Genomic DNA, 57,671 nt, shown 5'->3' on the forward strand with positions numbered 1-57,671 from the left:
TGGAGGTGGATAGGTTAATAAGGAAGCTTAGTGGATTTGAGACAGAGTTAATAAAAAGTATAATTCATGATGGACAGTCATTAGCTAGGGATGACATCTAAGTACTAGTGTCATTCATAGCTTATTTTTTTGCGTTGCATTATTGTACTAACGGGTTCAATAGCTATTATTTTATACAAATCAAAAGGAAATTAATGGTATAATGAGGTACAAATCTATCTGCTTGGTTAAATCACATTTTCTAGAAATTCCTCAAGGTCAACCACATTATCACAGCACATTAGAAATTATACCTAAAAAAACCAATGCATGATCTATGTTTCCTCAACTAAAAGAAGAGATTTAGTGGAAGAAGAAATAGTAGATAGAATAAAACAATAAAAACATTAGGAGTGATAAAGTTGAGTATGAAAGCATTTCATATATACAACATTCTTATTTTGCTTTTATTATTAACTTTTAACGCCTTAGCCTTATTTGGGGCTGGAATGAGTGAAGGTGGAATATATCCCTATATGTGGTTTATTACTGGGGTTTCCTTTGCATCTTGGGTTTTCTTTTATATTATTCAATTTGTACGCCCCAATAAGGTTTGGAGAATTTCTTGGTTCCTCATTATGGTAATAATTTTATTTTTATGGGAAACAGGTCTTGGTTCAAAGGTTGGTCTAATGATTTTTAACTAAAGGGTGCTATAGCGTAACAAGGGCTATCGCTTATCGTGATAACGCGCAGAAGAGTTTAAAAAAGGGAGGGGATTTTATTCATACAATTATAAATAAAATTTCAATTGCAGTGATTTTACTGGTTCTAGTTTTATTTTTGGTAGAAAAATCTATTTTAGGATTTAATTTTTTAGGAGTTATTCCTTTTGTTTGTTTCTTCTTAGTAATTATATATATTAGTAAATTAGAAAAAAACGCTGAAATTGATAAAAAGGTCAAAATAATTGGTTGGATTTGTTTTTTTGCAACTGTAGTTATAGGACTATTGCTAATTCTTTCGCTTCCTGAACTTTTTAACGCATCTGGTTTCTAAAAACATCCTTAACTAACGGGAGTGTCGTCGTAACAGATGCTATCGCTTGTGACGAAGTAGAAGAGTTCAACAAGCATTTTGTAATTTATGGTAAAATAAAACAAAAAGGTGGTGATACTTTGCAAGTTAAAGAGTATGGTTTATCAATTGTTTTAAATGCATTTTTAGCTTATTTATGGTTAATATTTATTAATCACAGCGTCAATCTTGTAAATTCGATGAACAATTCATCTATTATGGGTGCATTTATGATAGGGATAGGTACTGCACTATTCTTTGAAATTGTTCAGAGAGTTACTCCGTTTAATAAATATAAATTATCACACCCTATAAACATTACAGGGGTAGCCTCGTTTGTATTAGTGGTAGTAGTTAACTATTTAGGGTTTAATTTAGTGTAGGCAAAAAACGTAGCTGTGTTATTAGCTACGTTTTTTATTAACGGAGGCGTTCGAGCTGTGTTCGGGGCCTGTCCCCCATTAGAGTAAAGTATTACGGAGCGGGGAACAGACCTAGTTTTTCTATCTTATTACGTAGTGGTTGAGATTAGATTAACAAGCATAGGAATACGTGGCTAAAAGTGGTGAAATACCGGAACTTAACCAAGGCTGGTTTACTGCGATTGCCTAGTTTCGTAGGTTTTGTGTAGTCCGCTTATTAGCGGGCTTTTTTGCGTTTGAGTGAATTATTCTCCATTAACTCCGAGGTTATTTAACTGTACATTAAATGAGCAGATTAAAAATGTAAGAGTTATGTAAATAGGATAATATTGCATATTTAATGTTCTTTTTGTAAAATAAGAACAAACGTTCCCTTGGAGGGGTTTCATGATTGAATTAGGTACGTGTGATAAATGCAATAGGACTGGTAGAGCTAAAAATTTAAAACATAAGTATGGTCAAAAGTTATGCCCTGACTGCGATTATCGCAGGTACTTCATTATGTTATACTTCTTTGAAGGTGTAACTAAGATACTGCAGGTAATGGATACAAAAGAAGGAAAGATCATAAAGGTCTTAGATGAAGACTATATTAACGGCAATATGGACACTGAGATGAAAAGAGATTTAGATGAAGATTACGCATCGAAGGTATTAAATAAGAAACCATATTATTAAGAGACTTTAAACTACTCGGTGTACATACGGCAGCTGGAGAGAAAAGTCTACAGATTAACGCCTGGGTCGAAAACGGGTGAGAATAAAAAAATTATATAGTTTACTGGATCTTGGAAGTAATCTAAAGATACTTAAAAAGCAGATGATTTAGCAACCTATTATGTGGGCATTTACATTTAACGACCATTTGCCAACACAATTCTTAAAGTATAATATGAGGATAGAAAAATACAGTAAAAGTAAGATATTTTGTTTGTTTTTAAACAAAAGTCACCAGTCCCTTTTTTAGTTGAAAAAGATTAAGTTTATTAGTAAGTCTAACTTCTTAACAGGAGGAGAAAGATGAAAGTTTTTGTGGATGCAGATGCTTGTCCGGTGAAAGATATTATTATTTCTGAAGCAAGGAATTTTGAAATTCCGGTTATCCTTGTTACCAGTTTTTCTCACTTTTCTAATGTAAAACAGCCATCAGGAGTGGAAACCATTTATGTTGATTCTGGAGCAGATGCTGCAGATTATCGGATTGTGAAGTTAGTGGAAAAAGGAGATATTATCGTGACGCAAGATTATGGTCTTGCGTCGCTTGGTTTAGCAAAAGGAGTTATCGTCCTCCATCAAAAAGGATTTAGATATACAAATGATAATATCGACCAATTATTACAAACACGTTATTTAAGTGCAATGGCTAGAAAAAGTGGACAGCGAACAAAGGGGCCAAAGCCTTTCACAACAGAAGACCGGGAGCAATTTAGGGATCTTTTTAAACAGATTATTTCTCTTGAAAATTAGGCTAAACTCAGAGATTCAGAAAGGAGATAAATATCTTGAAGTATATAAAATCGCAAATGCAACAACTAATAAAGGAAAATAAAGAACTGCATACGCGCTTTAAAGAACTGAAAGCTGAGCATGGTCTTGAAAAAAACAATGCTCTCAAGGCCTTGTACCATTCAGAAGTTGCGGATGGAGGAAAGTATCAGGTACCTTACCAAGCACTTACTCAGCCCAAAAAGTAGACTCTATATTCTATTTATACTTATTAAAATCTGATATAAATGTTGGATGGTTATTAGTGGATAAAGTTAGTGACCTAATATGAAGTAGGTTGCTGCATAGTACAACGATACTGGTTAATAATATATATTTTAAAGCGATCACTAAAGTGGTCGTTTTTTTGTATTTGACTAGATACTGCGCAGTATAGCCCTACCTTTTATGAAAAAATGTAAAAATTAAGCTAAAGAGCCAAACCGGAAGTCAATTGGTTTCTTAAACATTTGGGGGAATTTATAATATGTTGTTCAATTGAATGGCGGTGTTTTAAATTAAAGGAATAACGCTTGTAGATGAGGAGTTAACTTTACTGTAGAGTCCAAATTTACCCTGCGGGAGCTTCTCTTGCCAAGCAATTAGATGGGGGGATAATTATAGATTTCTTTAGGGGAAAACTTCAATTGCCATAAATGTGGAAATTACACACGTACGTTTTAATCGATTTTGGGAGGGAAGGTAAATGGGAAAAGAAAAGCTAATTAAAAAGTATGATAATCAGGTAAAGATGTATGAAAGACATCGTAGAAATAAAATGCTTGCTGAGTGGAGAAATAAACTGATTAAACATGCGTCTGGAAGAGTACTGGAGGTTGGTGTTGGTGTTGGGGCCAATTTTCCTTACTATGATAGAGAGCAAGTTGAGATAACTAGTGTTGACTTCAGCCCTAATATGATTAAGAGTGCCAAAGAGGCTGCTTCCGTATATCAAGTAAAAGCAAACTTTATAGAAGCAGATGTTGAAGACCTGATATTTGAAGATAACTCTTTTGATAGCATTGTTTCTACCCTTTCCCTCTGTAGCTATCCTAATCCCATTGCCACATTAAATCAATTTAATCGTTGGTGTCGGAAGGATGGGATCGTATTGCTTATGGAACATGGACTCAGTACCAATCGATTACTTTCTGTTACGCAAAAAATAATTGACCCCCTATACTCAAAGATTTCTGGATGTCATTGTGATAGAGATTTAAGTATGATTTTGGAGAAATCAAATCTTCAAGTGTTACATATAGAACGCTACCGATCAGATATTTTCTATCTAATACGAGCAAAGCCTTCTAAGAATTCGTATGTTTAATGAAGACGAGACTATTAAAAACATTTTGTGTGGAAGAGGACTCGACGAAGAAATAATTCCATTGCGTAAAAGCAACCACGCCTTTTTCTTCACCTTTATTTTAGGTTTGGTTCGACATCTTTAAATCTCTTGTGTTATTAATTGGCAAATTCGGTACAGGGATCAGATGGAGAAATACTCTTTAAACGCTGGCTTGCTATATGCTAACGACTCTAGGAAATACTTATGTTTATGTTAAAACAGGAGTTGTATATGATAATCTTATTAAGTAGCAGGATGCTAGTCAATTACTAGCATATACTATCATCTTTGAGGTGATTTTTTGCTAACTTAGGAGAAATGTTCGGTTTTGATGCATTTATTTAAGTTCTAAGTTTGATAAAGCCTCAGGTAGGTTCCTTAACAAATCACTGGTTGTCACAGTTACATTTGATATGAAGCAAGGGGAGCTCTTGCTTATTTGGTCTTGCAAAATAACTGTAGCAAGAGAGACGTCCCCTGGATTATTGATTTATTCTGCTTTATATTTCAAAAAAGGTTAGAACTTTAATCTTAAAATGTTATTATGGTTGTGATGAAACTATTAGAGATAGATAGAAAGTTGGATTTAAATGTCACTCATAACCAAGGATTTACTTATCAACTTTATGTTGATTATTACCCCAATTTTTCTTGTTAACCTTTACATAATGGAACGAAAGTTTAATCTAAGTGAAGAAATGATTAAAAGAGTAATGATCGTTTTGCTTAGTGTTTGTATAATCCTTGCTTTATCATTTTCCTTTGAATTGACGAAGGGTCTTATTTTTGATTTTCGTACAATACCTTTTATTTTTGGATTGCTTTATGGTGGCCCGAGAATGGGAGCTATTTTATTAGTAGTTCTTCTTTCATATCGTTTTGCTATAGGTGGTGAAGGTGTGTGGGCCGTGTTAATCACCTATCTCATCTTGTATGTATCTGGGTGTTTCACCTGGAAACATTATCAGGAAATGTCTATACGTAAACGATATCTGACGACAATAGGTTTCATGCTTCTTACAGTACTGCTCTTGTTTATCTCAACGGCAATTTTGTTTGGTTCATTTGCTTTTTTTGATATTGTTTTCTGGTTAAATTTCACTATAATCCATGTGGTAGGAGTAATTATCTTTATTCATTTAATTGAAATGATGTTACAAAACTATCAACTTAGAAACGAAATGATACGTAATGAGAAATCAGAGGTTATTAGTCAGTTAGCTGCATCTATTGCTCATGAAGTTAGAAATCCATTGACGACTACCAGTGGAGTAATCCAACTGCTACTAAAAGATGAAGTTAAAGATGAAGAAAAACGTAAGGAATTACTTAAACTTGCTAAACAGGAGTTAAAGCAAGCGGAAAGTGTAATAAGTGATTACTTGCTTGTTGCACGACCATACCAAAATAAGGTGGAAACTTTATCAATCGATGAAATTTTATATCGTTCAATAGAGATCATTCGTCCAATGGCAAATATGAATAATATAAACATTGTAAGTGAATTGGAAAACAATTGTTACGTCACAGGTGAAGTCCAGAAGTTACACCAATCCTTCTTGAACCTAATAAAAAATGGTATTGAAGCAATGCCTAATGGTGGTACATTAACTGTTAAATGTAAAATAATAAAAGGACAATCCAAAGTACAAATTACCATTGCAGACACTGGAATAGGTATGTCAAAACATCAAATCGAGTGTATAGGTGATCCTTATTATTCAACTAAAGAAAACGGAACAGGACTAGGTATGATGGTCGTTTATCGGATAATTGAAGGTATGGGAGGAAAAATTAAAGTCTACAGTGAATTGGAAAAAGGCACTGAATTTAAAATCCTTCTTCCGCAAACCGATTAAAGGGCATGTAGGGTCTGACCTTGTAGTGTTACAACATATGGACACACAAAGACTATAAAGGTAAATATTAAGATCAAATTATTATATTTAAATGGTAAGATAGTGGTTTAGGAGACTATAGGAAAAACAAGGAAACCACTATACATTTGAATTTTTACCCTCTTGCAAAACAAGAGGGTTTGTTGTTGTGCGACGGGCAGTCGCATCTTGTGTAGCTTAAATACACAAATGAATTGTTAAAGGTTGGAGTACGTTACTTCGGTAAAAACGACTCCCGAATCCCAGAAGATTCATGTCACGAAGGTGAAAGTCCTTACTTGGGAGTGCTGGTACAACCCAAGAAGCCTAATCTAGGGCATCGCTGTGAAGTGTTGTCTGAAGGAGATGCAGGAAACCGAGAGGACTGTAGGCGGATATGCAGACCCAAACGAATAGTGAACTACAGAAGCGGCGGGACAAGTTGGCGACCATCCGACAATAATGGGAAGCCTGCCTTATGGTATCTATTTGCCAAAGAACCAGTCGACAAATAGGAGCTTGTTCTGTGAAAGGTAGTGGGTATGCATAGAAGGAAAATGCGGTAACCCCGTGAGATCTCTATCTTCCCTGAAAAGGATGATGATCTATAAGGGTAATCCGAAATGATCATCATGGATGGAGAAGTCAGACGTTCCCATAGTACGGTAGTAGGGATTTGACCAAAACAAATTCTGAACGGAAGGGGAACGACCTTGTGGCTCTACAGCTGTAAAGATGTGTAATGAAAACAGAAAACGTTACTTCGGTAAAAACGAACTGGACGTACACAGTGAAAGGTGTGGAATAAGCTTGAATGAAGAGTTGAAAATGAAATGGCATAGTATTTATGGTCAAATCCTGTTTGACCGTAAGCTGAAAGAAGCATGGCTAAAAGTAAAAGCGAATAATGGTGCTGGTGGAATTGATAAGGTAACGATTGAAAGCTATGAGTGTAAAGAGAATGAAAATCTCGATACTCTATTAGAAAAGCTACGAAAGAAAGAATATCAACCATCTCCTGTTCGAAGAGTTTACATTCCTAAAAAGAACGGTGATAGACGTCCTCTTGGTATTCCAAATGTAGAAGATCGGATTGTACAACAAGCGATCGTCCATGTGTTAGAGCCAAAGTTTGAAGAATCCATCTTTCATAATTGGTCTTGTGGCTATCGCCCCAATCGAGGAGCGAAACGAGTTCTACAAATCATTATGTGGAATATTGAAAAAGGGTATAACTATATTTATGATTGCGATATCAAAGGCTTTTTCGATAACATTCCACATAAGAAACTGATGAAGGTGTTAAACAAGTATATCGCCGATGGGACAACACTAGATATGGTATGGAGTTGGTTAAAAGCTGGTTACATGGAAGAAGGAAAATACAATCAAGTTAATTCTGGCACTCCACAGGGCGGCGTGATCAGTCCATTACTTGCGAACATCTATCTAAACGAACTGGATTGGGAATTAGACTTGAACAATATACGATTTGTGCGCTACGCAGATGATTTTCTTTTGTTTGCGAAAACAGAAGAGGACATTAAGAAAGCGGAACAAATCACGAAAGCAAAGCTAAAAGAGTTAGGTTTAGAGATATCGATAGAGAAGACAAAGGTCGTCAACTTTAATGATGATGATTTTGATTTTCTCGGTTTTACTTTCGAACATTGGAGAAAGCGAAAGAAGGACGGAAAACCTTATTACATAGCGAAACCAAAAGAGAGCACTTGGAAAGATTTTCGCCAGAAAATCAAAATGAAAACGAGAAAAACACTTACTTTCAGCAAAGAGGAATGGATGAAGCGTGTAAATCCTATTATTAGAGGGAAAGTAAATTACTTTCTCACACTTTGGGAAGCCTTAGAAGAAAATAAGAGATATGGTCTTAAAAGTAGCTGTTACTTCAATACATTTGGTAGGGAGCTACTCGCCATTGACGCTTATATAAGGAAAAGGCTAAGAGTAGCTATGCTTCACAAACACCCCAACCAACGGAAAGGCTGGGCAATGACTACCAAATGGAATATTGAGTATTTCGCCATGATAGGACTAATCCCGTCTTTCCTTCAATACTACGGCAAGCAGTACGGTTATCAATTATACGACTACTTACAATATATGAAAGATAAACAAAAGAAAAAGTACAAAAGAGCCGTAGAAAGAGCAAAAGAAAAAGGAGAGAACTATTTCTCTCCTGAACGAACACGTAAAATGAACTATGCCCAACGTATAGCGACTTATAAATAATTCAAGTAACACATTGGTAAGCCGTATGCCTTAGTAGGGCACGTACGGTTTGATGAGGGGGTAGCCACGTAAGTGGTTACCCTACTCTATTTTGTAGTTAAATTTGTTGATCACATTTTACTTTATAAAATCCATCCTCTACAGCATTATGTTAGAATAATATCATCTGAATCAAATTTGCACTGTATAGGAATATATTTCGAATTGCGAAATATACTTATTAAGATATACTTATAGACAGGAAATTAACTTAGTAGATCAGGAGTTTTGCATCGTGGATAATCAGAATTATAATAAGGTACTTATTGCAGGGTTGCTGCTTGTTGGGTCTTTCATAGCTGTATTGAACCAGACGCTCATGATTACGGCGATTCCGCCATTGATAATAGAAATGAATATTACGGCCAACACCGGTCAATGGCTGACAACGGTATTTATGCTGGTGATGGGGATTATGGTCCCGATCTCAGCATTTCTCATTGAAAAGTTTACGACGAGGCAGCTGTTCTTGTCAGCGATGGGAATTTTTACGTTCGGAACGGTAATTGCTGCTGTCGCGACGAATTTTCCTGTGCTGCTTGCTGGGAGAATTATTCAATCGATGGGGGCAGGGGTGATGATCCCCTTAATGCAGACGGTCTTTTTACTCATTTTCCCTGTGGAGCGACGAGGGACCGCGATGGGATACATTGGTCTTGTGATTTCCTTTGCACCAGCGATCGGTCCGGTGTTATCGGGATGGATCGTGACCACTTATGAGTGGCGTTACATGTTTTACGGGATTTTACCGTTAGCGATATTAATGTTAATTGTCGCTTATTTTACTATGAGAAATGTGACCGAGCTTAAAAATCCGAAAGTCGATCCGGTCTCCATTATGTTATCGACCTTTGGTTTTGGAGGACTTCTTTACGGGTTCACCAGTGCAGGGAATAACGGTTGGGGGAACTGGCAAACGCTGCTTTTCCTTGTCTTAGGTTCACTGACGATTTACATTTTTATTCGACGCCAGCTAGGGTTAGCGCGCCCGATGCTCGAATTCCGGGTGTTTAAAGCGAAAATGTTTACCCTATCAACCATTATTTGTAGCATTGGCTTTTTGGGTCTAATTGGACTGGAGACACTCATTCCTCTATATATGTACAATATGCGCGAGTTTACAGCCGTCGAAGCAGGAATGGTGTTGCTTCCGGGAGCCTTGATTACAGGGTTTATGGCACCAATTACTGGACGACTGTTTGACCGGTATGGTGCGCGGGTGTTAGCGATACCTGGCCTGATCATTATGACGATTTCATCGTTTGCCTTTTTGTTCATTGATACAAACACGTCGCTTTTGTATTTAAGTGTGATGTATGCGATCAGGATGTTCGGCTTCGGGATGGTGATGATGCCAGTTAACACTGCCGGATTAAATCAAATTCCAAGAAAGCTGATTCCCCACGGGTCAGCGGTGACAAATACGATTCGCCAAATGTCAGCGTCGATTGGAACGGGACTGCTGGTCACAGCCATGACAACCGCTGAAAGAGCGGGTTCTAACTTCCCGCAAATTGCAAACCCAGATATCTTTGGTGCGATCGTTGCCTTTGGGATGATTGCAGCATTAACCTTTGTCTCCTTAATTCTTGGATTTAAAGTGACGAAAACGGAAACACCAACTGATGAACAATGGGAAAAAGGGGCGAGTTAGGGTTGTTTTAAAAACTTCTGTTACATTGAAAGGCAATAGGAAAACCAGCGTACCCTATTCACAGATGACTAGGTACGCTGGTTTGTTGATTTTTTGACGTAAACTATGCACTAGAACCACTGACAGAATTATCTATTTTGGTAATTACGCCCACAAAAAAGAGATGTACGTTGTTATACCTCTCTATACTTAGGGGAATTTTGCATCTTCAAGAAAAGGTTTGTAATAAGCTTTGAAAATAAAAATATGATGCAATACAAAATAAATAGATGAAAATAATTAGTCCCTTTATTTAAAACAAATAAATTTAGATGTACCAAAATAGGTTTAAATGCAAAGGCTAATATGAGTGACAACGCAATAGAATAAATATAAAAATTCTTCTTATGGTTTATTGTCCATTGATAAATAATCATATACACAACTGGAATTAAAGCGGCATCTAAGGATAGGTTACCAGGAATGTATGGAATTAACTCAAAGGGATAACTGAAAAAACCATGTTTAACACCTGCTATATTAATATAACTGAACCAAATGTGAATGTTCGTACCATAAAAACCCAAGAGAAAAATATTCTTCCTATCTATAACAAAATACAAAAAAACTAAGGGAATTATAAACATAAATAAAACGATCTTAAAACCCCAGGTATCAATATGGGAATATTGTTGCCAAAACTCTAGCTGGGTTTGGGTTAGTTTTTCAGTCATTGAGGTTATTTTATCAAGGGCATCCAAATGTTCTTTTGACGTCAACATAAAATAAATCCCACCCTTTTTAATTTTATTATTGGTAAGGAATTTTGAAATTATCCATGATAAGTGCTGTATAGTACAAAAATATACATAATAGAAGAATAAGTATTATAGAGACGAATTACTTAAAGTGATGAGCAATAATTGAATGTTACTCATAAGTTAAATTTAAGTTAGGGAAAAATGAAATGTATTAATGAAATAATCCGTTTTTGCTTAGAGTGAAAGCCGTTTGTTTGAAGGCATGGACAATCGTTGGCAGTAACGTATCGATTGAAGTGGAGGTAGGAACTTAGCGGAAAGGTAGGCGATTTGGGCTCGATCCCATAGACCGCTAATGTCTGTAGCTCGGCTGAAAAATGGTTTGATGGCTTTGACGAGTGGTGCATGTAACGTAAGTGGACTCTGAGGCCCTTATTTCGATGAAAATGGCCATTCTAGCGGTGTTAGCGGACTCAGAAGCCGTTATTACCTATGAATCACGTGGAAACCTACGCAATTTTGCTAGATAAGGGCTTCTCAGTCCGTTACGATTGTGAAATTACCGATTTTTTCACAAATAGAGGCCTCTCAGTCCGCTTAGCAATTGGGTGTAGCGCATTATTGACAGTGTTTTCCACTCATTCAGAATTCTGGGTCTGACCTCCACTCCAGTAAAGTATTACCCAGTGGGGGACAGACCTCGAACAGGTTCAAATATAGGCGAATTCCAGTTAAATGGATCATCCGTAAAGTGTTCCACGTTCCAACTGTTCTTCGAGTTTGCCCATATTTTGACGTACACTATTTCCAGTTAGTTGAAGTGCTTTAATGGCTTTTCCTTGATTATGGGACAATTGATACACTATATCATTAAAAAGTAGCTCCATTTCTTTTAGAATAGAGCAAGCAGCGGTGTTGTAGAGTGTCACGTTTTGGAAGCGTTGTTTACTAAAAATGGCGGAGTCAATATAAGGTCTCAATTCATCCACCAGGGTCGGGTAATTATCTCGGAGCGCTGACAAGCCGTTTCTTATGCCTTTAATGGTTTCCAATAAATCATCTAGTGGGTATAGGGCATTATTGACAGCGTTTTTCACTCGTGTATCGTAATCGGAAAATAAGCTCATGGCTAAGCCAGGTACATTACCGTAAAGTGCAAGGTTTGTTGCTGTGTTAATTGAAAATCTAGCGCTGTTTCCAAGGGTTTCGATGGTTCGAAGGATGAAATCCAAACTTGAGGTTATTCCACTAATGATTGGATTTGTACTTTGTTTAAAGGTCGTTGTCGCTGCAGCTACTGCTATCTTTTTTATTCTCATATGCATCATTAAGTAGGGGGACTCTTCCAATTGAACGGCACTTGTCTTAAGTACATCAGATAAATTTAGAGCACTACTTATCGATTTTCTTTGACTCAAACTGAGATCAAGGAGATGAAATTTCTCTCCAGTCGCAACAACTTGAGACTGATACTCTGACAGTTGTGTGATCGCTCGCTCCTGATTTTGCTGGACAATGTACAAATGCGACTTCAGTTCTCCCACTACAAAATCATAGAATTTGTTTTGACCACCTCGAAGGACTTCTGCAAGGCGATCCATTGTAATGTTGTGGAGCCCGTCTGTTAGTCTATCAACCATATCTTCTAATTCATAGAGCTTGTTTCGGATTTCTTGACAAATGCTTTCCACGCTAATGTCTTTTCTTGCAAGAAATTCGAACAGTTCCATTGGAGGAGAATTCAGGACATAATTGAGTGAACGGCACCTTGTTTCTAATTGGTTTAAGATCGTATGTAATGCAGCAACCATTTCTTTCAGTCTTCTATTTTTCTCATTAAGCAGCTGATTGGTTTCTCGCCGTATCATCTCCTGAAAAACAGTGCGAAGGGTGTTTAATCGTTTGTCGATGTCTGCTCCTTCAGCTTCGACGATGGCAACAGAGCTGTTTATATAGGTTTGTGTTCTTTTCAGCCGTTCGATTACTTTCGTTTCCAATCCATCACCGAGTTTGAGTAAATGTTCACGGTCAATACGGATAGGAATCGATCTACCCCCATATAGTGGTTCTCCTGTCCAGATACTTGTCACAATATGCTCATGGGCATCCATATATATTTTTACATAATCAATGGTTCCTGGTTCGCCGCTCTCATAATAGGGGACGTGTTGCCCGTTTTGACGTACATAGCCTGTATGATTAGGACCTAATGCTTCTAAAGAAGGAATGCCATGATAGATATCATACTGATTGCCGGGTACGCGGTGATCAAGTTGTCCGGCACGAATACTTAAATTGAGGATATCATACTGACTAATATAATTTGTAATGTTAGGATATTCAGCATCTTGTACAACCAACCCCGAAGGCAACAAGGCAGGATTAATCGTGACTGACTTTACCTCAGGGTTTTTCACCGCCACGCTATTTGCGAGTGCGCCGCCTAGTGAGTTCCCACATACATAGGAAATGGAATGCCCGCTTTTTGCAAGTTCGGCTTGCATTTGTAAATAATATTCGTTGGCTGCACGCAATTGAGGAGGGGTGGGCTCATTTAATAACCGCACATTGGTCTTCAAATCTTGCATTCCGTGTTCGGCATGTACATTCGTACCGACAAAGGCCATAATAAACTCACCCGTGTTGACATTCTGCAAAGTTAAAGCATCAAGGCCGGTGGGGTGGTTGTAGTTGGTGTCATAAACACTGAAACTTGAAGCAGCCAGTCTTATTGTATCCTCTTCATTATATTCAATATAAGCATGAAGACCAGCTATTTGTACAAGCTCTGAATTAGTCGTTGTATAGGTAATGACTTGGGGTATAATCAAGTTATTCATAATCTCCCTCCTATTGTCTCATGATCTTATTAGAGCCTCGAATAACTAATCTATTATCTCTATTTCCATTTCCAGTGTGCTTATTGATGTTATTATCATATAGCCTTATTGAATAGCTGCCACGTGGAAACTCGTTTCTAGTTTCGATATCTGAGAGGATTTGTTGAAATAGCTTTTCATCTGGTTTTGTATCAAATTCTTTCATATATAGATTGATTGCAAAATTGACTTGTTCAGCATCATATTCCATTACATCAAAATGATCTAATAATTCCTCTTTACTAACTTCAGGATTGTTTAGGTAAAGCTCAAGGATGGGTAAAAATTCATCATTAACAAGTAAATGCGAAATAAAATAATAGGGTGTTGTATAACCTGATTTTGTAACATTATTCATTGCTTCCTGGCGAATACCCACGACAGGATATTTATTCGTTAATTCTTTAAAATACTCATCCAATATCTTTAGCTCTTCCTCTATCATCATTGCAAATAGTCCACTAAAAATTGCACTTTCTACCTGCATCTCGACTGTCCAAATATCATCAGGAAAAATCTTTCCTTCATTCGCATCAACCGGCATCATCGCAAAGGTGTGAAACTTAGGCTCGTTAGGTGATTCAACAAACACCATGATTCCGTGCTTTGCACCAACAGCGTTATGAACGGTGACTTCTGTTTTATATTCCTCTAGAAAAAAACTTTGGGTTGCCTCTGCAATTTCCTCGAACTTTTCCTTTGCAATAGGGTCATTTAATTGTCCGTCTGGCAGGCGGTATCCTTCGCCAGTGTAGTCATTTACACTGACATATACTTCTCTAGCATGTCGTTCTTCGGGTGTCTCAGTGATTTCATCCATTGCGTTACATCCTCCAATCATGAGTGGTGGTATTATTAAAGAGATTGCTAGTACGATTGATTTTATTTTCATGTTATATCCTCCTGAACCTTCATGCATAAAAACAACTCTACCCATTAGTTTAGCGGATAATAGTAAAAAATGGAGCTTCAAATTACAATTATATCCATAAAATATAAAAATGAGAGTTTGGTTGGAGAAGGGTGTTAAAAGAGTCCATAAAATTGGCGATGATTTAGGAATTTAGGGATAGTTAATAAGGGGGAGGGGTGGGCTCATTTAATAACCGCACATTGGTCTTCAAATCTTGCATTCCGTGTTCGGCATGTACATTCGTACCAACAAAGGCCATAATAAACTCACTCGTGTTGACGTTCTGCAAAGTTAAAGCATCAAGGCCGGTGGGGTGGTTGTAGTTGGTGTGGTAAACTTCATATGCTGAACCGTTCGTATGTACTATTACTCCTTCATCATAGTCGAAGTATGCATGTAAGCCAGCAAGTTCAACTAGTTGAGAATCATAATTCATATTTGTATTAACAGACGGTATAGCTAAATTGTTCATTTTGCTTTCCCCCCTTTAATCTTTAATAATATGTTCAAGCTGACCTTCGCGAAGTGAATTATCCTTACTCCCTATACCCGTAAACATGCTGATAGTATTATCATGTAGAAAAAAAGTATATCTTCCCCTAGGGACCTCTTCAGAATGAGTTATATCCCTTATCAACATATTAATTATTTCTTCATCGGGTTCAACATCAGGTTCATTCATGTATAAATTAACAACGAATGATAATTTCTCTGCGTCATAACTATTTTTGTCAAAATAAGTTCTTAATTCCTCCTTAGAAATATTTGGGTTATCCAAGTATACTCTGTTTATTTGATTTAGTTCTTCCTCTAACAAAGAGGGTTGAATAAAATAATAGGGTGTTGTATATCCTGATTTTTTAACTTTATTAATAGCTTCCTGTTTTAATCCGACAATTGGATATTTTTCAATGAGTTTTACAAAGTATTCGTCAAGCGTTGAAAACTCATCCTCCAGAATCATTGCCAGCAATCCACCAAAAAGTGCCTGCTCTACCTGCATCTCGACTGTCCAAATATCATCAGGAAAAATCTTTCCTTCATTCGCATCAACCGGCATCATCGCAAAGGTGTGAAACTTAGGCTCGTTAGGTGATTCAACAAACACCATGATTCCGTGCTTTGCACCAACAGCGTTATGAACGGTGACTTCTGTTTTATATTCCTCTAGAAAAAAACTTTGGGTTGCCTCTGCAATTTCCTCGAACTTTTCCTTTGCAATAGGGTCATTTAATTGTCCGTCTGGCAGGCGGTATCCTTCGCCAGTGTAGTCATTTACACTGACATATACTTCTCTAGCATGTCGTTCTTCGGGTGTCTCAGTGATTTCATCCATTGCGTTACATCCTCCAATCATGAGTGGTGGTATTATTAAAGAGATTGCTAGTACGATTGATTTTATTTTCATGTTATATCCTCCTGAACCTTCATGCATAAAAACAACTCTACCCATTAGTTTAGCGGATAATAGTAAAAAATGGAGCTTCAAATTACAATTATATCCATAAAATATAAAAATGAGAGTTTGGTTGGAGAAGGGTGTTAAAAGAGTCCATAAAATTGGCGATGATTTAGGAATTTAGGGATAGTTAATAAGGGGGAGGTGGGCTCATTTAATAACCGCACATTGGTCTTCAAATCTTGCATTCCGTGTTCGGCATGTACATTCGTACCAACAAAGGCCATAATAAATTCACCCGTGCTGACGTTCTGCAAAGTTAAAGCATCAAGGCCGGTGGGATGGTTGTAGTTGGTGTGGTAAACTAGGAATTCTGATTTATTAATTTCAATCCTGTTAAGTTCTCGATGTTCAAGATAAGCATGAAGGCCCGCTAATTGAACAAGTTCTGGATCAGTCGTTGTATTCATAGTAAGTTTTGGTATAATCAGGTTATTCATGATTCCCCCCTAATTCCTAATTATTCCATTAGGACTTATAATCCTTAAACTGTTGTCTTTACTACCAATTCCTGAGTACTTGTTAATTTTATTATCGTGTAAAAAGATGGAATAATGTCCTCTAGGAAAGCCTTCTCTTGTTTCAATATCTGAAATAATTTGTTGGAATATTTCTTCATCTGGCTCTGAATTTGGTTCTTTCATATATAAATCTATGGCAAAATGAAAGTTATCTGCTTCATAATCCATAATATCAAAATTCTCCTTTAATTCTTCTTTACTAATATTCGGGTTATTAAAATAGAGCTCATTAATTTGTGGATAAACGTCTAACAAATTTGAGTGAGCAATAAAATAATACGGAGTTGTATAACCATTTTTTGTCGCATTGTTTATTGCTTCCTTTCGTATACCTACAACTGGATATATCACCGTTAATTCCTTAAAGTATTCTTCAAGTATCTGAAGCTCTTCTTTCATCACCATCGCTAACATTCCAGAGAAAAGATCCCGTTCTACAACATTTTCCACTGTCCAAATATCTTCAGGAAAGATCTTTTCTTCATTTGCATCGACAGGCATCATCGCAAAGGTGTGGAATTTAGGCTCATTTGGTGATTCGACAAACACCATAATCCCATGCTTTGCACCAACAGCGTTATGAACGACGACTTCTGTTTTATATTCCTCTAGAAAAAACTGTTGTGTGGCCTCTGCAATTTCCTCGAACTTTTCTTTTGCGATAGGATCGTTTCTTTGCCCATCAGGTAAATCTTTTTCTTCGCCAGTGTAGTCATTTACACTGACATACGCTTCTCTAGCATGTCGTTCTTCGGGTGTCTCTGTGATTTCATCCATTGCATTACATCCTCCGATCATGAGTGGTGGTATTATTAAAGAGATTGCTAGTACGATTGATTTTATTTTCATGTTATATCCTCCTGAACCTTCATGCCTAAATACAACTCTACCCATTAGTTTAGCGGATAATAGTAAAAAATGGAGCTTCAAATTACAATTATATCCATAAAATGCAAAAATGAGAGTTTGGTTGGAGACGGGTGTTAAAAGAGTACATAAAATTGGCGATGATTTAGGAATTTAGGGATAGTTAATAAGGGGGAGGGGGATTTAATAACTGTTTTCGCAGTGATCGGTTTTCCGTCAGGGATAATGATTAGATATCTTATGCTGCAGGGTAATCGTTTCTGACTTGAGTTATGGCGTGTGAGTGGTGGGCTGATCTTCTTTTGTTTCGTTAAACGACCAAAGCAAAAGAACCATTCCTGTGCTTCTTGAGAAGGTACAAATGCAGGCGCTCAGCAACTTTCGCGGACTGAGAGACCCTTATTTCGATGAAAATGGCCATTCTAGAGGTGTTAGCGGACTCACAAGACCTTATTTCCTATGAATCACGTGAAAACCAACGGAATTTTGCTGGATAAGGGCCTCTCAGTCCGTTGCGATCGTGAAATTACCGATTTTTTCACAAATAGAGGCCTCTCAGTCCGCTTAGCAAAAAATCTCGCGCGGTTATTGGTTTAAGTATTTCGTATGCAAATAGGGAATGGTTTGAATGTAATCAGCGAATGCAGCCTAGCATATTAAGATTAACTAGTAGCCCCACTAAGTTGGATAGCCGCATTCGTATTAGAAAAATGAAAGAAACAGCATTTCACTTCAATGTAAAATGCTGCTTTCTAGACATTTAATAGGGCCACCTCTTGTTGAATGAATAGTTTCTTTAGCAGCAAGTACGAATGCTTCAATCCGATCAACAACCTCATTTAAATCTTCTTTTATTTCATGTTCCCAAACGCGCATCACGTTCCAACTATTTTCCAAATAATAGGCGTTTACACTTTCATCGCGTTCCTTATTTCGAGTTATTTTATTCATCCAATAGTCTCGGTTTGTCTTTGGTATATTCCCGTGAATGGGGCAGCCATGCCAGAAGCAAGAGTCAATAAGCACCAAGACTTGTTTATACCGTTGTTGATTTTGTAGAGGGTAGGAAAATAACGAGATTGACGATTGAAATTTACGAACAATTGTTCTATAATAAAAAAGGACAAGTGTGCTAGTTAAGTAGCTATAAAACTTAGGATTACCATTTATATTTCTAGTATAGTAAGATAAAATAGCTAGAAAAGAACTAAACTAAGAAAAGATTTGTATGAAAAAACAAAATAAATGAAATTCACATGAATAGTGATAAAATATAGGAATAACAAGTAGAGGAGAACCGCTAGATGGAATTTAAAGTTGCTAGTTTATTTGCTGGTGTCGGTGGTATTTGTTTAGGGTTTAAAAATGCAACCTTCGCAGACAATTCATATAAAATGGTTTGGGCCAATGAAATCGACGAATATGCTGTAGAAACGTACAAGACGAATTTCAACCATGCAATGATTGATGGAGACATTGAAAAAATCTTACAACCGGATCGTGAAGAAGATGAGGAAAAACGAGAAGTATATTATCAAAAACGTGAACAGCTTTTACACCATAAAATTGATGTCCTTACTGCGGGCTTTCCTTGTCAGGCGTTCAGCATTGCCGGATATAGAAAAGGATTTGATGATGAAAGAGGCAATCTCTTTTTAAGTATTATTGATCTGATCCAACAATTAGGACAAAGGCACGATAAGCCGAAAATGCTGTTCTTAGAAAATGTAAAAAACTTAAAGTCTCACGACAAGGGAAGAACCTATAGAGTTATAAAAGAAAAGCTGGAAGAAGAAGGGTACACTGTAAAAGAAGCGGTGTTGAATACAAAAGAGTATACGAGATTGCCGCAAAACAGAGAGAGAATTTACATTATCGCTTTTCGAGACTCTAAAGAAGCTGAGAACTTCCTCATGTTTAACCACCTTGAAGACTATAAAGTGGAACGAAATGATGAGAAAAGAATCGAGGATATTAAGAGTGTGCTAGACTTACATTTATCAGAATCAGTGGCTGGCAAATACTATTATACGAAAGAAAAATATCCTGATTACTTTTTAACCGAAACAGAATATAAAAATATCGATGAAGAAATTCGAAAAGAACATCGGATTAATATCGATGAAGAAATTACAGAAGAGTATGAGTTTTATCAAGTTAGAAGAGGGATGTATGTTAGAAAGAACATGAACGGAGTATGTCCTACTCTTACTGCCAATATGGGAACGGGCGGCCACAATGTGGCACTTATTAAAGTCAAAGACGGTGTAAGGAAATTAACACCTGCAGAGACGTTTAAACTACAAGGTTTTCCTGTTGGTAATGGCTACAAATTACCAGAGACTTATAAAGGACGTCCGTTTTCTGACGGCAGGCTCTACAAACAAGCAGGGAACGCGGTGTCTGTAGACGTAGCACAATTAATCGCAACAGAAATGTTAAAAGCGGTAGAAGCAGCAAAACAACCGCAAGATGATAAATCCGAATTAGTACCTAATTAATTTAATTATGCAATGGTAGAAGGCAATCTTATAAAATTGCCTTCTATTTTTTTGGCAAAGCACACTTTCCAGAGCAGGGGTCTTGCTTTTAAATGATCTGTGGTTTGTGAAATTAAGTCTTTACTAAGCATTCGAGTAGGTGATTATGTCATTGGCTGTTGCGTCATGTTCTCCAATGTGGGCATCGATTCGGCTTAGAAGATCACAAAGCTGTCGGCCGAGCGGTTTCGAATAGACTTTGTCAAGGTAGGTTCATATGCTCAATACGAGGATGACTTTAAAGGAAGTAAAAGCAGTAGGGCGAGTGATACCATCTTTATATTTGTTACAGCTCTTGGATCATTCTGTTTACATCGTGTAAATCTCCAGTCTGTAAATAGTAGTTGTCAGCATCTAGCTTGTTTTTTTCTGCTATACGGTTGATATAGGCATGTTGTGGAATAAAATAGTTGTTTTCAATCATCCATACGAGTGTGTTTCTTGTCATACAACCAGGAAGATCAAAAGAAAACTCTTCAGCCAATATAATTTGCCTTAATTCATCTTCAGGAACATCAGGTGTAAAATAGAGTCTATTCTGCATCAATAGGTTTTCAGCGAATGGATCGACCCGAACCAAAACAAAATAATCGTAAAATTCGTCACCCGTTCCTAAGTTAGGAACATATAGACCTTCATTATTCCAGTCCTCAGCTTCTAGCAGCAACAGCTGTCCAAACGCTTTGGTTGATTTCACTGCAATTTTTTTGCCACCGTAAGTGAAGTCACTAGAATCCCATTCACCTTCACCAAACATCTCTGTATCCGGTCTTTCAACATCAATTCCATGGTTTTGTAAAACTTGATATAAAGCGAATTCTGCAAGTTTACCTTGAAAAGCATCTGCAAAAATGGCACCATTTCCTCTTCTAGCCGTTCCGCCTGATCGATGATTACGATGGTGGCCTTGTTGACCAAAACTCATACCATAAGCAAAATCGAAAACTTCCTCAATCACTTCCATTCCGAAACTACCCATCGCGTCAAAATCTTTCGTGTTGTTAAATTGATAAACGTTTTTATGGGTACCGTCTTCAGGGTCAAACTGTCGTCTTTCTGTTAGTCTCATAACAACACCTCCAATTGTAACTTTTACAATAGCATCAATCCCTCAGCAGGAATTATATAAGTTTTGGCTTATAATACAATTGAAACAACTTGACCCCCTTGCTTACAAACTCCACTTTTCTCTACTATACAATGAATTGCGATAAACAGTTAGTAAATTTTCCCTAAAGTAATTACTATAATAATAGAAGTAGAACTTATACCGTTTTATCTATCCAAACTATAAACTATAGAGAAGCGGGGGACAGATCCCCACATTCCAAGGGAGAGTTTCACTATTTTAGCTATATTAAAAATGGAACTGCGTAAAGTGATTTCGGATACATTATCGACCTCAAAGGACTATCATTTACAAGTCTTTGGGATTGAAAAGGAATAGAGTATTTCTTTGAATTTGACAGAAACAGCTGCGCGTCAATGTGCCTGATCTGCCTTAGCATATTTGTTTCAATGACTGTTACATAAAGCACTAAAAATACATGCCTGTTGGATTGTATTTTTGCATTCCGAACAGGCATTTATTTTATATTAATCTGACCAAAGGGGACGGTTCTTTTGCTTATATTGTTTCGCTCAAAAAGAAGCACAAGAACCGTCCATTGCATCTTATGCTTAATTACTTTATTAATCAAAACAATTTTCTCCTACTTGTGTAGTTTGTCTATACAGATACATAAATCAGGCATATTGTACTGTGAGCAGTTAATTTTAATGATTGGGAGGAATTTGTATGGGTATAGGACCTCGAGATGGTAAATGTTTTGTTGAAACTCATGTAGAAAATGCTTTTATATTTCAACCTTGTGATGGTTCACCGGTGACCTACTTCTGGGATAATACAGAAAACCATAATAAAACAATGGTAAAACTGACTAATTTTAGTCCAGCATGTGAGATGGAACTAACCATTGTCGGACCAAATAATAATGTGATTTATAAAGGTGGTCCTTTTGGTGCAACTGAGCGTATTTTTCAGGCAGAAGATGTTCGGCGCATTCGAGTAACGTGTACCGGTGAAAATCCAGATGTGTTTTGTCAAGGTTTTCTTGTCATTCAAAAGACGTTCTGTATATGTTGCAACGACTTTTAAACGTATTCGTACAGAAGTAATAGATAAAGGAGGGCGGCAGTATTGGAAGAAAGCAAAAAAAGAATGCTTATTCAATTACTAAGAGAACAACATATGTATTATGTTATAGCATTACTAGATGAAGGAGCGGACGATCAGGAGATACTAGATGCTTTTGAAAAAAGCGTTCTCTATGCTAACCCTAACTTTCAAAGCTTAAAATTAAATATGAATAATCAAAACCAAATGTTCGTTCAAAAAACGATAGACCATTATAAAAAATATATATTAAACAGACCTGAATACCGAAGAGTTTATGAAATGCTTGGAAAACCATTTGATTGTGGTTGTTCATAAGTCGCACAGCCTTCACCTAATCTTAGTTGGGTGAAGGCTGTGTTTTATGATCGGTATTGGAGGCTAAGTAATAAGCATATTCAAGAGGTCTTGTTAAGGAACAATCATTTACACGTAAAATTGGGTGTGGAAGCGTATTGACTTCAAAAATCCATAAATGACCATTTTGATCAAGGCCTAGATCTAAACCTAAATCAGCCATATGATGCCCCGATCGATCTAATGCTTCACAAATTGTAAATCCGAGAGTTTGGATTGATTTTTCCATCTTATCAATTTCTTCATTTTTAAAATAATATCTAGTTAAAGAACGGATAGGGATTACTGCTAGTGGCCCAGGGATTAAATGACTCGTATTGCAAGCAATACGGAACAACAGTACTGACACTTCCCATAATCCTTTTCCGTTTTTATTCATATTTAAGCGTATATCTGTCGCGCGCTCTTTTATCGTCATTGTCTGGATCCCTTGCTGCATGAGGTATTTTTTTTGAGACAAGTTAGGAGAAAACCAATACCAAAAATCTTTGAAAGAGTGGAATGCTTCTCTTTTGATATTTTGATTTTGTCGATAAAAAACTTCAATATTTCCTGTATCTTTGGATACGACGCGTACGACACCTATACTTACTTTTCCATATATAGGTTTTAAAAAAATGTTCTTGTGCGGTGCTAAAAATTCTTGTAACTGTACTTCATTTTCTAATTTTTGTGTACGAGGAAGGTGAGGTTGTAAAACAGTATGTTCAGCCAGTAATTTCGCCTCTAGAAATTTATCTAATGTGAACGTATTAAACACATTCCGTCCGATAACCTCTTCTATCCTTTTTACGATATTAAGATCTACATGACTTTGAAGATAGATTACATCAGGAAATGGGAATTCGCCTTCTTTCCATTTTTTATTTTCACTTTCCATATAACTTCCTTTTACCCTTAAATTATGAAAATCTAAGTCTTCGATATAAAATTTTATAAAAATTGCTCTTTCATGAAAGTGTTTAATTCTCCTTTTTATTAGTCTATCCAGGTCAGATTTTTTCTCCGATACACATATTCCAATAATCGGATGGTTGGAGTCTTTTTTATTCATTTTTGCCTCCTGTTGAGTGCTTGTATGATTGCCTATTCGTTTTTTTGATAAAAAGAATACGAATCCTGTTAGAGTTATTATAATAAGCCGTTTGTGAAATCGTGCTAGTACGCCTAGTACCGAGAAGGAAAGAGGACGATCTTGATGCTTTTATTAACAAACAAAAAGAAGCACGAGAACCGTCCCTGTGCTTCGAGTTAGACCTTCTACCGATTTGGATCAGGTAGTTGGAGAGTAAATGCTATTATATTTTTATTTGTTCACCGTCAAACGTTGTGAGAGTAAAGCCCTCAAAATCCTCGTTATACGTTTCTCTGTAATCACGAAGTATTCCGATCGCTATTGCTTCTCCGAGTTTTAACCCATTAATACCGCTCGTACGGAGGTGTACGCCAGCTGCATCCCTTCCTATTGATATATTATAAGCGAGTTTATTTAGCTCTCCTCCAACAGTAAGAGTCCCTTCATAAGGAATTAAGGATAGCCCATCACTGCTTGCTACAACAGGATTTGGAATAACAAAGTTTTCATTAAAAAACGCTTTTAGCATTGTGACCATTGCCCCTATGAAACTAGAATGACCTGCTGGATAGGAAGGATGGGTAGGGCTGCCTTCCGGATAGGCCTGTGGTAGCAGGTATGTGCCATACTTTTCAAAAATTAATGCTAATGCTTTGGAATTAAGGACCTCGGGATGGATAGGGTAATCAGCAGCACCCGTTAATTTGTTATGAATACGGCCGCCGAATGCCTCCGGACGAAGACGCCGGTGGACAAGCCATTTTTGAAACCATGCTGCTAGTAAAGCTGGCCGAGCAGCTCTCGACACGAAATCTACAGCGTGTGTCGCACCAAATGTGGCAAATCCAACTTGGGTGTCAGAATCAAGGTAAGGATTATTTGGATCTATAACTTCAGGACCATACTTGAGCAAGATAAAAAAAGCCCCTAATCCACTTTCTACAGAAACATCATTATGAACATACTCTCCTAAATCTCGGAGATTTCGAATATACCGAGGGGTAGTATCGAAAGTGCTGCTACTTGGAGGCGCTTCTCCATTTTGAACTGCCAACCAGTCTTCATAGGAGGTTAAATGGTCATCCCCAGCTACAGTAGTTCGATAGCGTTGAACAATCTCTGTTCCAACGTATGGGATGTCTTTCCATAGAAACTGGGAAATATATGGTCCGATCAATGCTCCTGGAAGGTCTTTACGGTATAGGATCTGAGGTGTAACTTGACCATTAATGGTTGGACCGCGAAAACGAGATAAGCTAGATAGTTCCTTGGCAGCGGCAATTGTTAGAGGATTCGTTTCATATTCATTGAAGGGAACATCTCTAGTAAGTGCCTGCCAATAATCTTCAACCATTTCACCAGCTAATTGAGCACTGCTAAAGGGTGGAGGCGGAGGAAGAACCAATTGGTGGCTATCAGGTCCGACTAACTCATAAGCATACGCAGCCTGCGGGTTCACAAGCTTTCTGCCACCTCCAAGCGGAATATTCTCAAAAGCATCTGGGTCCCCTGAATCTAATGCGGCAATATATTTATTGTATGCATCTAGATCTACTTCGCCAAGCTCATTGTGCGGTAACCCCTTGGAGTAATTACCGATTTTATTAGGGTATCTTTCTTCATCCCCATTACTTACATGTTGCCGAATGGGTACTTTTTTGTAAAATAAGGCTGCTTTGGTTCTGATTCTAAACGCCCTAAACTTTCTCTGATAAAGCGACATTGGCCCTAATACTCGTGCAATTCTATATTTCTTCAAAAGTATCACTCCCTTCTGGCTGTTTTCTGTATTCTTATATAGTTTATGTGTAAGAAACCCATGGGTATGGACTGACCGTCTAGTGAAAACGTATATTTTGGACATCGGGAAGTTTCATGTCCCGAAGCAAAGAATAGCAAAACGGACGGTTCTCTTGCTTATATTGTGTTTCGCTAATTGATAGAAGCACAGGGGCGGTCCTTGTGCACCAAAACTCTTTCAACCTACTTCCTCCTTTTTAATAACTATAATCAGCTATCAAAAAGACATTTCTAATCGGTTACAGCAGAAATAATTACAAATAATGTAAAGTGATAAAAAATTTTTTTACTCTGCTTAGGTCTGAAACTTTAGCGGACTCTGAGGCCCTTATTTCGATGAAAATGTCTATTCTAGAGGTTTTAGCGGACTCAGAAGCCGTTATTTCCTATGAATTACGTGAAAACCAACGCACTTTTGCTAGATAAGGGCCTCTCAGTCCGCTACGATCGTGAAATCATTAATTTTGTCCATATAAGGGCCTCTCAGTCCGCATACGCCATAAGGGAAATGACTATTTTGCTAATTTAGGAGCAATGCATGGTTTTGATGAACTTAGTGAAGAAGCAAAGCGTACGGTTCTCTTGTCTATTTCGTTTCGATAAACGAAAGAAGCACAAGAACGGCCCCTGTGCACTAGGATAATTGCCAAAATAGAGAAAAAATTATGTAGATTATAATGATATAAGGTGGTAAATTTGAATCAAGTACCGATGGAAACATGCAAGTAAGGAAAGTAAATTCTAAACAAGATAAAGTGGGTTATTGGTTTTTGTACTCTGTATCGAATATGTGAGTATAAAGATTTTTTAATATCAAGATAGTTCTGTAGGATAGAAGTAAAGATCGAATTGGGAAAGACCTCGTTCAGCGTCATGTTAAGTTCCTTATTTCTTTTAGTAAAGTCAGGTGATTAAATGGCGTTAATTGTTTTCGGTGTTTTGTAAGTTGGATTATTTGTCTTATTACTGGGTGTGGGTGGCAAGCAATTATACAAGTTGAATCATGAGGAGAGAGATGATGTGATTAGGCAAGTTTATCATTATGCTGTGGCGTTCATTACTTTAGTAATGGTGATTGGCGGGGGCGTGTTTTCTTTTATGGCGTTGGCAGACTATGTTTCACCGAATGCTTATGTCGAGTCATTTGAAGATTACAAAATGATGAGAGAATATCACCCCAAATTCGAAAATAGTGAAGTGAAAAGAGAAGAACTCAGTGAAGAAGAACTAAGAAGACAATATGATGTGATGGTTCAACAGCAAATGGAAAATAATAAACAACGCGCTTTAAATAGCTTTGTTAAAAGTTTAGGGTGGATTATCATCCCACTTCCTATCTTTGTATTCTTTCAACGAAGAATTAACCGAGAGAAAGGAAACAAATGATATAAAAGAGGAACTAGGAATATATGAAATGATGACAAGCAAAGACTTGAAACACACCAATTAACACAAAGATTGGTGTGTTTTTTAATGCTGTATTAAATTGACGGCGCACCGTCTTATTTAGAGGGTAATGAGTAAACCTTCTAATTATCGCTATTCTGTTATTAAAGGGGCAAAGAAAAAATACTGTGTAGTAATCGGATACTTGCAGTACCATGAATACAAATTCTCCTACTTAGCCCAGAATGTTAGAAGGTTTTCCATCAGACGTTAATGGTAGGCTTTTTATTCAAAATATACTAAAAATTCCTATTTTATCTAGGAATTATGTGATATCTTTAAGATAACTACAAGGAAACCAGGTGCTAATCATGGAAAATCTACTTATTAATATACTTTTTGTTTTATTGCCTATCTTACTCTTCCAACTCTTTTATATTAATACAGATTTAAAGTACAAAAACATCATACTAGCTATCGTTTTTAGTATCTCAATCATGATATGTATGAATTTCCCAATTACAAACTATGAAGGCCATTTATTTGATTTAAGGTATATTGCATTTGTATTAGGAGCCCTTTATGGTGGAAAAAAGGTTGCTATTTTCCTGTATTGTGTCATCTTATTTTATCGATTTTATATAGGTGGCGCAGGTTTTTATATTGCCTTCATCGATAGTACTTTATTATTAATTATTCTATTATTTTTACTAATACCAAAATATCAAACATATTCTCTCAAAACAAAAATTAATGTCACGATGGCTTTGCTTGGACTTAGTGCTATTATTAGCTTTATTTCTTGTCATACATTATTTGGATTTATCCTTCACGCTCCAATCGTTCTCTTATCTTCCTTTGTTGTTGCCCAAGCTTTAACCATGGGTCTTTCTGTTTATTTTCTTGAATACTTAATTTCAATCGACACAATGAAAAAGCAACTATATCATAATGAAAAATTAAAAAGCCTTAGTGAAATGGCGGCTAGCATCTCTCACGAAGTCCGAAATCCGTTAACAGTCACAAGAGGGTTTATCCAACTACTTAAAAGTCCAGGTATTGATGATGAGAAAAAGAATACTTATTTAGACTTGTCTCTTCAAGAGCTAGACCGTGCGGAAACGATTATTTCAGATTACCTTACGTTTGCAAAGCCACATGTAAATGTTGATCTCGAATTATTAAATATTACCGATGAGATGAACTATGTTGCGAATGTGATGCAGCCTTATGCATTAATGCAAAATGTATCGATAAAAAAAGAATTTCTCGTTAAAGATAGCTATATTTTAGGAAACAGAAAACAATTCCATCAATGCTTAATTAATTTATCAAAAAATGCGATTGAATCCATGCAAAACGGTGGAAAGCTAGTGTTTAAAGTAACCAAAGAAAATAAAAAAATAACCTTAAAGCTGACTGATACTGGAGTAGGAATGTCCTCTGAACAAATTGCACGTTTAGGAGTTCCTTTTTTCACAAATAAAGAAAAGGGTACTGGTTTAGGAACAATGGTCGCTTTCAGTATTGTGAAAGCAATGAAGGGAGATATAAAGGTAAATAGCAAAATGAATGAAGGAACTACATTTACTATTTCGATCCCAGAAAGTGTAAGTAAGTCAAAAACAGACTAAACTTGTTCGTCCTATAAACTCATCTAATATGAGACGTTAGTGAGAGAAAGGAAATAGATGTTATTAAATAAGAACTATGAATATATGAAATAATGACAAGCTAAATACATGAGACACACCAATTTGCACAAGGATTGGTGTGTTTTTTTATTGCTGAAATATGGGAGAGTTTTCTCGATCGATGTATGCATTAAAACTAAGCATTCTACAAAATGAATTTCTACATAGCCCGAATAGACGATCCTACCAAGAAGATTTAGGCACTGACATCAGTAACAATCACCTAAAAGGTATCATATTTTGTTGAAGAGAGTACACGGAATGCCTGATGGTTTTAAATTCAAAATGGATGAATAGTTTAGCTCAAATCTCTCATCAGGCATCGGGTTCACGTGAAAAATAAATACAAAGGAGAAGTAAAATGAATAACTTTCAAAACCAATTGCAAAATTTAGAAATGGGTCAATACCAAGTTGGAGAGTTAGTTCCTATGGATAGTGAAAATTCACGCCAGTTGGGTGCGTTTGGCGGTGGCGGGTTCCATCGTTGTGGCGGTTTTCGTTGCTTCGGGTGCTTTGGTTGCTTCGGCTGCTTTAGTTGTTTTAATTGCTTTAACTGCTTTAATTGCTTTAGATGTCATAATTGCTTTAGATGTCATAATTGTTTTAGGTGTCATAACTGTTACGGAGGTTAAACGTTCTTTCATAAATTTAGGACCTAATGGAAAATTGCCCCTGCATCGTTTATTGCAGGGGCATTACCTTTTTTAGTTAAACATAATGGACAAATAAAACTACATAAAATGGTAGTGCCTAATTTGGTTTGATGATGAAGGAGGAGCTGAATGACAAAACTTAACGCTTCCACACGTCTGAAGGTAAAAAAAGATACATTTTATATACCCGATCAAGAAGGTGGTGTGTATTTTAGAAATAACGAAAGCTCATTCCGTCTAAAAGGAAGTACCATCTATCAGTGGATTGAAACACTAATGCCGATGTTTAACGGGGAGCAAACATTGGGAGACTTGACCAAGGGACTAACAGAACCGTATAAGAAGAGAGTATATGAGATTGGTGAAACGTTGTACGAGAATGGCTTTCTACGGGATATAAGTCAGGATCGGCCACATCAATTAAATCGTACGGTTGTTGAAAAATACGCTTCACAAATTGAGTTTATCGAGAGCTTTGTAGATTCTGGTGCGTACCACTTTCAAGAATACCGTCAGGCTAAAATTTTGGCAGTCGGAGCTGGTCCAATTTTAGTTTCATTGGTGGGGGCATTACTCGAATCAGGACTGCCTAAATTTCATTATATATCGACTCAATCGACACCTCCAAACCTAGCCAGGATCGATGAAATGGTGGAGAATGCTCGAAAAGATGATTCGGAGGTTGAGGTAAAGGAGATCTCTTTTCAAAAAGGCGAGTATAGAAGTGCTTGGAAAGAAGTAGTGCAACCGTATGATTGTGTATTATATGTTTCGCAGGATGGAAATGTACATGAAATAATGGATCTTAACCTTGTTTGCAAAGAGGAAAGGAAGGTATTTTTACCTGCCGTATGTTTAGAGCAAGTTGGGCTAGCGGGTCCAATGGTTCATCAAGGATCAGATGGATGCTGGGAATCGGCATGGCGACGCCTTCATCAATCTGCCGTTCAAGAAACTGAAAAGTCTGCCAATTTCTCTTCGACAGCTGGATCGATGTTGGCAAATGTCCTTGTATTTGAATTTTTCAAGAAAGCTGTAGGAATTGCAAGCCAGACTCAAAAAAACCAAATTTACTTCCTCGATCTTGAAACATTGGAAGGTAACTGGTTATCCTACCTCACACACCCTTTGGTTTTGTCTAGTCATTTAACGCCCAGGCTAATTGAAGACCTTGATTTAAGAATTAAACAGGAAGTGAACAGAAATAGTTCACCTAGCACGGTATTGGAGTATTTTAGTCGATTAACGTCCGAAGAGGCAGGGATATTTCATTCATGGGAAGAACGAGATTTGCCACAGCTTCCTCTTGCACAGTGTTACGTTCAAGCCGTTAACCCGATGAGTGACGGTCCAGCAACACTTTTATCAGAAGTTGTTTGTGCTGGTTTTACACATGAGCAAGCCAAAAGACAAGCGGGGCTGACAGGCATTGAAATGTATGTGTCACAATTGATCGAGCCACGAGAAAAGCGATATAAGAATGATCAGATGGACTCTAGCATTTCTAGCATTCCAGAAAGTTTTATGGGTATCGGTGCAGGGCAAACAATAGAAGAGGCTGTATGTCGCGGACTGCAAAACTATTTAGATGAAATCTTGAGAGAACGAAAGGTGGATCAACCGAACTTGCTTTTTGAACTGGAGCCAGAATCAATAGAGGATCAGCAAGTCAGATACTATTTAAATGCGTTGACTACCTTAAATGGGCTACCAAAAATCGATTTAAGAGAGGATATTCTCGGCTTCCCAGTCATACGGATCAAGTCAAACGGCCGACGGTATACAAGGGCAGGTTTAAATAGAACGTTGGCATTACGCTATGCGTTAGAACAAGCACTTTTAAATACTCAGGACGAGGTGAATTCACTAGTAAGGGACGAAACGGTGCCAGCCGAATTTGTTAATAAAAAGAAATCCAAACTCAACATTCCTTCTTGTGACGGGATGACTCCATTAGAGCTCTTACAATCTTCCATTCAGCTCTTAAAACAAAACAGAAAACGTTTAGATATTTATGATCTATCGTTCGAACCTTTTTTACAAGAGGAACTAGCAGGGGTGTTTGGTGTTAAGGTTCGAGAGGAGGAATACGAATGGCAGCCGTAATTCTAATGGATGGAAGTGGTTTATTAGCAGAAACGGTCTATCATCAATTGTCCGAAAACTATCACATAAAACGTCAAAGTATAGTAGAAGACCTTCCGGATGAAACCGAATTAGCATTGGTGCTCCACGATTCCTGGTATCCCTCTGTTCATCAAAAAGCGGAAGAAAAATTCAGAGAGGCAGGTATTCCATGGCTTCGAGGTTTCCTTTCGTTTGGCGATGGGATTATTGGTCCATTCGTACGCCCGGGTACTCCAGGATGTTCGAGTTGTGCTGATATGCGACGGATGATAGCGGGACCTGATCGTCAAGAAATGTGGGAGTTTAAAAGGAGAATGCCTGCAGAAGAAGGTATGCACCAGGATGCTTGGGTAACACGAACAGGACTGTCACAAATGGCAGCTTTGATTAGTAATGAACTACAAAGCATAATTCAAGGTAAATCCAGTCACTTAGAAGAAAACATGTACATTACCAACCTGAGAACGTTATCGACCTCACGTCACTTTTTCTTGCCAGACCCATCCTGCCCGATGTGTAGTTCATTACCCGATGATACATCAGAATTAGCGCAAATTCGGTTGAAATCTAGTCCTAAAATCAATGGTGGCACTTATCGCACCCGTTCCATCGATGAATTAAAAACCGTGCTAGTCAAAGATTACCTTGATTATCGTACTGGGCTAATGAATGGGAAAATGCAAGATGTCAGGCTGCCTTTTGCCGATGTGTTAGTGAACATGCCGCTGTTTGGAGGAGATGAGGGGGTAGCAGGGAGATCTAATTCTTATGAAATGAGTGAGCTGACTGCCATCTTAGAAGGGTTAGAACGATATTGCGGAATTGAACCTCGAGGCAAAAGAACAGTTGTTCGAGATTGTTATCGTCAGTTAGAAAAGCACGCACTCCATCCTACTAGTGTTGGTGTACATGAAACAGAGCAATATAAAAAGCCTAATTTTCCATTTAAACCATTTACACCTGATGCTCCCATGAATTGGGTCTGGGGTTACTCGTTTTTACAAGAACGGCCTCTTCTCGTTCCAGAGTTACTGGCCTACTATAGTTTAGGTTGCGGGGATGGCTTTGTATATGAAACATCAAACGGATGTGCATTAGGGGGCTCTTTAGAAGAAGCTATTTTCCATGCCATTATGGAGGTTGTCGAGCGAGATTCGTTTTTGATCACCTGGTATGCAAAACTTCCCCTCCCACAGCTTGATCTACGTTCAGCTGACGATATCGAATTACAGCTGATGGTCGATCGTATAACTGAAGTTACCGGTTACGACCTTTATTTTTACAATTCAACGATGGAACATGGGATTCCAAGTGTTTGGGCAGTGGCAAAAAACAGAAGATCCAAGGGCGTACACATTATTTGTGCAGCAGGTGCTAACCCTGATCCGATAAAGGCTGTAAAAAGTTCGATTTACGAGCTTGCAGGAATGATGTTTAGGGATGACGAAAAATTGGAGAAAAACCGACAGAAATATGAAAGGATGCTTAAAGACCCATTTGCGGTACGGACGATGGAGGATCATGGTATGCTGTACGGTTTAAAAGAAGCAGAGGAACGATTCGATTTTTTAATGTCTGGTCAACGTCCGTTACGTACTTTTGCTGAGGAATTTAAGGAACCGCCGGCCAATGCTGATTTAAAAGATGATCTTCAGGAGATCCTTCAGACGTTCCGCCGTTTAAACCTTGATGTTATTGTGGTTGACCAAACTTCGTCTGTAACTAAACGGAACGGATTACACTGTGTAAAAGTATTAATTCCAGGGATGTTGCCAATGACATTCGGCCATCACCTCACCCGTGTGAAAGGGTTGGAGAGGGTCCTCAACGTACCTATGCAACTAGGTTATGAGAAAAAACCGTTAGTGTATGAACAGCTGAATCCATTTCCCCATCCATTCCCATAGCGGAAGAGAAGGAGGACAACGAGTTGGAGCTAGATACATTTCTACATCAACTGCATTTTGAAACGGATAAAATCTTTCCGCCTGATTGGGAGGTAGATTGGGGAGATGCGCCACTACCTTATAAATTGTACAGAGACTTACCAACAATTCCACTTTCTACAGAAGTACCCTTAACGCTCGAGAAGAAAGAAGAGGTTCAAAACCCTAGTCTTGAAGAGCTCGGTCATTTTTTATGGTATGTATACGGTGTTACTCAATACTCTCAATCTCCTGTCATGGACGGAACTAAGGAGAAAAATGCTAGTTTTACTCAGTCTTTACGGAGATTTGTTCCTTCTGGAGGGGCGTTGTATCCTAATGAATTATATGTTTATGTAAAATTGGATAACGTTCCCGAAGGAATTTACCATTATGATGCAGCGCATCATCGTCTTATTTTGTTACGAGAAGGAAATTACGATACCTACTTATCTAGAAGTCTTGAAAATGATCTTCCTGTTTCGGATTGTTTTTGCATCGCTTTTGTCTCAACTGTTTTTTGGAAAAATTTTTATAAATACAATAATTTTTCATACAGACTCCAAGGCTTAGATGCTGGTGTGGTCATTGGGCAATCTTTAGAAGTGGCCGATCGGATGGGTTTCTTTACTCGGGTATGCTATCAATTTCTTGATCGGTCTATTAATCATTTACTTGGGTTATCCGAACAGGAGGAAAGCGTATATGCCGTTATCCCCTTCAGTATGAAATCATCGATTACTTGTATCGACAACGTTCAAAAAAGCGAAGAGATGGATGATGCATCTGAATTGTGCCAGGAAGTGCCTGTGTTACATCATGTATCCTATAATCGTTCAAAGAACGTCATTGATTATCCGATGCTGAGAAAACTGAATGAAGTATCGATGTTTGAAACAACGAAGTCATTTGTGAAACTCAAGAATAATAACTGTGAGAAACTGGCGTTAGATAGGGAAATGGTCTTGCTGCCAGTTACAAAATCCTTATCGTACGAACTCGCATCTGTTTGCAGGGAGCGGTATTCTCCTGATAGTGATTTTATGTTAGGAGAAGTGAGCCAAACGCAGTTAGCTACTTTGTTAAAAGAAACATTTTCTTTCTCGTATCACAATGACCTTGATGATACCGAGGGAAAGGTTGAGACTCGTCTTTCTTTATATGGCAGTTTTTATAATGTAGAGGGAATTCCTAATGGTGCCTATTCTTATGATAATGGCACGCATGCCCTTCGGAGGATAGCCGAGGGGGATTACCGGGAATTTTTACAATTAGGATTAACGCTGCCCAATGTGAACATGTATCAAGTTCCACTCTGTATGCATCTTGTTGGAGACAAGGGTCACCTCAAAGAGCGATTAGGGTATAGAGGTTACCGCATTCAACAAATGGAAGCGGGCATTCTCGTGCAACGGCTGCTCTTGGTGTCGTGTGCTTTAGGAATGGGAGGCCATCCGTTGTTAGGATTCGATGCAAACCAATGTGATGACCTTTACAGGATTGATTCGAAGGGGAAAACCAGCTTGATCCAAATTCCCATCGGACCATATCGTCCACGTGCCTGGTTGAAAGGGAGATTGCTTAGCTAGGTAAAGCAGGTACTTGTTTTTTTGCAAGGGTGCATGTTTGTTGCCCATGAGTTGATTCGTATTGAATTTGAGTCAAATTAATTGATTATCGGCGATGCCTCCTTTATGCCGTTTTTGGAGCAGTAAAGGAGGTGAGTTTAATAAAGTCACATGGACGTTATTGTCTTGAATACAGGGCTATAGGTTGAATAATTACATATAATGTCAGGATCATTGAAATTTTGGGTTGCTTGTTCATAGGACTATTCGTTTGTGTAACTGAGAGGCTCTTATGTTGATGGCAAACGCCTATTTATAGGCGTTTGGGTACTGAGAGGACCTTATTTTCTATAAAACAAGTAAAAACCATCACATTTTTACTAGATAAGGGCCTCTCAATGCCCTATTAGTGTGAAATCATTGATTTTGCCTCAAATAAGGGCTTCTCGAGTCCATATACTAATAGGAAGCTTACTATATTGCTCATTTAGGAAAAATGCTCGGTTTGAATGTGATTAGGACTCCAGAAGCAGATGAGACGCCTATGCTTATATGCTTATATGTTTAGCTAAACGAAAGAAGTACAAGAACCGTCCCTGTGCATCCGAAATTTTTTTAATTTTATCTATTGACAGAAATTATAAGATTGCATAATATTATATTAACAACTAAAATAACCTTCCATATTAAAGGGAGTTCTTCAAAAGCTTTCGGTAAAGCTCGTTGAAGGAAAACCGACAATTCTCAAACTCAATGGGTCATTCCATTGGTATTGAAATTGTCGGTTTTTTTTGTGGGAAATGGCTAAAGCGGTGGGTTTTCATACACATTAGCAGCGCTAGACGCTCCTCATTTTAATTAAATAATTAGGGAGATCTTTAAAACAGTCTATTGAGTTAAAGATAAACCGGCATGTCCAAAAAGAGTAACATTCTTTATTGGTGCATGCCTTTTTTATGGAGAAAGGGGATTGCTAGGTTGGCTGTGAAAGAACGTACTCGTTCTATAAGAGTTGCTAGAAAGGAAGCTTCGGTATACATAATTAAAGCTTAATGATGATATCTGACCATCGGAGTTAGCGCTCAGGAAACCCTGCCATTTGCTAGATGCGGTCTAATGATAAAAAACTCACAAATACATTAAAGAGCCACTATTTGAGAGATAAAAGAAGGATAAATACAGAAGAGTGGTTTCCATATTTTTCTAAGTTATTAGCATTGGTGTATACCATAGCAAACATGGTGTATGACAATAAAAATATTTGAAAGGAGGTGAAGTGCTTTGGATTGTCAGGTTTGTAATGGTCATGGAGATTTAACATCTAGCTTTTCTATGGATAAACATAGTCAGTTAAAACAGGAAGAACATTCGATGAGTATTAGTGGATCTGAGACAGAATATGTCGTATGTTTTCGTTGTGAAGGCAGAGGTTGTATCGAAGAATAAAAAATGATTTGGCATATGGGAGGATAATTTGATGAATAAAACACCAATAACAGTAGCGTATGGAGATGGAATTGGCCCTGAAATAATGCAAGCTACTTTAAACATATTAGAGGCAGCAGGCGCACAGCTTGATATTGAGGAAATCAAAATTGGTGAGGAAGTTTATAAAAGTGGTATTACAACAGGAATGGAGCCTAAGGCTTGGGATTCATTAAGAAGAACAAAGGTATTTTTAAAGGCACCGATTACAACACCTCAGGGTGGGGGGTACAAAAGTTTAAACGTAACGACTCGAAAGGCGTTAGGTTTATACGCAAATGTAAGACCTGCTAGATCGTATCATCCATTTGTAGAAACAAAACACCCTAAAATGGATGTTGTGATTATTCGTGAAAATGAAGAAGATTTGTATGCTGGAATAGAACATAGACAAACTAGTGAAGTTTATCAATGTTTAAAGCTTATTTCTCGTCCAGGTACTGAAAAAATTATCCGTTATGCCTTTGAATATGCACGAAGCCAAGGGCGTAAAAAGGTTACCTGCTTTGTTAAAGACAATATTATGAAATTAACGGATGGTCTTTATACAAAGATTTTTAATGAAGTAGGTGAGGAATATCCAGATCTTGAAAAGGAACATTGGATTGTCGATATTGGAGCTGCAAAATTAGCCGATACTCCAGAGCTATTTGATGTTATTGTTATGCCGAACCTCTATGGAGATATTCTATCCGACGTTGCCGCACAAATTTCAGGTTCAGTTGGGATCGCTGGATCTGCTAATATAGGTGACCAGTGTGCCATGTTTGAAGCTATTCATGGGTCGGCACCACGTCGAGCAGGACAAAACTTAGCGAATCCGTCGGGTCTTCTTCAAGGTGCTGTCCTCATGTTACAGCATATCGGTCAAGCTGAGATTGCAGAAAAAGTTCAAAATGCTTGGCTTAAGACGCTAGAGGATGGAATTCATACTTATGATATTTTTAAAGAAGGAATTAGTAAAGAAAAAGTGGGAACGAAGGAATTCGCAGAAGCTGTTATTGAAAGAATCGGACAGAAGCCACACACACTAACACCTATTTCTTACAAGGAAGCATTGCCATCTCAGATTAAACCAAAAGAGTTACCAGAGGAAAATAAAGAACTAGTTGGGGTAGATATTTTCCTTGAATGGAACCAAGGTGCACCAAATATTTTAGGTGATAAACTTGCACAATATCAGGTAGAAGGACTTAAGCTTCGCGTGATTACAAATAGAGGTGTAAAAGTTTATCCTGAAGGTTTCCCTGAAACATTTTGCACAGATCATTGGCGCTGCCGTTTCTTAGATGAGAACGATGAAACGATTTCTCCAAACCAAGTAGCTGAACTGTATTCAAAGTTAGTAGCTGAGGGCCTTAATTGTATAAAAACTGAAAACTTATATACATTTAATGGGGAGGCTGGCTATTCAGCGGTCCATGGATAATGTAAAACTAGTTTAAAGGTCTGGGTGAATGTTGTCTGCACTTTTTATATAAAATGTAGGAAAGTTTAGGTCATTAGAAAATGCATGTTTAGAACATTTTCTTTGTTCCGGAGGTGTATATGATATGAATTTAACAAAAGAATCTTTTGAGGTAGAGATCAGTAACTCCATCACAGAGTGGGAAATGAATTATCTAGGGTGTGAATCTGTATCTGTTCAAGTAGATATATTACGAGATATGATTATTGTGACCTTAGAAGGTGTTCTAACACCAGCTGAATATACCCTTTGTGATACAAAAGAGGGGATGTTATCGGTAAAGAAAATTCGTTCGAAATTAATTGAATCTGGTATAGATGATATTAAGGAGATTATATCAAAAATTACTGGAGAAAAAGTGAAGAGCTTTCACACGGATATCTGCTCTCATACAGGCGAACGAGTGATGGTATTTAAATTGTTAAATAATTTAGAGAAAAACAGTAATATTAGGAAATAATGGGCAATCACAGTTTCCAGTATATTTACTCCAACAATATGGACGACGGGGTTTATAGTCAGTATTTTTAAAGATGGGTTCTATTTTATTTAGAGCCCTCTTTTTTGTATTTTTATGTTACCATGACGAATATATATGGAAGTTTATTGAAAATTTAATCTTAACTAACAAGCAGTTTTTATAAAAAAGAGATGTTAATTTTTACACATCTCTTTACTTAGAATTCCTTGTGATTGAATATTATTAGTAGGCAATACCTACACGTGATTTTATATAATCGCTTGTTTTTATCTGTCTAAATGTAAATTCTGCTGTATCCGGTACAGATATTTCAACTCCATCGTTTGGCAAAAAATCCCGCTCTATACGATATTTGCCAATCCTTTCTCCATCCGGCAAGTAGGTAGGACAGACAATCGTCCACTCGAGGGTTGAATGTTTAAGCATATCGTAAACTTTATGATGTTCTTTCGCTGCACGGGTTGACTTACGCTTTGATTCACTTGACTGATAACGCAGTAAATTTGGGGTGGTTCTACTTTGCAGGATACCTGCAGTTCCTATAGTTATTATTCGTTTTATACCTTCTTTTTCCATTACTTCGATAATAAGTGGCATACTTTCTGGTAGAGTGGTGGTACCATCAGTATTTAGAGCGCTAATAACTATATCAATCCCATGCATTGCACGTAAGATATCATCTTTATTTAAAACATTACCTTGAAGAATAGTTAAATTTTGATTTTTTATTTGAATTTTCTCTGGAGTGCGAACTAATACAGTAACATGATGTCTGTCATGAAGGGCATGAGTAACTATTTGACTTCCAACTCGACCAGTTGCACCTAAAATTAGTAAATTCATAAGAATGAGCCTCCTTTTGCACATACTAATAGTTTACTATAAAAGTGATTTGAAGAAGTAATTTGAGGATTTTTTATCTACCATTAATTGGATGAGATATTATTCCACTTAAATAGTACCCTACGAGGACCTCATGTATCATAAAAAGTGGGTACAGGAGGTTTCTATTGTTATAGAATTTAGGCATAAACGATCTTATAATTTTACAAAAATAAACATGTTTATTTATAAGAAAAATGTGAAAAGGATATATAAGTCTAGTAAATAGGAGGGATATTATTTTACATTTTGCTTCTGTCTTAAAGCAATATAATGTAAAAGCAACTGATGGTGAATTAGGGAAGGTAAAAGATCTTTACATGGATGATGAGAATTGGATTGTTCGTTATTTAATTGTGGACACATTAAAGTGGTTACCTGGTAAAAAGGTGTTGGTTTCTCCGCTTGGAATGGACAACATTGATGAGCTGAATCGCCAAGTCGAAATTAAAGAAACGAAAGAAATGATTAAGGATAGTCCGAAAGTGAATGAGATAGAGCCGGTATCGAAAAAGCACGAAAAAATGATTAGTGATTATTTTGAATGGCCTTATTATTGGGCAGACCAAGGACTTTGGGGTTCTTTTCAAACTCCACGAGGGTTCGTAAATGCTTACGATAGTGGTCAGATAAAAAATCCATTAGATAGAGAACTAGAAAAAGAATCTCATTTAAGAAGTTTGAACGAAATACAAGGTGAGTTTACAGGTTACAAGATACAAGCAATAGACGGCGAAGTTGGACGTCTTTCAGACTTGGTTATTGATGATGATAGCTGGTTTGTTCGTTATATTCTGGTAGAAACAAGTACCATATTACCAGGAAGGTTAGTATTAATACCACCAGAGTTAATTCAAAGCGTTGATTGGTATTCAAAAACAGTTTCCGTTCATCTAACAAATGACCAAATTAAAAATGCACCTCCATATGAACCAGGAATGCCGTTTACTCGTGAATATGAAGAACATTTATATAGAAGCTATGGAAAAGAAGCCTATTGGAAGGAAAGACAATCCACTCATTATTAGGGCTTAATAAACTTCAACGTTGTGCAATGAATTAACAGTAAGGGAAGCCTTTAAGAACAAGGTTTCCCTTACTAGTATGTGTTCAAATTAACGTTCTGTTTAATTGTGTGCTAGCTCATGTTATAATGAGAAACTTAGGATAATAATAACTTTTGCTCATAATTAAACGGATGCTAAGATAAGCCTCCGCCTTGAGATAAAATAGAGAGGTGTAAGAGAATGAATAAACGATGGACAATCGGTAAAATTAAAGAATTTGTTGAGAAGAATTCGGAAAGTAAGTTGTTATCGACGGAATATTTGGGTTTTTCTCAAAAGTTACTGTTTAAATGTGCATGTGGTAGCCATTTTGAAAAAACATTTACTAAATTTAAAAATAATAATCAACGTAAATGTGACGTATGCCAACCACCCAAAGCTTCACGCTAAACGTATACCGAAAAGACGAAGTGCTAGTTTCTATTTAAATAGAAGTTGGCGCTATTTTTTTATAGAGTAAGCTAAGGGCGAGTGAAGCTCAATCTGGAATTATTTTGAAGTCGTTTTCTCTGGATATTAACGGAAGCTTATATTGAAGACCGGTAAATTTATTTAATAAATGTAGTAGAATGAGTGTTCTATTTATTTATATACTGGTATAATTCACACATAGACGAATGTATGATCGTATCATATGTTATGATTAAGCAAATGACAAAAGAGAGGACTGTTTATATTGATATCTCTCATGTGTGGAACATGTGCCATAGAGGAAGAACGATCCGTCGAGGAAAGAAAGGAATTGTCCAAAAGATTAAGGCCGAATAAAGTGCATCAATGTCCAAGTTGCAGCTTCTATTTTGGCATGTTTAACTATCAACCTCGCAGAGTTAAAGAAGTAGATCGTTTATTGGACCTTGAAGTAGAAGAAGAGCAGGTTGTAGAAGAAGAAAATGAAGTGATTGAAGAAAAGAAGCCAAAAATGATTGAGGAACAAATTAGTTTGTTTTAATGGAAGGGACGTTCAATGAAAGGATCAACTCATTTAGTAGTCGGTGTGGCACTAGGGGGAGCCTTTGCATACATCGGCAAATATGAACTGGTTGAGACGATAGGAATTGTCACAACTTGTGCAATTGCATCCATTATTCCTGATATGGATACGAACAGTAAGATTACAAGAAAACTAACGATCCCAGTTACGCTGGTCTACGCATTTTTAGGGATTGTTGGATTAATGATTACCGGATATGGCTATTGGCTATTGGAAGGAACAGAAAAAATAGTAGGAATGATCATTGGGTGTAGTTTAATCGTCTTACCACAACTGATTATTAAGCCTAAATCCATGCTCATACTCACGGGTTCATGTACATTAGTAGTTGGTATCTTACTGTCTCACCTTTGGATTATCGGCCTCGCGATCTATATGATTATATCCGCCTTTGCTCCTCACCGCGGCATCACTCACAGCATCTGGGGATTTGCCTTTTTTGGCTGGATTTTATCTGAATTTCAAGCGTTTGTGGGAATGGATATGTTGATGGCAGCAGGGTTAATCGGATATGCCTCCCATTTAATTTGTGATATGAAATGGCTCCCTTTCAACCGCAAAGGGATTAAGCTTTTTCAACCGTTTATTAAATTAGAGTTTTGAATCCACAATTGATATTGTTGAACATGTTCACAGGCACCCAAGAGTTTGATAAAAGGTGCTTTAGCATGGTATAAGTGTAAAAGAAGCACGGACATTTTTTATCTTGGGGAAGAGGTTTGGCCTCATATCCCATAATGAAAGGATTGGAATTTGAAGATGAAAGATAATTTTTGGCGTGATTTACCACGACCTTTTTTTATACTGGCACCAATGGAAGAAGTAACGGATGTTGTTTTTCGCCATGTAGTAAGCGCGGCGGCCAGACCTGATGTGTTTTTTACCGAGTTTGCAAACAGTGAGAGTTATTGTCACCCCGAGGGAAACAAAAGTGTACGCGGGCGTTTGACTTTTACAGAGGATGAACAACCGATTGTAGCCCATATATGGGGAGATAAACCTGAACACTTTCGGCAAATGAGTATTGGTATGGCGGAACTTGGGTTTAGGGGTGTGGATATCAATATGGGCTGTCCTGTACCTAATGTGGCACGGCATGGGAAGGGAAGTGGCCTTATTCGTCGTCCGGAAGTTGCAGCCGAGTTAATACAAGCAGCAAAAGCCGGGGGATTGCCCGTTAGCGTTAAGACAAGGCTTGGTTACACGGATGTCGACGAATGGCGCGAATGGCTGACACACATATTGAAACAAGATATTGCTAATCTTTCCATTCATCTGCGCACCAGAGATGAAATGAGTAAAGTAGATGCTCACTGGGAGCTGATCCCGGAGATCAAGAAACTTCGAGACCAAGTGGCACCTGATACGCTATTGACGATCAATGGCGATATTCTAGATCGTCAAACTGGGTTGAAGCTCGCCAACCAATATGGTGTGGATGGGGTGATGATCGGCCGCGGTATTTTCAATAATCCGTTTGCCTTTGAAAAAGAGCCGAGAGATCATAGTAGTGAGGAATTACTCGATCTTTTACGATTGCATATGGATCTCCATGATAAATACTCTGGATTAGAGCTACGTCCGTTTAAGGCTCTTCATCGCTTTTTTAAGATATATGTCAAAGGATTTCGAGGGGCAAGTGGATTAAGAAATGAACTAATGAACACGGAGTCAACAGATGAAGTGCGTGAATTGCTCGATAGTTTTGTATCAAAGAATTTCGATGAAATCGGGGAACAGTAGTAGTACTGTCTCCATTCAAGGTAAAAGCGAAGAGAGTTAATCATGATAAAAAAATCGTGCATGGTCGAAACGTGCACGATTTAATAACAAATGATAATTGAATATAATTTTTGGACAGATGACAGACACCAGAATCTAAGGTTTAAATCCATTCTTGTGTAGTTATGTAACAGAGATAAAGAGAGTTCCATCTGATTATATTCATGAGCCGTGGTTATTTCCCACTTACAATAGTGGATTAAATTTTAGACAGAGAGAAACTCCACATTTCCGTGGGGTATGAACAAAACCCCTCTATGGAAGTTTCACTTAATAAAAATCCAAGAATATTATTCCTCTTAAACAATAAGGAGTGTCCCATATGTCTAATAAAATAGTAATCATTACAGGTGCAAATAGTGGTTTAGGTTTTGAAACAGCGAAATATTTTGTAAGTACAAAAGATACAGTCATTATGGCCGTAAGAACGATAAATAAAGGTGAACAAGCAAAGAAAAAATTGCTTCAAATGTATCCGGATGGTCAAATTGAGGTCATGAAGCTAGATTTAGCAAGCTTATCCAGTGTACATGCGTTTGCAGATGAATTTTCAAAGAAATATGAAAGAGTAGATCTATTGATCAATAATGCTGGCGTCATGCTTCCTCCATATACAAAAACAGAAGATGGTTTTGAGCTTCAATTTGGTAGTAATCATTTAGGTCATTTTGCATTAACAGGACTGCTGCTGCCATTACTCGAGAATGGAGAGTGTTCTCGTGTGGTAACACTAAGCTCGATAGCACATCGAAGTGGCGTAATAGATTTTGAGAATTTGGATGGTTCTAAAGGATATAAAGGGATGAAATTCTATAGTCAAAGTAAGCTAGCCAACTTATTGTTTGCTAAGGAGCTAGATGATCGTTTGAAAGAGAATGGGTATAAAACGATTAGTGTCGCAGCACATCCTGGCGTATCATCGACCAATCTCTTTAAAATAGGAAAAGAAACTACACCCTGGTATATCAAACCCCTCATGAAAATAATTGCTCAGTCTGCTGAACAAGGTGCCTTACCTACAATCATGGCAGCAACTGATGAGAAACTAGTGGGCGGAGAATACATCGGTCCCGACGGTCGAGGTAATCGTACCGGGAAACCGACAATCGAAGTACCTAAACCAACCGTCTATAACAAAGAAACGATGAAGAGGTTATGGGATGTGTCAGAGGAGCTAACATCCGTTCGTTATGACTTAAAATACAAAGTAATATCTTTATCATAATATAGCCAGTAACCCCCATCTTCAACGAGTGGAACGAGTAAGTGGGGGATGAATGGCTCTTTTTTGTTTTTTCTATGGTAATAATATGAAACTTAGAAAGATGTTGCGAATGTATGTTCATTAAAAAGTAAAGTTTAGTAACAAAGAGTGTTGGCATGGTTTGTGCCAACACTCTTTGCTATATCTGTTCAAAAAACATAGTGTCTACATATTTACCGAATGGATAATAGTTTCCCATGTCTTGAGGTGTAACTATTTCGTTCGTAGGTACATCCGCCGCTGTGTGATGCAGAAAGTTTTCGGATATTTGATTATTTCTGTAAAAAAGGAAAAGAGGAACTAAAGGAAGTTGGCTAGCGTCAATCCATGTAAATCCATTTTCGGGGGTGACGGATGATGGACGTGAGGCTCCAAAACTTATAACAAGATTTACATAACCACTCTTATCAATAATTGTCTGATAATCTGAGATTGTATAGAGTCCCGCAAGACCAATTGGTGTTATAAAACTCATACTCCAATATTGCATATCTTCATCGCCTACGATTCCGAAATTACGATACGTATCCGGGAAAGTAGGAGCTTTCCAGCGAATAAACAACAACTTATCGGGGTCCCTGTCAATTAGATTGGAAAGGGTATAGACCGTATTGCCTTCAGGTTGAAGAAATCTTGGTGCGAATCGCTTCCAAGTTAAATCGTAACCCTGTCTAAAATCCATCTTTATGTTGTTTCTTTTATTACTATTGGCGAAATAATTTAAATTAATAAAGTCATCAAAATCCATTTGATTCTGTTGATTGTTGTTCTGCTGGTTTGTATTTTGCAACTCTGCAGAATAAAGACTACTACTTTCAAAGTTACAATGGGTTCGGTGTCCTTTATCTTTTTCTGAACTATAAGTGATAAAGGGAAGATCGACACCTCCTGTTTTATCATAGCCTATACTCGGAACGTAAATTCTTAATACAATCATCCCAAATCTATTTGGTTCCCCATTTTTAAAAGTTCCCGCGTAAATCACATTATTACCCGCTCCAGGAACAAAATGATTAGATCCTTCTGGAGGAGCAGTAAAGCGGATTCTCAAGGTATAGTTACGGTTTGTTGCATCCCAATTTGCACCAGGCATAAAGGGGTTCGTACTTCCTGGATCAGGAATTAACTCACGTCCCACTACTGAATCAACTAAACGATGAGATGGAATACTAGCTATATTAAAGGTGAAATATCTTGCATAGGGATATCGCCCTCTGATCACAATTTCCGTTTTGGGATCAACCTCATACGGAAAAGTATAATAGCTGGCGTTGTGGTCCCCTAGGAAAAAATAACTATTGCTTGGTTGATAAATCCAATTTTGATGAGGACCCGGAATTGGACCATTAGGAGAGGTTTGGTAAGGTTGACTTGGCGCTAATGGTGGGCTTGGAACAATATTTCGGTTAAACTGAGTTGGAACATCAGGATAGACTTGGTAAGTAGGATTCTGTGATACAGGTGAGTTTGGACCAATATTATAATAAGGTTGGGATGTATAAGAAGGAGTAAAGTAATAATGTTGTGGTTGTGTAATAAAATTAGGACCAGTTTGTTTAAAATATAAACTTCTCACAATAACGTTCACACCTCTCTTATTATTCTTTTATTAATGTATGCTCCCATTTAAAACCTGTGTAAAATGACTATGTTTTTCAATCTTTTGCTAACCAGTTTAATTGAATAACAACGACACTTAAGTTATTCCAATGAGAAAATTAAAGGAGGAATAAGATGTTAGGCTTACCAAAAGGAGAGGTCTTCTTAGTTGCTTGGACAAAAGAGTGGAACAAAGAATTTTTACTAGAGAAAGAAAAAATACAAGATACAATAGGTCAATACATAATGGATATACATCACATTGGAAGTACGTCAATAAATCATTTAAGTGCAAAACCTAAACATAAATACGCGGAAGAGAAAACTACTTTTGTTAAATCAATATTAGAAAAGGTTTAAAAGCTATCTTTACTAAGCAAAGCGGAAGCGGTAGCTTATTAAAGGCTATCGCTGCAATAGATACAGTTCGTTTTTTTATGCCCATCGATTGGAAAATGATGTTAAACTAAAGAGCAGGTTAGTGCAACAAGGGATGATATAATTAACATTAATAAACAAAGGGAAGTAGGTCATTTTTAATGAAAGTCATTACTTTGTGTGGGTCTACGAAGTTTAAAGAACAATTTGAGAAAGCAAATGCTTATCTTACATTGCAAGGGAACATTGTTATTAGTCTTGGCTTTTTTGAACAAAGTGAAGGCATTGAAATCACACAGGAACAAGCAGAGTTATTTGAGAAAATACATTATGAAAAAATTAATATGTCTGATGAAATATTTGTTATTGATGTAAATGGCTACATTGGAAATAGTACGCGAAAAGAAATTGATTATGCAAAACAACATGGTAAATCAATAGGTTTTTATTCTCAAAGTGAAATCAAATAATGAAATTCTTATAAAGCTAACGGGTTGCGTTAGTTGAATTAGAGCTGTAAAAGATGCAGCTCTTTTTTTATGCCTACAAAATGGAAAATGATGTTAAAATAAAGGCTGGGTGTTTGATGAAATTTCAGTTAATATATTGGTGTTAAGGGGGGAATTTTATGAAGAGCTATTTTTGTTGGCTATTCTGTGTGGTATTGAGTTTAATGCTTTTAGCAGGATGCGGAAGTTCTAGTGATAGTCCTAAAGGAACTGAATGGGAACCTACCATATATGAAACTGTCAACAACCTTGATGGAGTTACGATGATTGTAGAGGATGGAACGGTCTCGTCTACGGGATTGACTGTAATAGTTGAGAATAACTCTGACAAGCAATGTATCTATGGTGAATATTTTTTGTTGGAAAAGAAAATCGAAGGTAGATGGTATCAAGTCCCTGTCGCCCTAGATGGTGAATACGGATTTAATGATATTGGCTATGACTTGGATTCTTCAGATGTTAGGGAATGGGCAGTTGATTGGGATTGGCTCTATGGAAGTGTAGATCCTGGTGATTACCGTATAGTGAAAGATATCCTCGATTTTAGAAAAGCAGGAGACTATGATAAGTACTATTTGACAGCGGAGTTTACAATTAATTAGCAAAATAATAAGAGGATGTTACGAAGACTGTGAAATATTGTACTTAAAATAAGCTATTTGATTGTGATTTATTTAGCATATGGTCGGTTAGAGATGATTTGGAGTTGTCATGGCAGCTCCTTTTTTTGTTTTCTAAATTGTATTATTTAAGGACATGAAATACCTGTTTTAAACAAAACTTTCTATAATTTGCCATCATTTTTTGAGTATATTGTTAACTATTTTAGAATGATATGTAAACTGCAAAAGTTACTGTTAATCTATATTTACACTATAACACAACTGGATTTAAAAGCTTTAAGGTAACTAAACAGATGAAGAAATTAGATACGCGGGGACCGAACATGTAAATGGGAACAAGGACGGCCCATTCAAAAGGGAGTGGAAAAATGGGGAGATTAAGAAGATTGTTGTGTTGTTTTTTGATTGTAAGTTTTTTATTACATCCTAGTATGAATATGAAACTTGCAGCAGCGTCAGCGGTAAAATTAGATACGACAGATGTCGAGGAGTTTTTAGATACGGTCATCGCTCGGCAGATGGAAGAGTTTCATATTCCAAATATGACAGTTTCAGTTGTATCTGGGGGAGAAGTCATTTTCGCAAAAGGATATGGGTATGCGGATAATGAAACTAAAATGCCTGTAGATCCTGAAAAAACTCTTTTTCGCATTGGATCCACATCTAAGCTGTTTACGTGGACAGCTGTTATGCAACTAGTTGAAGAAGGGAAACTTGATTTGGATACGGATATTAACGAGTACCTGGATTTTGAAATTCCTAATACGCTTGAATACCACCGTGGGGATTCTCAAACGGCGCCCATTACAATTAGACATCTCATGAGTCATACACCAGGTTTTGAAGATTATATGACAGACGTTTTTTCAATATCTGATGATAGTTTGATGCCTCTTAGCCAATATGTTCGTGAACACAGGCCTAAAAGGGTTTTTGCGCCGGGTGAGGTGACGGCTTACTCGAATTATGGAACGAATTTAGCAGGCTATATTGTCGAGTTTGTGTCAGGAGTTCCTTTTGCACAATATATTGAGGAAAATATTTATAACCAACTCGAGATGGAAAATAGTACGTTCAGTCAGCCGCTACCGACTCGATTAGCTGATCAAGTGTCTATTCCCTCCCGCTATGTAAATGGCGAGTTTTTACGAGCTGAAGTTGAATTTTTTTCTGAGCCGGCAGGAAGTATGTATAGTAGTGCAATAGATATGGCAAAGTTTATGTTGGCCTATCTTCAAGGTGGGCATTATGAAGGTGAAATTATTTTAAAAGAAGATACGATTCAGAAAATGTTTTCTGAGGTTGATACTCAGCAACCACGTCTAAAAGGCATGGCTCATGGCTTTATTAAAGCAAGTTTTAATGGAAAGGATATATTCCATCATCCAGGAGGAACCATGCTTTATGATACAGCTTTTTATTTAATGCCTGAAGAGGAAGTGGGTTTCTTTATCTCCCATAGTGGCGGTAATTATCTTGTGAACGTAAGTATTTTTGAAGCATTTATGGACCGCTATTTTCCTTCAGAAGAAGCAGCTGTACCAGCGCCCGAACCGACTTTAAATATGGAACAGAGATCTAAACAATATGTCGGGGAGTATTACCAAAATAGGCGCTCATTTACGACTGATGATGCGATTTTGAGCTTAATGATTGGAGTAATACGAGTTAATGTCGATGATGAAGGGTATTTGTTAGTAAATCATTTAGGGGAAACAAATCGATTCGTAGAAATAGAGCCTGGCGTTTACTATAATGTGAGCGAAGAGCGAAGCAGTGATTATGGTGGTGATTTCAGTACAATTGTATTTGGTACCGATTCACACGGCAAAACGATGCTTATGACTGATGGGCCGATGAGTTACTCAAAAGCAGCCTGGTACGAGTCAAGTGGGTTCACTTTTCTGATGCTTATTTCATCGTTACTATTCATCATTGCTAGTCTTCTATATTGGGGGATTACGGCTCTTGTTCGTAAAATACGCGGAAAACATGTTGTAGAAGTTACCAAAGGTTCAAGATGGGCTAAGAGGGTGGCTGTTATTCAAGGTTTACTTACCTTTACGTTCCTAGTTACCTTTCTTGCGAATGGTCAACCTGACCCTGTGTACGGTTTTCCGAAATCGGCATTTACCGATCCTTCTCCATTTAGTGCATTTTTAGACATCATCGTGTCCTATGGGATCGTTTTAGTTACAGGAGCTGTACTAGCGTTTTCTGTCGTTTCATGGGTGAAAGGGTACTGGAAGCTTGCTGGAAGAGTTCATTATATGATATTTGCAATTTTTTCGGCAGTTTTATCGTGGATATTTTATTTTTGGAATGTTCTTTAATAAATAGTAAAATTCACAGCTTAGTAAGGTTGGGTAGTTAATAGCCAAGAAATGTGAGAAAGCGAGAATAAAAGGTATAACACGATTTTTATCTTTTTCGGAAATCACATTCTGCACTGAAGACGATTTATATAGAAAAATAAAGACACAACGAGAAGTCAATATCCTTCGTTGTGTCTTTTGCTATGTAAAATTTACTACAGTCAAAAGATATCCTAATGATTATTGAAGATTTGTGAATAATGAAAAGGATCACTTCACTGTGTGAAATGATCCTTTTTTATCAACCTAGCAAAATAGCGATAAAACCAATGGTCGAAACGGCATTACATAGACAGTGCACGACGATCGCTATGTAAATATTTTTCTTTTTCCAAGCAATATAGAAAGCAGGATAAAAGGCAATAATTCTAAACAAATTATTAAATGGAAGCCATAAATGATACAAAGAAAACAATACAGTTACGATCAATGGTGTATAATTCCCGAATCTACTCATTTTTGACGAAAGATAGCCTCGAAAAAATAACTCTTCGACGATCGGACCAATAAAGACATTTAGGATGAAAATAATTACACAAGTTAACAGCAGAATGTTTCTTGAATAGTATTGCGAATAATCGATGTTCACCCAGTCAAAATACGGTGGTAATATGTTGAACAGTTGCTCTGAAATGGGTGAAAATAGCCAAACTTCCATTGGGGCAATAGTGATGCTCATTAAACCAGCGAACCCCCAAAGGAAAAGAGAGTATATGACAATTTTCCACCAACTTAATTTTTCGTAACGGGAGAATGCACTTTTCAATGAATAACTTCCATACTCTTTCTTACTTGCCCGCAAGACCACAAAAAGCTGGATTGGAAAAAGTATGATCAGGGCTATTAGAAGAAATAGTAAAATCGTTGGTATCGTATCACCAAGTACATGACCAACGAATAGATAAACTAGTGTTAATAGTAAAGTTGGTAGAAATATAAGCAGAAGTACTTTGCGCATACTTAATTGATCACAAACGTTCTTATTTCCTGTCTTCATCTATTCAATTCTCCTTGGTGACATGATTGTCTTCTCAGTTTACCGAATAATCACCTGATACAATTCCCATCCCACTTGCTGTACTGATACATCAGTTTTTATTAATGTTAAATTTAGGATATATCAATAAAAGCAAATAAAGATAAAAGAAGTGTGACAATGTAGTGAAATAAGGAAATATAAATTTTTTAGTTTAGCTTATGATGAAAATTAACGTGAAAAATAGATAGTAGTTTTGTTTAGCGGTGAAAGGGGATAGGAAAGATAAAAGAAATTTTAAGGAGCGAGAGTAATGTCCATCGACATTATCATTATTGTGGTTTTCTTCATTACCATTCATTTATTAGCAAATAAAATCATTCCTTCTGAACATTTTAAACGTTTACGGTGGATGTCGTTTTCAGGTGGACTAGCAGTTTCATATGTATTCGTATATGTGTTACCTTCTTTACATCGAGAACAACAAAAACTTAAAGATTACTCTAGTACACTAGCAATGGAATCGGAATTATATGTTATTGGTCTATTGGGGTTACTGTTGTTCTATTCCCTTGAGAAATCTTTATCCTATGCACAACTCAAAGGTTCTGCAGAAAAAAATACCGTTTTTTGGCTCCAAGTTGGTTTTTACACTTTATACAATATGCTTATTTCTTATACTGTCGTCGCATCGAACGTAGAAGGTATTCAAGCCGCATTTTATGGGGCTGCAATTGGTCTGCACTATATCGCCGTTGCTAATGACTTATCGCTGGAAAACCCAGATCAATATAATAAAGTTGGAAAATTCGTACTCGCTTTTGGGATATTAACTGGATGGGGACTTGCCATTTGGGTAACGGTATCATCGGTAGTGCAAGCGTTTATTTATGCCTTCATTTCAGGTGCAATGATCTTAAACGTCTTAAAAAACGAGTTACCAAAGGAGCGCAATGCTCACTTTCTATCATTTTCCATGGCTATCGTTTCTTACACATCAATTACATTAACACTTAAATACTTTTTTGAGTGGTGATAAGAAAAGATGAAAGTCAGTGTTACTAAGTTTTTAAAAGTTGGAAGAAGAATTGTACCCTTATAATTAATGGAGAAATACAGAAAGGCCGTCAAATCCAACTTAAAAAACGTAACTGAACACCTTAATTAGAGAATTATAAAAAACTAAGAACAATATTAAGTTATTATTTGTTATTATTGTTATGAAGTTCCATAATTATGAATTAATTCACATAAGCTCACGGAGCAGTTTGGCACAAGAGGAACTGGCGAAAATATCCATATATTGAATCTTAGTATAGTTAGGAAATTGGAGGTAAAATGATGAACTTTTTTGATTGGAAAATAGAAATGGTAGAAAGTCTAAAACCGTATATAGATATTGAAAATAAACGAATGGCTATTCTAACAACTGAAGATGATGAAATACATATGGCTTTAGAATTTGATGAAACCAATAATTTAGTTATGCACCCAAGATGGAATATAAACATTACTATCTTAGGTGATAAACATTTAAAATTCACTACAAATTCATAAAGATATACTTCTAATAACGGAGAGCGAAAGTTTATTAAGGGTTATCGCTTTCCTTGTTGAAGTAACGAAGCAGGTTTATTCAAAAAGATAGGATGGGGGTAATGAAAAAACTGGTTAATATTACCATAGTAACAATGTTAGCATTTACTTTAAGTGCCTGTGGGAACAACGTAGAATCAAATACAATTGTTAATGCGGAGTTAACAGACAGGGAGAAAGGGATACTTTTAATTACTTCGGACCAATCATTTGTATTCGACTTCAATATTGATAGTGAATATACAGAGGCATCAGTATGGATTGAAAAATATGAATTTGGTAAATTGGTCGATGAACAAACAGGACCTCTTATATCTAAAATCACGAATAATGGTTCCATTATTTTTACAATCACTGAGTCAGAAGCCTTGGATAATCAACAATTGTTTAATATAGGGATTAGCAGTGATGGTGGAGCAGCCTCTTTAAAAACCTTTGATACCATTTCAATTAAAGGTACGGATGGTATGTCAAGCGTATGGGGAAGTATCAATGAAGAAATGGATATCATTAACGAAAATCTGGTTTTAGCGAGTATACGTTATTCGTGGGGTGAAGGTAGTATGGGCTCACTCTCATCTGAGTTTTATAAAGATGTTGAGGGTCAAATTAACGAGATTGAAAACTTTGAAGTTGTTTATCTACTCCGAAGTAAATTTACGAAATAAAAGGTGGTATTTCACTAACGGAGAGCGTGTCTCTAACAGGAACGCATTTCCATGTCAATGAAAAGGAAATTAATGTTAAACTAACGAAGCAGAATAGTGAAAAAGCACCCTTATAAGTAAGATGCTTAACCATAGTTTCTTTCAATATGTTTAGCTTTAATTATTACCCACCTTAGCATAAGCCCACCTAAAATATAAATAGGGAAGGAATATATATATTTCCAGTGATAAACTTCGTATATCCCTAACCATACAGTCAGTGGTTCAAACACGAAGGAAAAAATAAAAGAAGCGAATGATACAGAAACTAGGAAGGATTTCCAATTTTTAAAATATTGATAAATAATCATATAAATAATAGGTAGATGAACTTTGTGAATTTCGATTATTGGTGGTATTATTGGGATTACTCTATCTGGATAAGACCACCAAACTAATGTGATACCAATTGTGTCTAAGATAAATGTAGTTGTGCCAACTAAAAGACCGAAAAAGGCAATTTCAATAATTCTTTTCTTATCTAAAATGATTAACCATATTATGATAAAAACAATTGTAGAGGTCAAAAGAAGCCACCAATTAAACGAAAATAAAGTTTCAGTTAACCAGTATTCAATTAGAATATCTCTTGTCTTTTGACGCAATTTAATTAGTTCATCCCAAATTGGATTTATTGATAAAGCATATAATTGTGTTAAATATTCCAATGGAACACTCCCTTCTAGGTCTATTTACTTATGTAATTTATAATTAACAAATCCTTAGTTATATATTCTTCAACTAACGGAAGCTTTAGTGGAAGAAGAAATAGTAGATAGATAAAAACATTAGGAGTGATACAGATGAGTAAGAAAGCATTTCATATATATAACCTTATTATTTTGCTTTTTTGTACGCCCTAATAAGGTTTAGAGAATTTCTTGGTTCCTCATTATGGTAATATTTTTATTTTTACTGATGTATTTAATATAGCTTTTGCACTAAGGAGTGTACTAAATTGAAGGAATTTCAAAAAGATAATAAATGGAAGTACGTTTTTAAAATGGCATTCATATCGACAATTGTATTAGGATTATGTAATTCATTCATTTATACATTCTTTAAAGAAGAGTGGACTCTAAGTATTGAACCAGCAAAGCTTATAGTCGGATTTCTGGCGGGAACAATCACTTTCATAATAATCAATTTTCCTCTTGGGATAATAATAGGGTTAATGCTATGGAAAACTAATAAAAAGAGACCAGAGTTTGAGTGAATGTTTATCTATTTGACTGTTATTAACCGTTCTTCAGTTAAAGGGTACGATAGGCTCGTATGCCTGATAGAACCTTAGCTTCAGCCTTTTTAGTAAAATCATGCCTAGGCTCCATGTCAAGTCCTTAACGCTGGTCTTCGGTTACATGGACATAAAGATAAGGGGTGCTTCCTATTAACCTTTTTGGTTGATGCTATATACGGATAATGGAGAATGAAATAAATAATTATTCGAACCAAATAAATGTTCAATTAACGAAAGTAATACAATGGCTATCGCTTGTTTTCATACTATGAGGTGGGTGATCTGTATGAATAGGTTGTCTAAAATAGATTTTAAATATGAGTTTATCAGTAATAAAGGAGTTATCTCTAATAAACTTAGAAAAGATGTACCCTCTATTTTAGCTGTGGAGGCTTTAGTTGTAATAAGAATTAACAATGAGATATATTTCCAAGCAGAACTAGCTATTCTAGAGTTTTATAAATCTCTTTTTAAATGGAAGGAAAAAGTTACAAAAGACCATATAGCAGAGTTTCATTATTATACGATTGAATATGATGATTATGAAGACGGGGCTCTTTTATCGATGTTGCCGCTTTCTGATAAGAAGGCAAGGTTTACATCCATATGGGCAGAATCGGACATCCATAATGTTTTTGATTTGGATTATATTGTTACTATGTTATGTGAGTTGGAGAGAAACTTACGAGAAGATATTGAGCTTTACTTTAATATCAACCTAGAAGGTTTTATTAAGCATATCCCGTTTACTATAAAAATCGGGGAATGAGAGGTACCCAAAGAAATTTGTAATAAAATGTACTTAAACAAACGGGGAGCGATAGTAAAATTACGGGCTGTACTAGATGCAGCTTTTTTTATGCCCATGTATTGGAAAATGATGTTAAACTAAAGAAGCAGGTTCATTTTGGCTGTTATAAGACTATTTTTCACTAACGAAGCAATAGCTTAACAACGACTGCCACTTGTTGTGTCATCGAAGAAGTTAAGTGCAACAAGGACTGTGATTATATTTACTACTAATAGATAAATAAGGTGGTTATTTTAATGGAAAATTGGCTTGTATTAACGAAGTCAGAAAGAGATAAAGTATGGAATAAAGTATATGATGACTTGAAGTTTAAACCAAGCATAACCTATTTTCCATCTTTTCAGGTACCGTCCCCATATATCACTTTCGATATTTCCCATTACTTTCGACAATCTGAAGATATGAATGCTTACGATGATTTGGAAGAAAAAGCATTACTTGTTTTTCAACAAAATACATTAAAAGATGAATCTATTTATGCTCTGAATTGGCAACATGAATGTTATTGGGTAAATCCCCATTTAGAATTAAAAAAAGATGAATTCAATGAATGGAAAGTACCAATTTTCCCTAATGGAGATTATTATTTCTTTATCCATAAAAATTTTAGATGGGGATATTTAGGGCACCCTTGGGAAAAAACAGTAACTGTTTTTGGGAAAGAAGTGGTAACGGCTTTTAAAAAACATCAACCAATAATGTTTCAGAGAATATTGCGTCAGGGATAAAATGTAATCAATTAAAGGATAACTACTTTAATTAAAAGCGGAGTAATGCTTGTAATGGAGAGAATTTAATAATGCTAATGATAACGGAAAATGTAAAGGGTAAACGCTATAAACAATTAGTAGACATTTTATCGAAAAATTGTAATCGTTTTGCATTTGTTGAGAACAGACAAATGATGGAGATTGAGGAAGAGCGTCTTGCGTATATTGATATTTTAATAGCGGATATCGCTGGACATCTAATTGAGAGAAAAATTCAACGAGAGTGGGAAACAACAAAACTTAGTGAAGATACAGCATATGTTTTTTATTTTAATTTAAACAATGCTACTAGGCTATTTTTAAAAGAACATAGCAATTCTGTTTTCGATTGGATTGGCCCTGAATTACCTGAAGATTTAATGTTTTATCATAATGATAAATGTTTATTTGCTTCATGTTCACATGAAAGATTTTTTATGGTTAATGAAACTATATGGGATAGTTTCTTATTGAAATAACGGTAAGCGATACTAAAATTACAGGCTGCAACTGATGCACAGCTTTTTTATGCCAATAGAACTGAAATGAGGGTTAAATCAAGAAGAAGATTAGTTAAAATTTCTTCTCATCATGAAAATGATTGCTTTTACGAAGAAATGCAAACTCATTTTTCATCATAGTGTAATGAAAGAGTCATTTTGTGTAGGCTCAGAGGAAAACAGCACTAGATTTTAGTGCTGTTCTACAAGAAGAATAACCTGTTTCTAATATTGGATGTCTATTTTATCCATATAATTGTTTCTCTTTTTTGTAAATAAGATTGCACGCCCCCAGATAAAGTCAAAAGGAGCTGAAGCCACTTTGGTTTTTTGATTGACATAACTTCTTATGACTACAAAAGCATCTTGATTGTTGTCAATACCATATGCAGATCCTAAAGGGTTGCTAGTACTATAAGGAATAATAATTTCATTGCCTTCTGTGGTACTTCTTGCCATTTTGGCTACATAATAGAACTTATCATTTTTAAACCATTCAGGAAAATATTCATCGGCAGGATACTGAAATTCATTTGTAAACGCGGTTCCTGCAACGCCATTCCAGAGTTCATCTCCGTATAAACCAAGGTTGAGATATGTTGCAAATCCCGTTTGAGTGTTGTTGACACCATATATAATCACAAAATCATCATCGGTAGCTAATTGAAAGGTTTCCGTTTTAACATAGATTGTATCTCTGTTATCAAGCCAAACATTGACATCCTGTAATATCCCCTCATAGGCATCAGGTATAGCGAGATTAAAATCCAAATCCACAATATCATATTCCGGATGTCCGTACTTACTAATAATTTGATTTCTCAGGTAATCCAGTGTCTCTCTTGCTTTTGGGACAATTTGAAATTCAGTCGTACCTGTCTCTCTTATTTTAAGTGATGGTATAGGCCAAGGTTTTGTAGTAGGATAGGGGATTTTGGGGGTAATACGCAACACCGTAAAATACTCATCAAGATTGGAAATGTAATCCCAGCCAATATCCGGATTTTGAAAAATGGCAGCTCTCGTGAGAAACTGAAAGTGATCTTTGCCCCTTTCTAGTCCCATTCTGACTAGGTCCATAGGGATAATATCATCGTTCATGATACCAGTGTTAAAGCCTGATGCAACAAGAGCATTACGCATTTGCTCATTAATTTCTTGGTCTGCAGTGGTAATGATAATTGTAGAACTGTCAAAGGGATTTCCGGGGCTTCCATAAGGTGTATTATCAGTCCAGATAAAGTTGTTACTTATTTGATCCCCCAGGCTGGCACCGATAAAGTGATAAAAACCAATACGTTGATCCCCTGTTGTAACTGTATCACTGTAGTCCTTTTTAGGTTTATTCTCAACAAATCCCAGATAACTTCTA

At 36.7% G+C, this 57,671-nt stretch carries 51 protein-coding genes and 2 pseudogenes (1 of these 53 only partly in view); 37 read left to right on the forward strand and 16 right to left on the reverse strand.

Going from position 1 to position 57,671, the window contains the following annotated elements; translation table 11 throughout:
* The first annotated feature begins 401 nt into the window (after window positions 1-401).
* The 9 genes from N7Z68_RS12610 to N7Z68_RS12650 all read left to right on the forward strand — a co-directional run bounded on the left by N7Z68_RS12610 (window position 402) and on the right by N7Z68_RS12650 (window position 10,131).
* Window positions 402-686 (forward strand): hypothetical protein, encoded by a 285-nt coding sequence (locus N7Z68_RS12610; protein ID WP_275118830.1) that lies wholly within the window; start codon window positions 402-404, stop codon window positions 684-686.
* Window positions 687-1,157: 471 nt separating this feature from the next.
* Window positions 1,158-1,439 carry a hypothetical protein gene (locus N7Z68_RS12615; protein WP_275118831.1) on the forward strand — a complete coding sequence of 94 codons (282 nt, stop codon included), beginning with the start codon at window positions 1,158-1,160 and terminating at the stop codon, window positions 1,437-1,439.
* Between the two features lie 426 nt (window positions 1,440-1,865).
* Entirely contained in the window at window positions 1,866-2,156 is a 291-nt protein-coding gene (locus N7Z68_RS12620; protein ID WP_275118832.1) for a hypothetical protein, read from the forward strand.
* A 342-nt stretch (window positions 2,157-2,498) separates the two neighbouring features.
* Complete coding sequence (locus tag N7Z68_RS12625; RefSeq protein WP_275118833.1) at window positions 2,499-2,945, forward strand: YaiI/YqxD family protein; 447 nt, start codon at window positions 2,499-2,501, stop codon at window positions 2,943-2,945.
* Window positions 2,946-2,980: 35 nt separating this feature from the next.
* On the forward strand, window positions 2,981-3,172 hold the full coding sequence (locus N7Z68_RS12630; RefSeq protein WP_275118834.1) for a hypothetical protein: 192 nt from the start codon (window positions 2,981-2,983) through the stop codon (window positions 3,170-3,172).
* A gap of 497 nt (window positions 3,173-3,669) precedes the next feature.
* Entirely contained in the window at window positions 3,670-4,290 is a 621-nt protein-coding gene (locus N7Z68_RS12635; protein WP_275118835.1) for a class I SAM-dependent methyltransferase, read from the forward strand.
* Between the two features lie 734 nt (window positions 4,291-5,024).
* Entirely contained in the window at window positions 5,025-6,170 is a 1,146-nt protein-coding gene (locus N7Z68_RS12640) for an ATP-binding protein (RefSeq protein ID WP_275118989.1), read from the forward strand.
* Between the two features lie 828 nt (window positions 6,171-6,998).
* Window positions 6,999-8,438, forward strand: a complete 1,440-nt coding sequence (gene ltrA / locus N7Z68_RS12645; protein WP_275118836.1) for a group II intron reverse transcriptase/maturase — start codon at window positions 6,999-7,001, stop codon at window positions 8,436-8,438.
* A 274-nt stretch (window positions 8,439-8,712) separates the two neighbouring features.
* Entirely contained in the window at window positions 8,713-10,131 is a 1,419-nt protein-coding gene (locus N7Z68_RS12650; protein WP_373323140.1) for an MDR family MFS transporter, read from the forward strand.
* A 173-nt stretch (window positions 10,132-10,304) separates the two neighbouring features.
* On the opposite strand, the gene N7Z68_RS12655 is transcribed toward N7Z68_RS12650, so the two are convergent.
* The 8 genes and pseudogenes from N7Z68_RS12655 to N7Z68_RS12690 all read right to left on the reverse strand — a co-directional run bounded on the left by N7Z68_RS12655 (window position 10,305) and on the right by N7Z68_RS12690 (window position 18,461).
* Complete coding sequence (locus N7Z68_RS12655) at window positions 10,305-10,892, reverse strand: CBO0543 family protein (protein WP_275118837.1); 588 nt, start codon at window positions 10,890-10,892, stop codon at window positions 10,305-10,307.
* A 719-nt stretch (window positions 10,893-11,611) separates the two neighbouring features.
* Window positions 11,612-13,711: an SA1320 family protein gene (locus N7Z68_RS12660; protein WP_373323141.1), complete on the reverse strand. Its 2,100-nt coding sequence runs from the start codon at window positions 13,709-13,711 to the stop codon at window positions 11,612-11,614.
* A 10-nt stretch (window positions 13,712-13,721) separates the two neighbouring features.
* Entirely contained in the window at window positions 13,722-14,642 is a 921-nt protein-coding gene (locus N7Z68_RS12665) for a DUF1672 family protein (RefSeq protein WP_275118839.1), read from the reverse strand.
* A 181-nt stretch (window positions 14,643-14,823) separates the two neighbouring features.
* Window positions 14,824-15,135: a hypothetical protein gene (locus N7Z68_RS12670; protein ID WP_275118840.1), complete on the reverse strand. Its 312-nt coding sequence runs from the start codon at window positions 15,133-15,135 to the stop codon at window positions 14,824-14,826.
* Window positions 15,136-15,150: 15 nt separating this feature from the next.
* Window positions 15,151-16,071 (reverse strand): DUF1672 family protein, encoded by a 921-nt coding sequence (locus N7Z68_RS12675; protein ID WP_275118841.1) that lies wholly within the window; start codon window positions 16,069-16,071, stop codon window positions 15,151-15,153.
* Between the two features lie 182 nt (window positions 16,072-16,253).
* Window positions 16,254-16,562, reverse strand: a pseudogene (locus tag N7Z68_RS12680) (SA1320 family protein); the annotation flags it as partial.
* Between the two features lie 9 nt (window positions 16,563-16,571).
* Window positions 16,572-17,492, reverse strand: coding sequence for a DUF1672 family protein (locus N7Z68_RS12685; protein WP_275118843.1), 921 nt, complete (start codon window positions 17,490-17,492; stop codon window positions 16,572-16,574).
* A gap of 750 nt (window positions 17,493-18,242) precedes the next feature.
* Window positions 18,243-18,461 (reverse strand): PDDEXK family nuclease, encoded by a 219-nt coding sequence (locus tag N7Z68_RS12690; RefSeq protein WP_275118844.1) that lies wholly within the window; start codon window positions 18,459-18,461, stop codon window positions 18,243-18,245.
* A 353-nt stretch (window positions 18,462-18,814) separates the two neighbouring features.
* Between N7Z68_RS12690 and dcm the strand changes: the two genes are divergently transcribed.
* Window positions 18,815-20,011, forward strand: a complete 1,197-nt coding sequence (gene dcm / locus N7Z68_RS12695) for a DNA (cytosine-5-)-methyltransferase (protein WP_275118845.1) — start codon at window positions 18,815-18,817, stop codon at window positions 20,009-20,011.
* A gap of 325 nt (window positions 20,012-20,336) precedes the next feature.
* On the opposite strand, the gene N7Z68_RS12700 is transcribed toward dcm, so the two are convergent.
* On the reverse strand, window positions 20,337-21,119 hold the full coding sequence (locus tag N7Z68_RS12700) for a hypothetical protein (protein WP_275118846.1): 783 nt from the start codon (window positions 21,117-21,119) through the stop codon (window positions 20,337-20,339).
* A 729-nt stretch (window positions 21,120-21,848) separates the two neighbouring features.
* On the opposite strand from N7Z68_RS12700, the gene N7Z68_RS12705 reads away from it, so the two are divergent.
* Both N7Z68_RS12705 and N7Z68_RS12710 read left to right on the forward strand, forming a co-directional pair.
* The gene (locus tag N7Z68_RS12705) at window positions 21,849-22,208 is read left to right on the forward strand and encodes a hypothetical protein (RefSeq protein WP_275118847.1); all 360 of its coding nucleotides are present in this window, start codon (window positions 21,849-21,851) and stop codon (window positions 22,206-22,208) included.
* A gap of 42 nt (window positions 22,209-22,250) precedes the next feature.
* A complete protein-coding gene (locus tag N7Z68_RS12710; protein ID WP_275118848.1) occupies window positions 22,251-22,544 on the forward strand; it encodes a hypothetical protein in 294 nt (97 codons plus the stop codon).
* Between the two features lie 22 nt (window positions 22,545-22,566).
* Here the strand turns inward: N7Z68_RS12710 and N7Z68_RS12715 are convergent, their stop codons facing one another.
* The gene (locus tag N7Z68_RS12715) at window positions 22,567-23,637 is read right to left on the reverse strand and encodes a YheC/YheD family protein (RefSeq protein ID WP_275118849.1); all 1,071 of its coding nucleotides are present in this window, start codon (window positions 23,635-23,637) and stop codon (window positions 22,567-22,569) included.
* Window positions 23,638-23,881: 244 nt separating this feature from the next.
* Entirely contained in the window at window positions 23,882-25,426 is a 1,545-nt protein-coding gene (locus N7Z68_RS12720) for a vanadium-dependent haloperoxidase (RefSeq protein WP_308447225.1), read from the reverse strand.
* 1,052 nt (window positions 25,427-26,478) lie between these two features.
* On the opposite strand from N7Z68_RS12720, the gene N7Z68_RS12725 reads away from it, so the two are divergent.
* From N7Z68_RS12725 to N7Z68_RS12765, 9 genes are all read left to right on the forward strand, one after another.
* Complete coding sequence (locus tag N7Z68_RS12725) at window positions 26,479-26,844, forward strand: hypothetical protein (RefSeq protein ID WP_275118850.1); 366 nt, start codon at window positions 26,479-26,481, stop codon at window positions 26,842-26,844.
* Window positions 26,845-27,215: 371 nt separating this feature from the next.
* A complete protein-coding gene (locus N7Z68_RS12730; protein ID WP_275118851.1) occupies window positions 27,216-28,478 on the forward strand; it encodes an ATP-binding protein in 1,263 nt (420 codons plus the stop codon).
* Between the two features lie 421 nt (window positions 28,479-28,899).
* The gene (locus N7Z68_RS12735; RefSeq protein ID WP_275118852.1) at window positions 28,900-29,172 is read left to right on the forward strand and encodes a heterocycloanthracin/sonorensin family bacteriocin; all 273 of its coding nucleotides are present in this window, start codon (window positions 28,900-28,902) and stop codon (window positions 29,170-29,172) included.
* A 150-nt stretch (window positions 29,173-29,322) separates the two neighbouring features.
* Entirely contained in the window at window positions 29,323-31,299 is a 1,977-nt protein-coding gene (locus tag N7Z68_RS12740) for a putative thiazole-containing bacteriocin maturation protein (RefSeq protein WP_275118853.1), read from the forward strand.
* On the forward strand, window positions 31,287-33,227 hold the full coding sequence (locus tag N7Z68_RS12745; RefSeq protein WP_275118854.1) for a TOMM precursor leader peptide-binding protein: 1,941 nt from the start codon (window positions 31,287-31,289) through the stop codon (window positions 33,225-33,227). Before N7Z68_RS12740 ends, N7Z68_RS12745 begins: the two co-directional genes overlap by 13 nt.
* A 23-nt stretch (window positions 33,228-33,250) precedes the next feature.
* The gene (locus tag N7Z68_RS12750) at window positions 33,251-34,834 is read left to right on the forward strand and encodes a SagB family peptide dehydrogenase (protein ID WP_275118855.1); all 1,584 of its coding nucleotides are present in this window, start codon (window positions 33,251-33,253) and stop codon (window positions 34,832-34,834) included.
* Window positions 34,835-36,094: 1,260 nt separating this feature from the next.
* Window positions 36,095-36,259 (forward strand): hypothetical protein, encoded by a 165-nt coding sequence (locus tag N7Z68_RS12755; RefSeq protein ID WP_275118856.1) that lies wholly within the window; start codon window positions 36,095-36,097, stop codon window positions 36,257-36,259.
* A gap of 31 nt (window positions 36,260-36,290) precedes the next feature.
* The gene (locus N7Z68_RS12760; protein WP_275118857.1) at window positions 36,291-37,727 is read left to right on the forward strand and encodes an NADP-dependent isocitrate dehydrogenase; all 1,437 of its coding nucleotides are present in this window, start codon (window positions 36,291-36,293) and stop codon (window positions 37,725-37,727) included.
* Window positions 37,728-37,851: 124 nt separating this feature from the next.
* Entirely contained in the window at window positions 37,852-38,226 is a 375-nt protein-coding gene (locus N7Z68_RS12765; RefSeq protein ID WP_275118858.1) for a Na-translocating system protein MpsC family protein, read from the forward strand.
* Window positions 38,227-38,469: 243 nt separating this feature from the next.
* Here the strand turns inward: N7Z68_RS12765 and N7Z68_RS12770 are convergent, their stop codons facing one another.
* Window positions 38,470-39,090 (reverse strand): NAD(P)-dependent oxidoreductase, encoded by a 621-nt coding sequence (locus N7Z68_RS12770; RefSeq protein ID WP_275118859.1) that lies wholly within the window; start codon window positions 39,088-39,090, stop codon window positions 38,470-38,472.
* 278 nt (window positions 39,091-39,368) lie between these two features.
* On the opposite strand from N7Z68_RS12770, the gene N7Z68_RS12775 reads away from it, so the two are divergent.
* The 6 genes from N7Z68_RS12775 (at window position 39,369) to N7Z68_RS12800 (ending at window position 44,197) form a co-directional block, all read left to right on the forward strand.
* Complete coding sequence (locus tag N7Z68_RS12775; RefSeq protein WP_275118992.1) at window positions 39,369-40,157, forward strand: PRC-barrel domain-containing protein; 789 nt, start codon at window positions 39,369-39,371, stop codon at window positions 40,155-40,157.
* Window positions 40,158-40,376: 219 nt separating this feature from the next.
* Complete coding sequence (locus N7Z68_RS12780; RefSeq protein WP_275118860.1) at window positions 40,377-40,586, forward strand: hypothetical protein; 210 nt, start codon at window positions 40,377-40,379, stop codon at window positions 40,584-40,586.
* A gap of 286 nt (window positions 40,587-40,872) precedes the next feature.
* On the forward strand, window positions 40,873-41,148 hold the full coding sequence (locus N7Z68_RS12785) for a hypothetical protein (RefSeq protein WP_275118861.1): 276 nt from the start codon (window positions 40,873-40,875) through the stop codon (window positions 41,146-41,148).
* A 15-nt stretch (window positions 41,149-41,163) separates the two neighbouring features.
* Window positions 41,164-41,793 carry a metal-dependent hydrolase gene (locus N7Z68_RS12790; RefSeq protein ID WP_275118862.1) on the forward strand — a complete coding sequence of 210 codons (630 nt, stop codon included), beginning with the start codon at window positions 41,164-41,166 and terminating at the stop codon, window positions 41,791-41,793.
* 156 nt (window positions 41,794-41,949) lie between these two features.
* Entirely contained in the window at window positions 41,950-42,933 is a 984-nt protein-coding gene (locus N7Z68_RS12795; RefSeq protein WP_275118993.1) for a tRNA dihydrouridine synthase, read from the forward strand.
* A 361-nt stretch (window positions 42,934-43,294) separates the two neighbouring features.
* Complete coding sequence (locus N7Z68_RS12800; RefSeq protein WP_275118863.1) at window positions 43,295-44,197, forward strand: oxidoreductase; 903 nt, start codon at window positions 43,295-43,297, stop codon at window positions 44,195-44,197.
* Window positions 44,198-44,375: 178 nt separating this feature from the next.
* Here the strand turns inward: N7Z68_RS12800 and N7Z68_RS12805 are convergent, their stop codons facing one another.
* A complete protein-coding gene (locus N7Z68_RS12805; protein WP_275118864.1) occupies window positions 44,376-45,812 on the reverse strand; it encodes a hypothetical protein in 1,437 nt (478 codons plus the stop codon).
* A gap of 158 nt (window positions 45,813-45,970) precedes the next feature.
* Between N7Z68_RS12805 and N7Z68_RS12810 the strand changes: the two are divergent.
* From N7Z68_RS12810 to N7Z68_RS12825, 4 genes and pseudogenes are all read left to right on the forward strand, one after another.
* A pseudogene (locus N7Z68_RS12810) lies at window positions 45,971-46,135 on the forward strand (GrpB family protein); the annotation flags it as partial.
* Between the two features lie 239 nt (window positions 46,136-46,374).
* Complete coding sequence (locus N7Z68_RS12815) at window positions 46,375-46,683, forward strand: hypothetical protein (RefSeq protein ID WP_275118865.1); 309 nt, start codon at window positions 46,375-46,377, stop codon at window positions 46,681-46,683.
* 158 nt (window positions 46,684-46,841) lie between these two features.
* Window positions 46,842-47,324 carry an immunoglobulin-like domain-containing protein gene (locus tag N7Z68_RS12820; RefSeq protein ID WP_275118866.1) on the forward strand — a complete coding sequence of 161 codons (483 nt, stop codon included), beginning with the start codon at window positions 46,842-46,844 and terminating at the stop codon, window positions 47,322-47,324.
* Between the two features lie 389 nt (window positions 47,325-47,713).
* Entirely contained in the window at window positions 47,714-49,678 is a 1,965-nt protein-coding gene (locus tag N7Z68_RS12825; RefSeq protein ID WP_275118867.1) for a serine hydrolase domain-containing protein, read from the forward strand.
* 283 nt (window positions 49,679-49,961) lie between these two features.
* Here the strand turns inward: N7Z68_RS12825 and N7Z68_RS12830 are convergent, their stop codons facing one another.
* Complete coding sequence (locus tag N7Z68_RS12830; protein WP_275118868.1) at window positions 49,962-50,717, reverse strand: CPBP family intramembrane glutamic endopeptidase; 756 nt, start codon at window positions 50,715-50,717, stop codon at window positions 49,962-49,964.
* A gap of 292 nt (window positions 50,718-51,009) precedes the next feature.
* Between N7Z68_RS12830 and N7Z68_RS12835 the strand changes: the two genes are divergently transcribed.
* The 3 genes from N7Z68_RS12835 (at window position 51,010) to N7Z68_RS12845 (ending at window position 52,960) form a co-directional block, all read left to right on the forward strand.
* Complete coding sequence (locus tag N7Z68_RS12835) at window positions 51,010-51,732, forward strand: DUF3270 family protein (RefSeq protein WP_275118869.1); 723 nt, start codon at window positions 51,010-51,012, stop codon at window positions 51,730-51,732.
* A 305-nt stretch (window positions 51,733-52,037) separates the two neighbouring features.
* Complete coding sequence (locus N7Z68_RS12840; RefSeq protein WP_275118870.1) at window positions 52,038-52,253, forward strand: hypothetical protein; 216 nt, start codon at window positions 52,038-52,040, stop codon at window positions 52,251-52,253.
* A gap of 101 nt (window positions 52,254-52,354) precedes the next feature.
* Window positions 52,355-52,960 carry a YgaN family protein gene (locus tag N7Z68_RS12845; RefSeq protein ID WP_275118871.1) on the forward strand — a complete coding sequence of 202 codons (606 nt, stop codon included), beginning with the start codon at window positions 52,355-52,357 and terminating at the stop codon, window positions 52,958-52,960.
* Window positions 52,961-53,085: 125 nt separating this feature from the next.
* Here the strand turns inward: N7Z68_RS12845 and N7Z68_RS12850 are convergent, their stop codons facing one another.
* Complete coding sequence (locus N7Z68_RS12850) at window positions 53,086-53,667, reverse strand: CBO0543 family protein (protein ID WP_275118872.1); 582 nt, start codon at window positions 53,665-53,667, stop codon at window positions 53,086-53,088.
* A gap of 858 nt (window positions 53,668-54,525) precedes the next feature.
* Between N7Z68_RS12850 and N7Z68_RS12855 the strand changes: the two genes are divergently transcribed.
* The 3 genes from N7Z68_RS12855 (at window position 54,526) to N7Z68_RS12865 (ending at window position 56,278) form a co-directional block, all read left to right on the forward strand.
* Window positions 54,526-55,008: a DUF7878 domain-containing protein gene (locus N7Z68_RS12855; protein WP_275118873.1), complete on the forward strand. Its 483-nt coding sequence runs from the start codon at window positions 54,526-54,528 to the stop codon at window positions 55,006-55,008.
* Window positions 55,009-55,286: 278 nt separating this feature from the next.
* Window positions 55,287-55,778, forward strand: a complete 492-nt coding sequence (locus N7Z68_RS12860) for a DUF2716 domain-containing protein (protein WP_275118874.1) — start codon at window positions 55,287-55,289, stop codon at window positions 55,776-55,778.
* 71 nt (window positions 55,779-55,849) lie between these two features.
* The gene (locus N7Z68_RS12865) at window positions 55,850-56,278 is read left to right on the forward strand and encodes a stage III sporulation protein AH (protein WP_275118875.1); all 429 of its coding nucleotides are present in this window, start codon (window positions 55,850-55,852) and stop codon (window positions 56,276-56,278) included.
* 246 nt (window positions 56,279-56,524) lie between these two features.
* On the opposite strand, the gene N7Z68_RS12870 is transcribed toward N7Z68_RS12865, so the two are convergent.
* On the reverse strand, window positions 56,525-57,671 hold the 3' portion of the coding sequence (locus tag N7Z68_RS12870) for a hypothetical protein (protein ID WP_275118876.1). It continues 494 nt past the right edge of the window; only the last 1,147 of its 1,641 coding nucleotides appear in the window; the start codon falls outside the window, past its right edge; the stop codon is at window positions 56,525-56,527.

Origin of the sequence: Alkalihalobacterium chitinilyticum (genome assembly GCF_029028005.1) — a bacterium.
GTDB lineage: Bacteria > Bacillota > Bacilli > Bacillales > Bacillaceae_F > Alkalihalobacterium > Alkalihalobacterium chitinilyticum.

Excerpts from the sequence above, each read along its gene's own strand:
- N7Z68_RS12800 (WP_275118863.1), top strand. The coding sequence starts at position 43,295 with ATGTCTAATAAAATAGTAATCATTACAGGTGCAAATAGTGGTTTAGGT.
- N7Z68_RS12690 (WP_275118844.1), bottom strand. The coding sequence starts at position 18,461 with ATGAATAAAATAACTCGAAATAAGGAACGCGATGAAAGTGTAAACGCC.
- N7Z68_RS12635 (WP_275118835.1), top strand. The coding sequence starts at position 3,670 with ATGGGAAAAGAAAAGCTAATTAAAAAGTATGATAATCAGGTAAAGATG.
- N7Z68_RS12640 (WP_275118989.1), top strand. The coding sequence starts at position 5,025 with ATGATCGTTTTGCTTAGTGTTTGTATAATCCTTGCTTTATCATTTTCC.
- N7Z68_RS12765 (WP_275118858.1), top strand. The coding sequence starts at position 37,852 with ATGAATTTAACAAAAGAATCTTTTGAGGTAGAGATCAGTAACTCCATC.
- N7Z68_RS12705 (WP_275118847.1), top strand. The coding sequence starts at position 21,849 with ATGGGTATAGGACCTCGAGATGGTAAATGTTTTGTTGAAACTCATGTA.
- N7Z68_RS12665 (WP_275118839.1), bottom strand. The coding sequence starts at position 14,642 with ATGAAAATAAAATCAATCGTACTAGCAATCTCTTTAATAATACCACCA.
- N7Z68_RS12815 (WP_275118865.1), top strand. The coding sequence starts at position 46,375 with ATGAAAGTCATTACTTTGTGTGGGTCTACGAAGTTTAAAGAACAATTT.
- N7Z68_RS12730 (WP_275118851.1), top strand. The coding sequence starts at position 27,216 with ATGGAAAATCTACTTATTAATATACTTTTTGTTTTATTGCCTATCTTA.
- N7Z68_RS12675 (WP_275118841.1), bottom strand. The coding sequence starts at position 16,071 with ATGAAAATAAAATCAATCGTACTAGCAATCTCTTTAATAATACCACCA.
- N7Z68_RS12845 (WP_275118871.1), top strand. The coding sequence starts at position 52,355 with ATGAAAAAACTGGTTAATATTACCATAGTAACAATGTTAGCATTTACT.
- N7Z68_RS12825 (WP_275118867.1), top strand. The coding sequence starts at position 47,714 with ATGGGGAGATTAAGAAGATTGTTGTGTTGTTTTTTGATTGTAAGTTTT.
- N7Z68_RS12780 (WP_275118860.1), top strand. The coding sequence starts at position 40,377 with ATGAATAAACGATGGACAATCGGTAAAATTAAAGAATTTGTTGAGAAG.
- N7Z68_RS12830 (WP_275118868.1), bottom strand. The coding sequence starts at position 50,717 with ATGAAGACAGGAAATAAGAACGTTTGTGATCAATTAAGTATGCGCAAA.
- N7Z68_RS12670 (WP_275118840.1), bottom strand. The coding sequence starts at position 15,135 with ATGAACAATTTAGCTATACCGTCTGTTAATACAAATATGAATTATGAT.
- N7Z68_RS12840 (WP_275118870.1), top strand. The coding sequence starts at position 52,038 with ATGAACTTTTTTGATTGGAAAATAGAAATGGTAGAAAGTCTAAAACCG.
- N7Z68_RS12745 (WP_275118854.1), top strand. The coding sequence starts at position 31,287 with ATGGCAGCCGTAATTCTAATGGATGGAAGTGGTTTATTAGCAGAAACG.
- N7Z68_RS12620 (WP_275118832.1), top strand. The coding sequence starts at position 1,866 with ATGATTGAATTAGGTACGTGTGATAAATGCAATAGGACTGGTAGAGCT.
- N7Z68_RS12760 (WP_275118857.1), top strand. The coding sequence starts at position 36,291 with ATGAATAAAACACCAATAACAGTAGCGTATGGAGATGGAATTGGCCCT.
- N7Z68_RS12820 (WP_275118866.1), top strand. The coding sequence starts at position 46,842 with ATGAAGAGCTATTTTTGTTGGCTATTCTGTGTGGTATTGAGTTTAATG.
- N7Z68_RS12735 (WP_275118852.1), top strand. The coding sequence starts at position 28,900 with ATGAATAACTTTCAAAACCAATTGCAAAATTTAGAAATGGGTCAATAC.
- N7Z68_RS12685 (WP_275118843.1), bottom strand. The coding sequence starts at position 17,492 with ATGAAAATAAAATCAATCGTACTAGCAATCTCTTTAATAATACCACCA.
- N7Z68_RS12860 (WP_275118874.1), top strand. The coding sequence starts at position 55,287 with ATGGAAAATTGGCTTGTATTAACGAAGTCAGAAAGAGATAAAGTATGG.
- dcm (WP_275118845.1), top strand. The coding sequence starts at position 18,815 with ATGGAATTTAAAGTTGCTAGTTTATTTGCTGGTGTCGGTGGTATTTGT.
- N7Z68_RS12865 (WP_275118875.1), top strand. The coding sequence starts at position 55,850 with ATGCTAATGATAACGGAAAATGTAAAGGGTAAACGCTATAAACAATTA.
- N7Z68_RS12700 (WP_275118846.1), bottom strand. The coding sequence starts at position 21,119 with ATGAGACTAACAGAAAGACGACAGTTTGACCCTGAAGACGGTACCCAT.
- N7Z68_RS12625 (WP_275118833.1), top strand. The coding sequence starts at position 2,499 with ATGAAAGTTTTTGTGGATGCAGATGCTTGTCCGGTGAAAGATATTATT.
- N7Z68_RS12655 (WP_275118837.1), bottom strand. The coding sequence starts at position 10,892 with ATGTTGACGTCAAAAGAACATTTGGATGCCCTTGATAAAATAACCTCA.
- N7Z68_RS12660 (WP_373323141.1), bottom strand. The coding sequence starts at position 13,711 with ATGAATAACTTGATTATACCCCAAGTCATTACCTATACAACGACTAAT.
- N7Z68_RS12740 (WP_275118853.1), top strand. The coding sequence starts at position 29,323 with ATGACAAAACTTAACGCTTCCACACGTCTGAAGGTAAAAAAAGATACA.
- N7Z68_RS12855 (WP_275118873.1), top strand. The coding sequence starts at position 54,526 with ATGAATAGGTTGTCTAAAATAGATTTTAAATATGAGTTTATCAGTAAT.
- N7Z68_RS12795 (WP_275118993.1), top strand. The coding sequence starts at position 41,950 with ATGAAAGATAATTTTTGGCGTGATTTACCACGACCTTTTTTTATACTG.
- N7Z68_RS12770 (WP_275118859.1), bottom strand. The coding sequence starts at position 39,090 with ATGAATTTACTAATTTTAGGTGCAACTGGTCGAGTTGGAAGTCAAATA.
- N7Z68_RS12715 (WP_275118849.1), bottom strand. The coding sequence starts at position 23,637 with ATGAATAAAAAAGACTCCAACCATCCGATTATTGGAATATGTGTATCG.
- N7Z68_RS12790 (WP_275118862.1), top strand. The coding sequence starts at position 41,164 with ATGAAAGGATCAACTCATTTAGTAGTCGGTGTGGCACTAGGGGGAGCC.
- N7Z68_RS12835 (WP_275118869.1), top strand. The coding sequence starts at position 51,010 with ATGTCCATCGACATTATCATTATTGTGGTTTTCTTCATTACCATTCAT.